The sequence below is a fragment of the Thalassoroseus sp. genome (assembly GCF_984380535.1).
The window spans coordinates 168,057-225,727 of record NZ_CFHRBF010000015.1 but is presented as its reverse complement, the minus strand read 5'-3'; the positions used below and the strand labels follow the sequence as shown (position 1 = coordinate 225,727).

The 57,671-nt window shown below is 54.2% G+C and carries 34 protein-coding genes (1 of these 34 only partly in view); 21 read left to right on the top strand and 13 right to left on the bottom strand.

Translation table 11 applies throughout. The annotated features are described in order from the left end of the window. The 3 genes from AC5DDB_RS20925 to AC5DDB_RS20915 form a co-directional block, all read left to right on the top strand. On the top strand, nt 1-936 hold the final stretch of the coding sequence (locus AC5DDB_RS20925) for a PKD domain-containing protein (RefSeq protein WP_491741710.1). It extends 16,632 nt beyond the left edge of the window; 936 of the gene's 17,568 nt are visible here — the last part of the coding sequence; its start codon lies beyond the left edge, outside the window; the stop codon is at nt 934-936. A 271-nt stretch (nt 937-1,207) separates the two neighbouring features. Next, a complete protein-coding gene (locus AC5DDB_RS20920) occupies nt 1,208-1,972 on the top strand; it encodes an RNA polymerase sigma factor (RefSeq protein WP_491741709.1) in 765 nt (254 codons plus the stop codon). Beyond that, a complete protein-coding gene (locus tag AC5DDB_RS20915) occupies nt 1,965-5,591 on the top strand; it encodes a protein kinase domain-containing protein (RefSeq protein WP_491741708.1) in 3,627 nt (1,208 codons plus the stop codon). The genes AC5DDB_RS20920 and AC5DDB_RS20915 overlap by 8 nt, the downstream gene beginning before the upstream one ends. A 904-nt stretch (nt 5,592-6,495) precedes the next feature. On the opposite strand, the gene AC5DDB_RS20910 is transcribed toward AC5DDB_RS20915, so the two are convergent. From AC5DDB_RS20910 to AC5DDB_RS20900, 3 genes are read right to left on the bottom strand one after another with little or no spacing between them, the layout of a single operon-like run. Beyond that, nucleotides 6,496-9,732 (bottom strand): efflux RND transporter permease subunit, encoded by a 3,237-nt coding sequence (locus tag AC5DDB_RS20910; RefSeq protein ID WP_491741707.1) that lies wholly within the window; start codon nt 9,730-9,732, stop codon nt 6,496-6,498. Next, a complete protein-coding gene (locus tag AC5DDB_RS20905; protein ID WP_491741706.1) occupies nt 9,729-11,159 on the bottom strand; it encodes an efflux RND transporter periplasmic adaptor subunit in 1,431 nt (476 codons plus the stop codon). Before AC5DDB_RS20905 ends, AC5DDB_RS20910 begins: the two co-directional genes overlap by 4 nt. Next, complete coding sequence (locus AC5DDB_RS20900; RefSeq protein WP_491741705.1) at nt 11,159-13,921, bottom strand: sulfatase-like hydrolase/transferase; 2,763 nt, start codon at nt 13,919-13,921, stop codon at nt 11,159-11,161. The genes AC5DDB_RS20905 and AC5DDB_RS20900 overlap by 1 nt, the downstream gene beginning before the upstream one ends. Nucleotides 13,922-14,164: 243 nt before the next feature. Here AC5DDB_RS20900 and AC5DDB_RS20895 point away from each other — a divergent pair, with 243 nt between their 5' ends. From AC5DDB_RS20895 to AC5DDB_RS20875, 5 genes are all read left to right on the top strand, one after another. Continuing rightward, on the top strand, nt 14,165-14,782 hold the full coding sequence (locus tag AC5DDB_RS20895; protein ID WP_491741704.1) for a sigma-70 family RNA polymerase sigma factor: 618 nt from the start codon (nt 14,165-14,167) through the stop codon (nt 14,780-14,782). Between the two features lie 87 nt (nt 14,783-14,869). After that, on the top strand, nt 14,870-16,846 hold the full coding sequence (locus AC5DDB_RS20890; RefSeq protein WP_491741703.1) for a hypothetical protein: 1,977 nt from the start codon (nt 14,870-14,872) through the stop codon (nt 16,844-16,846). A gap of 82 nt (nt 16,847-16,928) precedes the next feature. Further along, the gene (locus AC5DDB_RS20885; RefSeq protein ID WP_491741702.1) at nt 16,929-17,903 is read left to right on the top strand and encodes a serine/threonine-protein kinase; all 975 of its coding nucleotides are present in this window, start codon (nt 16,929-16,931) and stop codon (nt 17,901-17,903) included. Continuing rightward, nucleotides 17,900-19,459 carry a hypothetical protein gene (locus AC5DDB_RS20880; protein ID WP_491741701.1) on the top strand — a complete coding sequence of 520 codons (1,560 nt, stop codon included), beginning with the start codon at nt 17,900-17,902 and terminating at the stop codon, nt 19,457-19,459. Before AC5DDB_RS20885 ends, AC5DDB_RS20880 begins: the two co-directional genes overlap by 4 nt. A 300-nt stretch (nt 19,460-19,759) precedes the next feature. Continuing rightward, nucleotides 19,760-21,421: a LamG-like jellyroll fold domain-containing protein gene (locus AC5DDB_RS20875; RefSeq protein WP_491741700.1), complete on the top strand. Its 1,662-nt coding sequence runs from the start codon at nt 19,760-19,762 to the stop codon at nt 21,419-21,421. A 463-nt stretch (nt 21,422-21,884) separates the two neighbouring features. Here the strand turns inward: AC5DDB_RS20875 and AC5DDB_RS20870 are convergent, their stop codons facing one another. After that, nucleotides 21,885-23,720, bottom strand: a complete 1,836-nt coding sequence (locus tag AC5DDB_RS20870) for an exo-alpha-sialidase (protein ID WP_491741699.1) — start codon at nt 23,718-23,720, stop codon at nt 21,885-21,887. A gap of 305 nt (nt 23,721-24,025) precedes the next feature. Here AC5DDB_RS20870 and AC5DDB_RS20865 point away from each other — a divergent pair, with 305 nt between their 5' ends. Together AC5DDB_RS20865 and AC5DDB_RS20860 are read left to right on the top strand one after the other, a co-directional pair. Next, nucleotides 24,026-25,324 carry a sialidase family protein gene (locus tag AC5DDB_RS20865; protein WP_491741698.1) on the top strand — a complete coding sequence of 433 codons (1,299 nt, stop codon included), beginning with the start codon at nt 24,026-24,028 and terminating at the stop codon, nt 25,322-25,324. Nucleotides 25,325-25,399: 75 nt separating this feature from the next. Then, nucleotides 25,400-27,043 carry a hypothetical protein gene (locus AC5DDB_RS20860; protein ID WP_491741697.1) on the top strand — a complete coding sequence of 548 codons (1,644 nt, stop codon included), beginning with the start codon at nt 25,400-25,402 and terminating at the stop codon, nt 27,041-27,043. 6 nt (nt 27,044-27,049) lie between these two features. Here the strand turns inward: AC5DDB_RS20860 and AC5DDB_RS20855 are convergent, their stop codons facing one another. The 3 genes from AC5DDB_RS20855 to proA all read right to left on the bottom strand — a co-directional run bounded on the left by AC5DDB_RS20855 (nt 27,050) and on the right by proA (nt 33,291). Beyond that, on the bottom strand, nt 27,050-27,187 hold the full coding sequence (locus tag AC5DDB_RS20855; RefSeq protein ID WP_491741696.1) for a hypothetical protein: 138 nt from the start codon (nt 27,185-27,187) through the stop codon (nt 27,050-27,052). Between the two features lie 49 nt (nt 27,188-27,236). Beyond that, nucleotides 27,237-27,380: a hypothetical protein gene (locus tag AC5DDB_RS20850; protein WP_491741695.1), complete on the bottom strand. Its 144-nt coding sequence runs from the start codon at nt 27,378-27,380 to the stop codon at nt 27,237-27,239. A gap of 97 nt (nt 27,381-27,477) precedes the next feature. After that, nucleotides 27,478-33,291 carry an anti-phage protein ProA gene (proA, locus tag AC5DDB_RS20845; protein WP_491741694.1) on the bottom strand — a complete coding sequence of 1,938 codons (5,814 nt, stop codon included), beginning with the start codon at nt 33,289-33,291 and terminating at the stop codon, nt 27,478-27,480. A gap of 290 nt (nt 33,292-33,581) precedes the next feature. Here proA and AC5DDB_RS20840 point away from each other — a divergent pair, with 290 nt between their 5' ends. The 7 genes from AC5DDB_RS20840 to AC5DDB_RS20810 all read left to right on the top strand — a co-directional run bounded on the left by AC5DDB_RS20840 (nt 33,582) and on the right by AC5DDB_RS20810 (nt 38,585). After that, entirely contained in the window at nt 33,582-34,034 is a 453-nt protein-coding gene (locus AC5DDB_RS20840) for an AAA family ATPase (RefSeq protein ID WP_491741693.1), read from the top strand. Then, nucleotides 34,024-34,782: a tRNA(His) guanylyltransferase Thg1 family protein gene (locus AC5DDB_RS20835; RefSeq protein WP_491741719.1), complete on the top strand. Its 759-nt coding sequence runs from the start codon at nt 34,024-34,026 to the stop codon at nt 34,780-34,782. Before AC5DDB_RS20840 ends, AC5DDB_RS20835 begins: the two co-directional genes overlap by 11 nt. Before the next feature lie 382 nt (nt 34,783-35,164). Further along, the gene (locus AC5DDB_RS20830) at nt 35,165-35,665 is read left to right on the top strand and encodes a hypothetical protein (RefSeq protein WP_491741692.1); all 501 of its coding nucleotides are present in this window, start codon (nt 35,165-35,167) and stop codon (nt 35,663-35,665) included. A gap of 124 nt (nt 35,666-35,789) precedes the next feature. Next, entirely contained in the window at nt 35,790-36,488 is a 699-nt protein-coding gene (locus AC5DDB_RS20825; RefSeq protein ID WP_491741691.1) for a hypothetical protein, read from the top strand. After that, a complete protein-coding gene (locus AC5DDB_RS20820) occupies nt 36,478-37,236 on the top strand; it encodes a nucleotidyltransferase domain-containing protein (RefSeq protein ID WP_491741690.1) in 759 nt (252 codons plus the stop codon). Before AC5DDB_RS20825 ends, AC5DDB_RS20820 begins: the two co-directional genes overlap by 11 nt. Before the next feature lie 186 nt (nt 37,237-37,422). Further along, a complete protein-coding gene (locus AC5DDB_RS20815) occupies nt 37,423-38,070 on the top strand; it encodes a DUF4291 domain-containing protein (RefSeq protein WP_491741718.1) in 648 nt (215 codons plus the stop codon). Between the two features lie 65 nt (nt 38,071-38,135). Beyond that, nucleotides 38,136-38,585 carry a YaiI/YqxD family protein gene (locus AC5DDB_RS20810; RefSeq protein ID WP_491741689.1) on the top strand — a complete coding sequence of 150 codons (450 nt, stop codon included), beginning with the start codon at nt 38,136-38,138 and terminating at the stop codon, nt 38,583-38,585. 88 nt (nt 38,586-38,673) lie between these two features. Here the strand turns inward: AC5DDB_RS20810 and AC5DDB_RS20805 are convergent, their stop codons facing one another. Beyond that, on the bottom strand, nt 38,674-39,423 hold the full coding sequence (locus tag AC5DDB_RS20805; RefSeq protein ID WP_491741688.1) for a glycerophosphodiester phosphodiesterase: 750 nt from the start codon (nt 39,421-39,423) through the stop codon (nt 38,674-38,676). 459 nt (nt 39,424-39,882) lie between these two features. Here AC5DDB_RS20805 and AC5DDB_RS20800 point away from each other — a divergent pair, with 459 nt between their 5' ends. Further along, nucleotides 39,883-46,491, top strand: coding sequence for a PAS domain S-box protein (locus tag AC5DDB_RS20800; RefSeq protein ID WP_491741687.1), 6,609 nt, complete (start codon nt 39,883-39,885; stop codon nt 46,489-46,491). 131 nt (nt 46,492-46,622) lie between these two features. Beyond that, nucleotides 46,623-46,874, top strand: coding sequence for a hypothetical protein (locus AC5DDB_RS20795; RefSeq protein ID WP_491741686.1), 252 nt, complete (start codon nt 46,623-46,625; stop codon nt 46,872-46,874). An 80-nt stretch (nt 46,875-46,954) separates the two neighbouring features. Here the strand turns inward: AC5DDB_RS20795 and AC5DDB_RS20790 are convergent, their stop codons facing one another. Then, the gene (locus AC5DDB_RS20790) at nt 46,955-47,383 is read right to left on the bottom strand and encodes a response regulator (RefSeq protein ID WP_491741685.1); all 429 of its coding nucleotides are present in this window, start codon (nt 47,381-47,383) and stop codon (nt 46,955-46,957) included. Nucleotides 47,384-47,823: 440 nt separating this feature from the next. Further along, complete coding sequence (locus AC5DDB_RS20785; RefSeq protein WP_491741684.1) at nt 47,824-49,569, bottom strand: sulfatase-like hydrolase/transferase; 1,746 nt, start codon at nt 49,567-49,569, stop codon at nt 47,824-47,826. A gap of 195 nt (nt 49,570-49,764) precedes the next feature. On the opposite strand from AC5DDB_RS20785, the gene AC5DDB_RS20780 reads away from it, so the two are divergent. Continuing rightward, nucleotides 49,765-50,511, top strand: coding sequence for an AraC family transcriptional regulator (locus tag AC5DDB_RS20780; protein WP_491741683.1), 747 nt, complete (start codon nt 49,765-49,767; stop codon nt 50,509-50,511). An 85-nt stretch (nt 50,512-50,596) separates the two neighbouring features. Here the strand turns inward: AC5DDB_RS20780 and AC5DDB_RS20775 are convergent, their stop codons facing one another. The 3 genes from AC5DDB_RS20775 to AC5DDB_RS20765 all read right to left on the bottom strand — a co-directional run bounded on the left by AC5DDB_RS20775 (nt 50,597) and on the right by AC5DDB_RS20765 (nt 57,476). Then, on the bottom strand, nt 50,597-53,185 hold the full coding sequence (locus AC5DDB_RS20775; protein WP_491741682.1) for a DUF1588 domain-containing protein: 2,589 nt from the start codon (nt 53,183-53,185) through the stop codon (nt 50,597-50,599). After that, a complete protein-coding gene (locus AC5DDB_RS20770) occupies nt 53,182-54,501 on the bottom strand; it encodes a DUF1552 domain-containing protein (protein WP_491741681.1) in 1,320 nt (439 codons plus the stop codon). The genes AC5DDB_RS20775 and AC5DDB_RS20770 overlap by 4 nt, the downstream gene beginning before the upstream one ends. 377 nt (nt 54,502-54,878) lie before the next feature. Beyond that, a complete protein-coding gene (locus AC5DDB_RS20765) occupies nt 54,879-57,476 on the bottom strand; it encodes a CehA/McbA family metallohydrolase (protein WP_491741680.1) in 2,598 nt (865 codons plus the stop codon). Here AC5DDB_RS20765 and AC5DDB_RS20760 point away from each other — a divergent pair. Next, nucleotides 57,475-57,671 (top strand): hypothetical protein (locus AC5DDB_RS20760; RefSeq protein ID WP_491741679.1); only part of this gene is annotated, 197 nt, incomplete at its 3' end. The two genes, AC5DDB_RS20765 and AC5DDB_RS20760, sit on opposite strands and share 2 nt — an antisense overlap.

Here is a 57,671-nt window from a genome sequence, read left to right as displayed (position 1 = left end):
GATTGGGGGGATGGTTCCCCTGTGCAAACCATTGCGGTCGATCCGCTGACTCGCACTTTCGCTTCATACCACGATTACAACCAAGGCGGCGTTTATGCCATCACAGTGACCGCCATCGACAAGGATGGGGCAGCATCGGAACCGCGTACTGTCAACGGTTTCGTCCAGGGCATCGGCCTAAATAATGGGACGTTGTTTATCGTCGGCACGAAAGAGCGGGACAAGATCGATGTGAAAGAAAAGACCGTCCGCGATCACGGAGTGAAGTTCCAAGAGTTGCGAATCAAAGGAAAACTCGATCGCGACAAATTCGATATCCGCGTCCCCGCGAATCAAGTGGAGCGGATTGTCATCCTCACGCTTGATGGCAACGACGATGTCAAAGTCGATGTCGATTCCTTGATTCCTGTGTTCATTCATGGAGGGCAGGGGGATGACGATATCAGAACCAAGGACGGAATTGCGTTGATCGCGGGTGGTGAAGGCGACGACAAAATCGACACTGGTGACGGAGTGTCGTTCGTTCTTGGAGGCAACGGGGATGACAAGATTCGGACCGGAGATGGAATCTCGATCGTCGTTGGAGGCCGGGGTGACGATGACATCGACACCGGCGATGGATGGAGCCTGATCTTCGGAAATGCCGGTGATGACAAAATCGACACTGGTGACGGTCGGGCCATTGTGTTCGCGGGCGACGGGGATGACAAAGTCCGCACGCGGAACGGGAATGACCGCGTTTACGGTGGCAACGGGGACGACGACATCTCCACCGGCAAAGGCAACGATGTCGTCTTCCCGGGATCGGGACGAGACAAGGTCAAAACCGGTTCCGGGAACGATGTGGTCCTGCCAGACCATTGTGGCGATGGCGAGCAGTACCTCGCATTGCTAGATCAAAACTTTGCGGAATTGTTTCCTAGGTGGTGGGACTAATGGTCGTGATGGAGAAAGGATCAAAGTAGCGAACTGGAGAAACGGAGACTGAGGGGAAAGTCGAGGCCGATCGAAGATGGTGCGAAGCGAGTTCCTTTCATCGGTTGGGTCTCGGCCTTTCATGAATCGGGTTTGTGGGTGTTTCAGAATGGGATGGGCTGCCCGGTTTCGTAACCGAGATGCATCTTGTGTCATCGTCGACGGGGTTTACAATGGGAGCCGTCCCTTCGCTGAATGGCACAATCACTCCACCCCCTTACCCCGTTCAAAAATGAGTCAGGACCGCTTTCAAAGCACGGAATGGAGCGTCGTGCTACGGGCCGGAATGTCGCCCACGGAGCAATCTCGGGCGGCGTTGGAAGATCTATGCCGGGCCTACTGGTATCCCCTGTACGCATATTGCCGACGACGAGGGCACGCGGAGGCGGATGCAGAGAATCTCGTGCAGGGCTTCTTTTGTTACCTCATCGAACATTCTGTAGTTGGGACTGCCGATCCAGAACGGGGCCGGTTCCGCTCGTTTTTGTTGAAGTCGTTGTCTAACTTCATCAATCAACATTGGCGATCGGAACACACGCTCAAAAGAGGTGGGCAAGTCCGGATTCTTTCGCTCGATCAGGAAGATTTCGAGCAGCAGTACCAGGAGGCCCTCGGAGAACAGGGGACGCCCGAACTTTTCTTTGAACGTCGTTGGGTTGAAACCCTGATGAATCGCGTGATCGGTCAGTTGCGACAACACTATGTTTCCGCCGACCGAGCCGAATTGTTCGAGTTGCTCAAGCCCTTCCTCGCAGGAGGCGTACCTAAAGGGGAGTTTGCGTCTCGATTGAATATGACAGAAGCCGCGATCGCGATGGCGTTGTCCCGCATGCGGAAGCGATACGGACAGGTGTTTCGCCAAATGGTGGCCGAGACCCTGGCCGACCCCAACGATGTCGAGGACGAATTGCGACGCCTGATGTCGGTGCTGGCAGACACGCGATGTGCGCCGAAGTCGTCTGGGGACTCGACAGGAAGTGTGATGTCACATGAGTGAGAACGGACAAAAACACTGCCCTCGTTGCGGCCAAATTCTCAGGCCGTCGGTTGCCGAGGGTCAATGTGTCGGCTGTCTGATCCAATTGGCTCTCAACCAATCGGAAGACTCACTTCGAGAAGTCGAGGACGCCGATGTATTTCTTCGAAATGGCGAGGATTTCGGCGATTACCGATTGCACGAGGAAATCGCTCGGGGCGGCATGGGTGTTGTCTATCGCGCGACTCAGTTCAGCTTGAACCGCGAAGTGGCGGTCAAGATGATTCTGGGCGGCCAGTTAGCCACGCGAGAGTCGGTGCAACGATTTCGCATCGAGGCCGAAGCCGCCGCGAAACTCAATCATCCCGGCATCGTCCCCATTTACGAGATTGGGGAGCACGAATCGCAGCATTACTTCGCCATGCGGTTCATTGAAGGCATTGACCTGGGGCGTTCGCTTAAGGATCACCTTCTGTCGAACGATCCCGCGTCATCGCCGAGGATCGCACAGGTGCGAATCGCTCGGTTGATCGGTCGCGTCACACGAGCGTTGGCCTTCGCCCATGAGCACGGCGTCCTGCATCGGGACATTAAGCCGACGAACATCTTGATCGACCGGGAGGGCAATCCGTACGTGACCGACTTTGGCTTGGCCAAACTGATTGGGTACGAAGAGAACGACCTCACGCTCACTTCGACCCTGGTGGGCAGTCCGAGTTACATGGCTCCCGAACAGGCGACGGCGGGCCGACGCAAAATCACCACTGCCGCCGACGTCTACGGTATCGGTGCCGTCCTTTATGAATTGCTCACGGGCCACCCGCCTTTCGAGGGAAAAACGGCACTCGATACGGTGCGGCTCGTCATGGACCGACCACCGGTTCGCCCTTCGCAACACAATCCGCAGGTGCATCCGGACCTGGAAACAATTACGTTGAAGTGTCTGGAGAAAGAGCCCGCTCGACGATACGCGACCGCGAATGACCTGGCCGACGATCTCCAAAGATTCGCTGACGGACAAGCCATCAAGGCAAGACCGGTCGGTCGAGCAGAGCAACTCCTGTTGTGGGCTCGTCGCAACCCTGTTCCGGCGACACTCAGTATCGGTTTACTTCTCGCGTTGATACTTGGTCTGGTGGGAGTCGGTTGGCAAGCGAACAAAACGCGAATTGCCAATGAAACCCTGTCCAACACCGTTCGACGATTGAAGATCGAACGGGTCGATCGGCTTCTCGATCAAGATCAGGAAGCACGAGCACTCGCCCAGGTTGCGCAGCTCATTCGAGAAGGGACAAACGACTGGCGATCCGCCATGCTCGCAATGTCCATCATGGAGCAACGGCAATTCGTCGTTCCCGGCGCCAGCCCGATTCGGTTTCCCAAAGAAGACGCGGTCATTGATGCCCAAACACAACCCGGCGGACGACTTCTCGCGGTTATGTCTTCGCACGGGTGGATTCGCTTCTATGACTCTTTGGACGGTTCCCAACACGGTCGCCCGTTGGAAAGTGACGAGGGGTTTCGATCGTTCGCCTTCGACAAGCGTGGGAAGCGGCTGATTGCATTGTCAGCAGAAAACCGCGTTGCGGTCTGGGAATTGGAAACGCGGGATCGACTGTGGAAGCCGTTCTCGACCGAGCAGAAAATTGACGCGGTGCAGTTTCTTGGTGACGGCGAATTTTTCATGACTGTCTCCTCTTCGACGGTCCAGATCCACACAACGGCAGACGGAAAACTTCTGCACAAGCTCGACCACGGCCACCGTATCCGCGACGCGATGCCATCAGCGGTTGGAACACGATTGATGACTGCCAGTCGCAATAATGCAAACGCCCCAATTCGGATTTGGAATTGGCAGAGCGGAGAACTGGAAACCTCGCTCAAACCGGGACGCATTTTTTCTGCGTGTCTCAATCGAGAGGGAACTTGTGTGGCTTGGGTGTCGCGGAAGACGCTTGAAATTTGGAGTCTCGAAAGCGATTCGTCAGTTGCTACGTTCGACGGACTGACAAGGACCGGGGAACGTCCGTTGGCGTTTAGTCCGGACGGAAACATCCTTGCCGTCGGTTCGTTCCGAGCAATTCAGTTGTATGATCTTGTCACTCAGAAACCCATCGGGCAAATCGAGCACGATTACAATATCGAAGATTATGTGTTTTCCCCGGATAGTCGTTGGATTGTCACCGCATCCGGCGACTCGACCGCACGATTGTGGGACGCCCACACCGGGAAGCCCGCCTCCGCTTCGATGGGTCACGCCAGCCGGGTTGCCCGTGTGCAGTGGAGCAATCATCACGAGCCTCCAAAGCTGATGACGTTTGCCGCTCCTTTTCGATACGCTCGACATCGCCCAGCAGTCCTGCGGGTGTGGACCATCCAGCCAAGAAAATTGCCAGCGGACCGGAGCTATGAACATAATGCGCATGATGGCGTCGGTTGGACCTCCGACGAACGATTGTTGGTATCTAACAACATCCGCAACCAATTATTCTTCAAAGATCGCCACACGGGGGAAATCGTCGGTCAACCGTTCCAGGCTGCTGGACCGGTCTGGGGAGCCTTCATTGTTGAGAATGACAAAAAGCTGATTACAGTTTCGTCGAACGCTTCTGTGTCCATGTGGTCCATTCCTGACGGGAAGCCCTTGATAGACCCGATCAAAGTCCCGGCATCTGTCCATCCTTCCGACATCTCACCGGATCAACAGTTATTCGCAATCGGAATGACAAATCATGTCGTCCAGGTTCGTTCGACGGCGGATGGTCGACTCCTTTTGGAATACGAGCATGACGACGAGTTGAACTCCGTCATGTTCTCGCCGGACAGTCGCCGGATCGTCAGTGGATCGTCCGACAACACCGTGATGATTCGAAACATTGAAACCGGAGAACTGCTGACGCATTTTACGGCCCATCGCGATCAGGTCACTTGGGCCGAGTTCGATCGGACCGGAGAATATGTGCTGTCCTCGTCGCATGACGGCACTGCTCGCGTTTGGAACAGCCATACCGGGCACGAGTTGCTCCCTCCGTTAAAGCACCGCAGCGAAGTACTTCACGCCGAACTTTCGCCAGATGGTCGTCTGATCGCGACGGCGTCCCGCGATCGGACGGTGGGTGTCTGGGACGTGAAAACCGGCAAACTCCGCTACGCCTTCTTGCAACATCCCGGCGCAGTCCGCAACGTCCGATTCAGCCCCGATGGCCGACTCTTACTGACGATCGCATTTGATGGACCGCGAATTTGGGATGTCGACAATGGCGTTCCACTTACGGTCCGATTCGATCAAACGGTCCGGGTAGGAACCGGATTTCAAGATAAAAGCGGGATGGGCCGATTTATGAAGGATGGTCGATCCTTCATGCTCGCGACCGATTCCAGCCAGCTTCTGATCTGGGAAGTCCCTATCCCCCCGCACGAGGTTCCCGACTGGTTCGCGGGTTTTGTCGAATCCGTGGCCGGTGTCAGAATTGCGGCTGAGATCGATGTCCCGGAACTAGTGGCCGCCGAGGAGTACCTAAGTCTCAGGCAAACAATTTTGGAATTGCCAACATCAGATGACTATGTTCGTTGGGCTCAGAGTTGGATCAAGGGAGAATCAGGACCAAACGGACCGACTCAGGAAGCACTTCAACGCTGAGAAAAAAAGTAGCACGGACGAAAGACAGGAGACATCCCAATGCCATCGACTCCAAACCCCAAAGAAAAAGAATGTCCGACGAGACGTCCCAGAACAGTGACGATCCCAAGAAATCGCTGACACTCTCATGTCTGATCTCAGGTTTCGTCAATTCCACAGTCTCAAGAACGTCCTCAACCTCGTGATCGTCGTAGGCTACGTGAATAAGCGACTCGATAACGCCCGAGTCCTTCGTTATCTCTCGATGAGTTCACGGCGACTTATCACCGGCTCGTAACACTCCTTTAGTGTTTCATTCCCAACCTCAACTCGGCTTCTCAGCTACACCAGGATTTCCATGAGCTGAAACCCGACCGCTATGGGAGTTTCTTCCGGCCCGTCATGCGTTGCTATTCTTCCAAGGCTGACAAACGCACGTACGGCGAGTTCCAATGGACTTGGCGGTCCTCGCAGTGCAGTGTCTAACGCCGTACGTGAATAGCTGGCTTGCTGAAACTCCGGGAATCACCTAGACGAAATGGCGAATGATATCAGCGAGAATGCGGCGGGTGTCGATCGGGCCATCCGGCTTTGGCGATAGCAAACCGTTGCTTTGCTCCCCGCTGCTGGTCCATCGATTCGATCCCCGCGAGTTGGGTCTCCTTGAGCAACACAGTTAATACGAAAGGCAGGTCGATCGATATTTCATCAATCGAACTCTCTTAAATAGGTTGTCCTACTGCTATTGATGTTCGGTAGAAAACTGTGCAGCGTAGGCAAAAGTTCTACTAGACCGTATCACGGTCTTCTGTGTTCGCGATGAATACGAAATCCCCTATGGTTAGCTGAATTCCGCGAGACAGAACCCCCTTCGATAAAAAGTCAACTGCTCTCATGAATGATCGATATTCTCACCGACACTCTCTTATTGAATTGATCGACGGGAGTCGAACTTAGTTTCTTCTTGAGGGTGGGAATTGGCCGTATCGAAATCAAACAAGTTCTGAAATCGAGCCAAGGTATAATAGGAAGTCGGTGCTAGAATCAGCACTAAGACCGTACCAAAAACTAGACCGAAACTCAGACTAGTCGCCATGGGAATTAAGACTTGAGCTTGTCGGGAAGTTTCCAACAGAATGGGCAACATTCCTCCGACTGTGGTGAGTGAGGTCAGAAGAACTGGACGGCAGCGACGACGACCTGCATCCTGAATCGCTTCCTCCAACGACAGGCCATCGTTAATGCGGCGGTTGATGAAATCGATCAACACAATCGAATCGTTGACAACAATCCCCGAAAGTGCCACGAGTCCATAAATACTAAAGAGAGTGAACGGCAATCCCTGGATCACATGCCCAAAAATCGCGCCGCAGACGCCGAAGGGGATAATGGACAAAATTAGTAGTGGTTGGAGGTACGATCGGAATTCAATGGTCAACAGCAAATACATTCCGAGCATGACTGCCGCAAAACCGTAAAGCATGCTCGTCATGGATTCGTTGGTTTGCTCTTCCTGTCCCTCCCAAAGAACGCGGAGTTCCGGATATTCCTCAGCGAGTTCCGGCATGAGTGTCTGCCGCATATCCGCGGTGATCTGAAACGCGTTGCCTTCAGTCTCGTCAACATCGGCCGTAATGGTAATCGAACGCATTTGATCGAGGCGGTGGATGGCTGAGTAACTGCGTTGAACATCGATCTCGGCCAATTCCGTCAGCGGACGTTCATTGCCTTCTGAATCGCGAACTTGCAGCTCGTCGAAGTTGGCGAGCGATCGACGCTGATGGCGAGGGTAACGGACACGCAATTCGACCTCATGTCGCCCACGTTGAAGTCGCATGGCTTCGTCGCCGTAGTAGGCCGCTCGTACGGTGCGTGAGAGTTCGCTCAACGAAACGCCCATCGACCGCGCGTCTTCACGAGTCCGTATACGGTACTCCCATTTTCCGGGGCGACCTCCGGCGGAGACATCGTGCACGCCGGGATATTTCTCCAGACGGTCAACGCACTTTTGCACGGCGGCTTCGAGTTTGGGAATGTCCTGGCTGCGGGCCATCAAGGAAAATTCGATCGGTTGCCCGGCAATGCCGCGTGGCCCGGAACTGAACGAAACGAGATCCGCCCCCGCGAACTGCCCGGCTGCCTGTCGCCAACGTTGGACAAACTCTTGGCTGGTCAGATCGCGAGTTCCCACTTCGGAAAGTTGGACGGACAAACTGCCGACATGGCTTCCCGTCGAGACGTCTCCATCCGTGTTGGCTCCATATCCGACGGCCTCATGAACGACGGTGACGACTCCCTCGGTATCCCCCGCGAGACCTTCATCGATCGCGTCCTGATTAATTTTCCAGACAGCCGCTTGCAATCGTTCGGTGGCTTTGATGGTCGTCTCTTCGGGGGTGCCATCGGGAAAGGCGATGATGACCTCGCAGAAATTCGAGTCGATTCGGGGAAGAACAATATAAGGCACCAGTCCACTACGAACTGTGGCGACCGTCACAACGAGTAAAGCGACCGCCGTGCTACCAATGAACAGCGGAAAGCGGATTGCGAAACGCAATGTCGGTAGGTAGATGTTCTCGATAAATCGGTCCAGCAACACCGCGACTCGGGCATTGACCCAGGCAATCAATAAGGCCAGGAATCGAAACGGTCCGAGGAGCCATTGGAAAAACAGCATCAACATTCCGTCTTTGTGGGCCAAGTGGCACGGCAGGACGGTCAACGCTTCCATCAGTGAAAACAGCAAGATCGCGATCACCGCGAACGGCAGAACCTGAGTAAATCGAGCCAGCCGTCCGGTCATGAACAACATTGGCAAAAACGCGAGTATGGTGGTCAACACGCTAGTAATCACCGAGGGCATCACTTCAAGCGTGCCGTCGATCGCGGACTGCACAAGACTTTTCCCTTGCGCACGATGAACGTGGATGTTCTCGCCAATCACAATCGCATCGTCCACCATGATTCCCAGGGCGATCAGAAATGCGAACATCGAGGTCATGTTGAACGTCTGGCCGGTGAAATACATCGCCGCACACGCGCCGGCAATCGAGACCGGAATTCCCATCGAAACCCAAATGGCTAATCGCAGTTCCAAAAACAACGTCAGCAGAATGAAGACGAGGATCAACCCCTGCCAACCGTTTTTCACCAGCAACATCAGCCGGGCTTCCACATCGTCCGTCCGATCGCGAAAGCTGATGAGCCGATAACCCTCCGGGGCCTGATACTCGCGGACAAATTCCTTCACCGCGTTGCCGACTTTGATGACGTCTTCCGTTTCGCTCGTGTCGATCTGAATGGCCAGTCCCGGCTGACCGTTGATCCGGCTGATGGCGGCGTCATCGGTAAACTCATCGCGAACCGTTCCCAAATCGCCGACGGTCAGAACGAGTCCCGTGGCGTCGGTCACCAGCGGGATTTTCGCGATGGACGCGCCGGTCGACTGACGGTTGCTGCCGCGAAGCAAAATTTCCTGGGAGTTCGTTTTGATGGTTCCTCCCGGAACCTCGACGTTTTCTTCACGAACGATTTCCGCGACTTGCGACAGTGTAAGATTATGTTGTCGGAGCGTTTCTTCCGCGATTTCGATGTCGATCTGATAACGAGGCACACCGATAACTTCCGCTTGCGAAACTTCCGGCAGCAGCAAGATTTCGTCACGGATGTTTTCCGCCAATTCTCGCAAAGCCAGACGGCCATCGACCGTGTTGTCTTCCGGTCCGACGACACCGATATTCAGGGCTGTCGTACGGGGTTGTTGACGCTGCACAGTCGGCTGTTCCGCCAACGCGGGGAGACTGGGAATTCCATCGACACGCGAACGCACTTCGCCGAGAATTTCTTGGACGTCCGCTTCGCTCAGGTCGGCGTCTAGTTCAACGGAAACGACTCCCTGGCCTTCGCGGGCGATCGATGTGATTCGCCGCACGCCTTGAACGGATTGCACACTTTCTTCGATCCGTTGGCAGATGCCTTCTTCGATTTCCTCCGGGCTGGCTCCACGGTATTCGACACTGATCTGCACAACATCGAGGTTGGAATACGGCCAGAATTCCCGCTGCATCGAGACGGCACACCAGACGCCCAACAGCAGAGTTGCCAAAACAACCGTGTTGGTAGCGGGGGCATTTGCGACAGCCCAACTCACAACGGATTTCATGGCAATCTTTCTCGACCGCCGCCCGAAGGCCTTTTAGCAACCTGTTGGCGGTCTTGAGGTTTCTTCGGGCGGGAACTTCCCAGTTCGGACACAAGCTGACCGTCTTTCGCATTGGGAACCGGCGAACTGATGATCTGGCTCTTGGTATCGAGCGACGTGAATCGAGTGTCAATGTATGCCTCACCCGACTCGATCCGCGCGATGGGAATGGATTCGATCCGGAGCTTGCCGGCGATCATTAGCCAAACCTTTTTTCCCGGCCTGACAACCGATTCCGGAATGGTCAACAAGTGCTGTCGAGGTTGACAGTGCAGCGCGACCGTTACGAACATTCCCCGTTGCAAAGCCAAATCCCGTTGCCCGTAGCCGCTTGTTGGAGAGATGCTTTTCGCGGGTTGGGGGACATGAATCCGAACCGGCACCGTTCGGGTTTTTTCGTCATGCCCCAATCCGTCCTGGCGACTGAGTGTTCCCTCCCATTCCCATGTTTGACTTCCTTGCCGGTACGAAACGGTAACGGGGATCGACGGAAGTCGATACAGTCGCGATTCCGAATTTTCGATCGCGGCCGTCTCGGTCTCGGAAGCGTGGTATTGAATGAAATCTAGATCGTCCGCGCGGAGGTTGCACCGCACCTCGACATGAGACGTGTCCTCGATCAGCGCGATGGGGGTTCCTGGCGAGACGGTCGAATTTTCTTCGACATTGTGGCGGATAACCATCCCGGAGAATGGAGCCGTGACAGTCGCGCGGGAAAGATCCAACCGCGCTTTCTCCAACTGGAGAGCCACCAGATCGCGAGTCATTCCCAAGGTTTTGGTCCGCAAGTCCAACTCGCGAATCAAGTTTTCCTGAGTTGTCAGTTGCTCCTGTGCCAACAATAGCGTCTCGCGAACGGTTCCCATCTCCGAAGCGGTAGCCGCTTGACGGGTTCTCAGGTTGCCGAACCGTTTCACCTCATCTTCGCGGAGCTTCACAACCTCTTGATGAAACTTGACCAGACGAGCCGTGTTTTCGCGGGTGACGTCCAGGCTGGTCAAATCCGCAGTGGCTTTCTCGAACTCTTTCTTCAGGCGGGAAACTTCCAGCTCGTAATCCTGGGGATCAATTTTGAGCAGCGTTTCTCCTTCGGTGACAAACCGTCCGGGACTGAGGGCATCCGCCTTGTAGATGACTTCCCCGCCAACTCGAGCCGCGAGTTCCACTTCCCGGTAAGGAATGACGACGCCGGTGGTCTGGATATCCACTGTTCCGGAATGCCGACGCGGATGCACCGACTCGACGGGTGTAGACTTCCGCGGTGCCGGTTTCCGGCGGTTCGGTTTGGACTCTTTCCCAATCGCCAGGAAAAAGAACCCCGCCAGTCCGAGAACCAACACCGGTGCGACCCACTGGAAGAGGTGAGAGGCAATTTTCGATCGGGTCATCACTGGGCTCGTCTCCGGTTGCCGCGATTTTTCATTTCCAATTGCCCCCAATACCCGCCGATGATGTGCGGAAATTTTCCGGGAGTGACATGGTAATGCGGTCCGCGGAGTGGGTCTTCATGCAGGTTGAAATCGTTGATGGGATTCTCCGTGTCATTCTTCGCCAAGAGACCCTGGGATTCGTAAGGACCGTAAACCGGGAACCCGTCGAACGCGAACCCGATGATGCTGGAATGTCCCGTGCCTTCGTCATTCCAAGGAGTTTTCACGCACACGGGGTATTTGTGGTAATGATACGAACTCTGTGGGCTGGGGTGCCCGCAACAACGATCCAACCGCCACACCGCGTCCGCCTCGAAGATGTGGTCGAAGGGGTTGAAGAAAATCACTCCGTTGGTCGCCACGCCAATCGGCCCCATCGGGAGTGCTCCGTTTTCGTTCTGAGCATTCATCGAAATATGCTGTGGGTCGACTTCCGGGTGAATGGGGATGTACCACGTCATTCGCTGCTCTTGAATGTACGACGGGTTGCCATCCAACATCCGCCAGCGGTCCGGGAAGGAAGCCGTGGGGTGATTGGGCACGTTCTTGCTGTGCATGACGATATGGTCCTCGGTGACCGTGATCACGAGGTTGTCGGGGAGGTATTGGTCCTTTTCGACAAGTTGCCCATCAAGATTTTTGTACCCTTTTCGCAGCCACGCGGTCATGTTTCCGGCGAAAGGAGCTTCGAGCTTGTCGGACTTGTAGAGCAATTGATCCGCGTTGGTATGATCGAACTGTTCCGGGAGCTGACGAGATTTCCCTTGAGGATCGAAATACCATCGTCCTCCCAGGTGAACCAAAGAACTGAGTTCCGGCTGCGGAAGACTCCGGTTTCCATTCGCGGGTGGCTGGTATTTTGCGGGGGCATGAATTGGTGTGACGTGCATGGACCGCACCCAGAATTCCGATTTCCGTCCCGTTCCCACGCCGTTGTCGAACCCGACGCTGATACTCAGCGTGTCGACCTCGGGAAAAGGCGTGCGGATATCCATCGAGTAAGTTCGCCAAGTCGCTCGCCCCAGACTTTCGTTGGTGCCTTCATCTGCGAAGTCTGCTCGTTCCCGTTCCACCTGGGCATAAATTCGCGTTTTGATGGAGTCGAGCGTGTCTTTCCCGTCGTTCTGGAAGAACTCGACCTGAAGATAAAGATCATCATTCTTGACGGCGAAGTCGTCTTGAGCCATACCGGAGATGCTCAGCCGATACCAGCGGTTTTCAGACGTGACTTGATCGTAAGACAGCGTGGCTTGTCCGTTGTGTTGGCCGTCCCGATTGTGGTCTTCCCCGGAAAGCAACCGCAAGCCAAACCCGTTCAACTCGACCCGTTGGCTTCCCAGTGGGCCGTAAATCACGTCGCCTGCGAGTTTTGCCTGGGCCATTTTTTCGCCCTCGGCGAGTGATTTGGACTCGACTGGCGAGTCCTGAGCCATCGCAAGTTGCGTGGGTCGATCGGCATTCACCTGTTCGAGGAATTGCGAGAGTTGATGCGTCATTTTTGTGGCAACGTCTGTGTTCACATTAATCAGGTTCCGCTTCTCCCCGGCATCCTCGGCAAGATGGTATAACTCACGTGCCCCGGCGGATGTTTGGATCAATTTCCAGTCCTGTTGAATCAACGCCAAGTCCTGTTCCCCAACGACCAGACTGCGAGGCTGCTTCGACCCGGTTGTCAGAGACGGCCAGAGATTGATGCCGTCCAGCGGTCGTTGGGTGTCCAACGAAACGTGACAGGCGGCAGCGAGGGTGGGGAAGAGATCGTCAATCACCATCAGTTGATCGCTGGTGCCGGGCCGGAGTCCGTCCGGAAATCGGATCAAGCAAGGCATTCGAACTCCGCCCTCGTACACTTCTCGTTTCTGCCCCCGAAAAGGACCGTTGGAACCAATCCGAACCGCACCATTGTCCGAGGCAAACACGACGATTGTGTTTTCGGACATTTCGTTTTGATCGAGTGCTTTCAGAATGTTCCCGATGGCGTCATCCAAGCTGGTGATCATAGCGGCGTAATTTCCCGCTCGGTTATCCAACCGGTCTCGGTACTTGGCTACGAGTGTTTCAGGAGCTTGGAACGGGCTGTGCGGAGCGTTAAACGCCACGACCATACACAACGGCGTTCCGTCGGCATTGTGAATTTGTCGAACGGCTTCGGCTGAAAACAGGTCGGTGGCGTACCCCGTTTCCTCAATCGGTTTCCCGTTCCGTTGCCAGTCCAACCGTCCTCGCGAAGTGTGGTCGAAGTAATCCACCGAAGCCGAGAGAAACCCGTAGAACTGATCGAAACCGCGATTCACCGGATGCGTTTTCCCGTCCTCGCTCACCCCCAGATGCCATTTTCCGATCAAGCTCGTCCGATATCCCGCCTTCTGAAATGCAGTCGGCAGGAGAAATTCGGCGGCCGGCAAACCGACATCCCGGGGACGAACCGGTCCAAAGATGCCATAGCGATGGGGAAATCGGCCGGTCAACATGGCCGCTCGGGTGGGACTGCATGCCGGGTACGCGTAGAACCGAGTGAGTTCCAGACTCTCTTGGGCAAGTCGATCAAGATGCGGAGTCTCCGCCGATCCGCCGTGAAAGCCAACATCACCCCACCCGAGATCGTCCGCGAGCAAAACAACCACATTCTTGGGGTCGTCGGCCTGAGCGGCACATTCGAGACTGAGAAAAAAAATGAAAAATAGAGAACAGGCTCGGGCTATCGAGCGGAGTGATGACATGGTCTTGGTCCGTAGAAAAATCCGATGTGGGAAACTCTGGGAACTGTTGAACCCGACACGTTTCAACCTTGATCGAAGGCTGATCGCCGGACGAGCGTACGATCGATCTCGAAATGTTTCTGGTTGATAAAACCCGGCCGATCCCAAAAATCTACAGGAGATTTTCGAATTCTGAAAAAAGTGGACTCGACGACTCGGCCCGATCACTCGCCATCCCCCTGACAGGTCGGCTAACATTTTGCGATGAGCAGCGAGTTAGAACATGAGTTGAGAGCCGGAAACACGCAGCGGTTTGGGGAACTGTTTTTGATTCACCAACCCCGGTTGTGGCAGACGATTCATTTTCGGCTCAATGATCGAATCCGAGGCCGGGTGGACACCGACGATGTCGTGCAAGAGGTCTATTTGGCTGCCGAGAAACGGCTGTCGCATTATCTCGACGGGGACTTTCCGTCGCTGTTTCTTTGGCTGCGTTTGATCACGGCACAGGTCCTCAGCGACATTCACCGGCAGCATCTGGGAACCGAGTCACGTTCGGTCAGCCGAGAATCCGGCCCCACATCCACGGCGGGTCACACTTCGATTTGTTTGTCTCAGCGATTCGTGGCTCACCTGACTTCACCCAGCCAAGCCGTTGCCCGGGATGAACTCATTGTGCAGGTGCGAGAATCACTAGACGCTATGACCGACCTGGATCGCGAAATTGTTGCCCTGCGGCATTTCGAAGAACTGACCAATCAGGAAGTCGCTCAGGAGTTGGGCATCACACCGAAGGCGGCGAGTATTCGATACATGCGGGCTCTCGAACGACTCCGAACGATCCTTGAGCGTATCGAATCCTTGGAAAATCCCTCGAATTGATGAATTTGGTTGTAGACCATGGAAAACCAGCGGGTTTAGTGAGTCATCAAGTCGGAACTTTTCCAAACCCCTACTCAGGGAGAAATGATGAAACGGCTCGTTTATCAACTGGTCATCGTGGTGGCGGGAACTTGTATGTTGCAGACCACCGCCGACGCCCAACCTCCGGGTCGTCCCAACAATCAACCCGGTCAAGGTGCCGGACCGGGTCGGCGTGGTCCGGGCGCCGGTCCGCAGGGGCAAACTCCACCGATGATGAGAATTTTCGATCTCAACGAAGATGGGGAACTCTCAGCGGAGGAAATTGATCGGGCCGCAAAATCCCTACGCAAACTGGATCGAAATTCCGACGGAAAACTGACTGTCGAGGAATTCCGGGCCATGTCACCAGGAAACATGCGACCGGGATCTTCCGGGCAAGGTCAACGGGGACAACGCCCACCGGGACAAGGTCGACCCGAACCAGATCGGCCAGAAGAAGATCGCGTCGGTCAGGGCGGGCAACGCGGTGGTCAGGGAGCCCGACCTCGTGACCGAGTTCGTCAACGTGACACGGCCTTCCTCGAGAAATTCCCGATTGGCTCCACGTTGCCGGAGTCGTTGCAGCTTTACAATACCGAGCGCAAACTCGTACCAGCGAACAGCATTTTCAAAGCCAAGTATACCGTGGTCGTGGGCGGTTGCCTGACTTGCCCCGAATACCGCAATTCGTATCCGGAAATCGAAGCGGTGGCCGCAGACTATCGCGACAAGGGCGTGCAGTTCTACTTCCTGTTTCAATCGTTGACTCACCCGGAAAACTGGGGCTACGTGCAGCCCACATCGATTCAGGAACGGTTCTCCCAGGTGGATCATGCCAAAGACTTGTTGAAGACGACCATCCCCTGGCTGACGGACACGATGGACAACGAAATGAAGGCGTTTTTCGAGATGACGCCGAATTCCCAGTTCGTGTTCGACAGTGAAGGCAGAATCGTTCATCGAGATTCCTGGGGTCGGGGTTCCAGCTTGCGGGAATCTCTGGAAAAACTCGTCGGTCCGTCCCGAAAAGTCACGACCGTTGCCGAGCTGAACCTACCCACGTTTCGATCGCAACGAACGTCCCCCGCCGACATGCTCGTGGAGCGGAAGACTCTCGAGGGAGTCGCCGTGCCGCTGAAGGTCGCCGCCGGTGGGGAAGAACTCGTGGTCGACGCTCTCAAGTCAACGGACTTCGAAGCATCCAATCGCTACGCCAAACTGCGTCCGGAGGCCGATCAGGAACTGCTGCGAACCGGCAGCGGAACGTTGTACCTCGGCTTCCGACAGGATCCGATTCTGGGGGCCGCCTGGAACAATCTGGCTTCCCCTCCCAAATACCGAGTCACCGCGGAGGGCGTCACCGTAACACCGGCAATGGCCGCAGCCGAAAAGCTGGACGTGGATTCGGACACCGAACCGCGTGAGTTCCTGCTCGACGTGCGGAACTGGCAAGCTGGCGAACCGATTCAAGTCGAGATTCAATATTTCGCGTGCAACAAGGAAAAGGGTTGGTGCAAGGCCGTCACGCAGGAATTCACTGTCTGGCTCGAACAGGATCGAACCGCAGGCTTGGTGAATGGGCGAAGTCATTTCCCTGGCGGAAATCGAAATGCCCGGCCCGGTCAACCCAGACGGGGCCAAGGTCGCTTTGGGCAGTCGGGACAGGGTCGGCCAGGACAGGGGCAACCGGGACAGGGGCGACCGGGACAAGGCCCAGGTCGCATGGGACAAGGACGACCGGGACCGCCAGGAGGCGGAAGTCCTGGCGGCAGAAACCCCGCTCAGGAAGACGCTTCCTTTGCGGCTCAGTTGATAGAATTGGATGAGAACAAGGATAGCTTCCTCAGCCGGGAGGAGTTGCCGGATCACATGCAGGCGGCTTTCCAGAAGGCGGACCAAGACAAAAACGGGAAACTGGACGAGTCCGAACGTCTGCTGCTGGCAGCCGAATTTCGCCGCAACAAACTCCGACCGGACGGTTCCGAACCGGAAGTGAAAAACGCCCCCGTCCGCCCCGGTTCCAGCCGTCCTCCAAGGAATTAACTAGAAACATTGGTAGATCGATCAAACACCCACCTCGGGGTCGGTTTTCGATCAAGGTTGAAACGTGTCGGATGAATAAACCATGGATCAAACGCTCCTCACGAATGCTTCCGACAGTTTTGAAGACCACGAAAAGGTGGACCTTCTCGGTAGCGACTTTCTGGCTCGATACCGAGAGGGTGATCATCCCACGATCGAGGAATATACCCGCCGTCACCCCGATCTCAGCCAGCGGATTCGGCAGATGTTTCCGCTGATTCTCTCTCTCGAAAAAGTCAAACACGATCGGCAGACGGGCATCGGACAGGCAACTCTGGCCGGTCATGAGTTTCAGCGGTTGGGCGATTTTACGATTCAACGGGAGATCGGTCGGGGCGGAATGGGGGTGGTTTACGAAGCGCGTCAGGAATCTCTAGGACGCTCCGTAGCCATCAAGGTGATCCCACGGCACACATTGCTGGACGATCAATCGCTGGCTCGTTTCGGTCGCGAAGCTCGGATGGCGGCGTCGATGCATCACTCCCACATCGTGCCCGTTTTCGGCACGGGTGAGGTCGACGGCACTCATTACTTGGTCATGCAACTTGTGGAGGGTGTTTCACTTGACCGAAAAATCCCGACTCAGGGGCCGTTGTCATTTCACGAGACGGCGCGATTGGGCGTCGAAATCGCCGATGCGTTAGCGTATGCCCATCAAAAAGGAGTTCTCCATCGAGATGTGAAACCCGGAAACATTCTCATGGATTCGAGTGGAACCGCTCGGATTTCCGATTTTGGTTTGGCCAAAATCGCAAGCGAAGACGCCAGCAGAACCCATGTGTTGAGTGGAAGTTTGCGGTATCTGGCTCCTGAACGATTCCTTGGACAGTCAGACGTTCGGTCCGATATTTACAGTCTGGGACTGACGTTGTTCGAGGCCGTCGCGGGAACGCCAGCTTTCGAGGCGGCCGATTCAGAGCAGTTGATCGGGATCATGATGAATCCCCCCCACAGTCGCTACGTTCGCACCGTGCGGATGTCCCGCTCGATCTGGAGACGATCATTCTCAAGGCGATGAACCCTGATGCTTCCCTGCGTTATCAGACGGCGGCGGAACTTCGAGACGATCTCGCCAGATTTCTGGCCCATGAACCCATCTTGGCCCGACGTGCCACGCTTTCACAACGAATCGTGTGTGCCGCGAAACGGAACCCACGGTTGGCATGGGCCGTTGGGACAACAGCGTGTGCCTTACTGATCACAACTGTTGTGTCACTCGCTGCGTACCTGACGACATCAGACGCCAACAAACGAGCAGTCGCGGCTTTGGAGCAATCCGAAGGAACCGTGGATCTCGCGTTGGACACGCTGGCTGAAGTGGTCGAGGCGGTGTCGCTGTCTCCCGAGCGTTCGCTCGATGTGGAAATTCCTGGCAACGAGGCCCCGTTGCCGGAGCTGAGTCATCCACCGTCTCCGTTCGCCGCCCGAGTTCTCGAGCAAATTCAACCGTTGTATGAACGCCTCGCGCAACAGGTTCCCACTCGTCCCGACATTGTCTTTCAGCGAGTCGATGCCTCCATTCAGCTCGCTCGGATCCAAAATCAGTTGGGACGGACCAACCACGCGATCGCCACCCTCCAGGAGAGTCTGAAATTACTTCTCGACCAACAAGACTCAGCCGCGTTGCCGGAATTCGAGGAGAACATTCGGTTGGCGAGACTCTTCAACGAACTCGGGATTCTGCTCTCGGTGGAGTACCGTTTCGGGGAGGCGGATGAAGCTCATCTCCAAGCCCTCAAGGTTAGCGAACCGTTTATCCCGGATCATCATGCGGCCCAACTGGAGTTCGCGCGGGCATGCGTCTTGCTGAGTGACCTCCCACCTCAAAGACGAAGAAACCACACTCCCACAGAAGAAATTAGACAGCAGCAAAGGAACTACATCGAAAAAGCCATCGTGATTCTCACCGAACTCTCCCAGTTTCCTGAATACAAGACAGGCGGAACAATTCTTCTGGCCCGAAGTCTGCTGGCAAAGTCTCGCTTCGAAGATACCGAGACGTCGAACAGACCGTATTTTGAGGAAGCGATCGATTTGCTGAGAAACTATCTCAAGGCGGCCCCGGACGAGATTGCCGTGCGGTTTGAACTCGTGAAAGCTTTGGAGCGATTTGATCTCCGTCGGCAGAAGTTGTCTCCCGCACAACTCATTCACGCAGAGACGCAGTTCCATGAAGCCTTGACGGTCTTGCGTCCCCTTCGCTCTCGGCTTCCCGAGACTCCCGCGTTTGCGATGGCGGAAATTCATCTTTGCCACAAACTCTCCGCGATTTCCCGTCGCCAGAGAAAGCCCCAGGAGGCGCTCGATTATTTGCTGCAGGCGATTGCCGTTCAATCCTCGTTGCTTGAGAGCCAACCCAACAGTGTCTCGTTTCTTGGCTGGCGGGCGTTACTCTACCGGACAGAAGCGGAACTCTTACAAGATCAGGGGCAGCACAAAGCCGCACAGTTGGCGATTGAAACCGCCCACCAAGACCTCGCGAGAATTCCGCAAGATGCCGCGCAACACCCTTTCATTCAAGAGGTGAAGGACATCCTCCGTCGTTTCTCGGATCGTCCTGCTGCCAATCGTTGAGCCGATGCCAACTGCGTTGCCTGACTGCAGATGTGGGCGAGTTCCAGCTCTTTTGTTTTGCAATGTAAGACTTCTCGGCTTTATGTCTTCTGAATCAGAATTTTCATCAGAAGACTACTGATACGCCCCGTATCTGCAAAACGACTTTGCTCTCAACGAACTGCTCCAGTTGATTCACTACTGGCGAGCGTCTACACTCGCATCAAACACCACTTATCCGTACACGACGAAATTTCGGCTGTTGGTTGCGAATTGCGTTTGCTTGTCACGTTTGCCCGCATCTCAAAAAAGTCTTTTGTCATGAACTCTCAGCAAGTTGCGTGTCTACTTCTGTTGATTCTTACGCCTGCTTCACTTGTCGTTGGTGCGGAGGGTCCGGTTGCTCATTGGAAGTTGACTAAGGATGTGAAGGACACATCGGACGGAGGACGTCATGCTGTCAATCATGGGGTCTCGTTTGATGAGACTGAGGGCGGTCTTTTCAATGGTGTCGATGCTTGGCTGGAGGTTCCTGCCGATCGTGTACCGCAGTTAGGCGACAAGCCATTCACGATTTCGACCTGGATTCATACCGACCAGGAACTGGATGATGCGATTGGCGATGTGATGAGCTGGTACGATCCGCAGACGAGGACCGGATTCAATTTCAGTGTGATGAACTACGCCGGCGTTACATGTGCGCAGTCGAATTGGCGGAACGTGTTCTTTGGCATCGACGCTGCCCAAGGCGGTACCAATTGGGTCGACTGCGGTCGTCCAGGGAACAATCTTTTGGTCAATTCGTTAGTTGTTTTTGACGGCGACCTGTATTGCTCGACCTGGGAGCCAGGTGAAGGTGAGCAGGGTCATGTTTATCGTTATGCGGGAAAACAAAAATGGATCGACTGCGGTGCTCCTGATCCTGCGAATTGCATCAAAGCCATGGCGGTTTTTAACGGGAAACTGTATGTCGGCTCGGAACTCTATAGTGGGGGCGGTTCATCGCTGCCGCTTTCGCCGAATACCAATCACGGAGGCACTGTCTACCGCTATGAAGGCGGAACGAAGTGGACGAACTGTGGCAAAGTGGCCGACGTTCGCAGTATCAGCGGACTCGCGGTCTTCAAGGGGAAACTCTACGCAGGCACTGGCACCACCGGGGCGTGGCGTGATACGCCCCGAACTCGTGGCATGTATCGGTTTGATGGGATTGGGAATTGGCACGACTGTGGATGCCCTGATTTTCGAATCACTCATCTCGGCGTGCATAACGGTGGACTTTACGGATTGAGCTACGACGCGGGAGGCTTCTTTCGATATCAGGGTGGCACGGATTGGGAAGCGTTGGGACCGGTCCCTGATACGAGTCAGGTCTACTCGATGATGGTCTACGAAGGAAAACTGCATGTTGGCACTTGGCCGACGGGCTCTGTGTATCGACATGAAGGTGCAAAAAATTGGGTGCATACCGGACGCCTCGGCGAAGAGAAAGAAGTCATGGCCGTTTCGGTCTACAATGGCAAGTTCTATGCGGGGACACTGCCGTTCGCTAATGTCTATCGTTACGACGGACAAGGAAACTGGACCGACACCGGCCGACTCGACCAAACACCAGACGTCCGCTACCGCCGTGCATGGTCGATGGCGGTGTACGACGGCCGACTCTATTGCGGCGTCCTTCCCTCGGGGCATGTGTATTCGCTAGAGGCCGGGAAAGCCGTTAGCTACGACAAACATCTCAAAGCGGGCTGGCGACACCTAGCCGCCGTCCGAACAGGCAGCCAACTCCAACTGTTTGTTGACGGGGTCAAAGTCGCCGAAAGCAAAAACTTCGAACCGGCAGCTTACAACCTCACACCAGGCATGCCGCTCAAGATTGGCTTCGGTCAGCACGACTACTTCAACGGACGGATGAAGGACGTACGGATTTACGACCGAGCATTACCGTCTCAAGAGATTCAGCGTCTATCGTTTAGCAATTAGTGAATTTTAGTCTTTTAGGATCTCAGAAGCATGCAGATGTTGAAGGCGGTCAGAATCGATTTCGTTCAGGATTCATTGCATCTGTCTTCAGGGAAACTGTAGACGCCAAAACCGCAAAAGCGCATTGTGCCGTTTGATGTCTTTTTCCTGTTCTGGCCGTTATCTGCTCAGCGGCTCAATTCAGTGGAACGGAAATCGTTGTTCGCTTTGACCGAGAATGGTGAATCCCCTTTGCTTTCGCAGTGTGCTTTGAATCACTATTTACCTTAGTGAGGCAAAGCACCATGAACGCAGCAGTCGCAATGATATCAAATAACCGATGGACAACCGGTTTCGCGATCTAACACGACCTTCGACTGCAGTATGTCGATGCCAGGGCGAACAAATGAAATTTGACGGCCAAAATTCGTGTCTGAGCAGGTTGTTTTCACTACCGTCGCAAGTAGCAAATTTGACGCTGTGATCACCGGGATTCATGACGAGCGACGGTTGGTAACTTGGCGCGGACGTAGACTGCACGATACCGGTTATCATCGAACGCGAAGTTCAAATCGCCACGTTTCCGATCCACAAAACCGTCCGGGTAGTTCAAACGTCCGGGCCACGTAACGAGATCGCGACGGTAAGGCCACGAACGCATTCCGTCGAAACTGATCCATAGGGAGAGTGGATTGCGCTGCTTCGGATTCGGGTTGTGCAGGATCGCGACTGTGTCACCGCCCAGCCCGTACAATGTGGCCTTTGAACCGGGATTGGGAATGTCTGTCTTGGCTGCCCGCGACCATGTTTTCCCGCCGTCTTTCGAATCGGCCCGATACAACACTCCTCCCAGATGATCTGCCCGGATCAACATCGACAACGTTCCGTCCGCCAGTTCGACGACATTCGATTCTGCCCAACCGCGATAGTTGTCGTCAGGGCTAAGACGAATCCAACCGTGAATGCTCCAGGACTTGCCATCGTCCTCGCTGATCATCACACCGTTGCGCGGGTTCCGTGGTCCTGGGCCGTCGACATAGTGCTGAAATGGCAAGACCAACCGCCCATCGCTGGTGACGACTGTGTTGCGGATGAAAGTCCGGTTAGCGAGTCGACCGGGGGCTGGTTCCAGCGGTCCCCATGTCCGGCAGGAGTCACTGCTGTGACTCATCCACGTTTTCCAATCGCCGAAGCGTCCGTCGTGTGTGGAGAAGAAAATGGTACAGCGATCTTTGTGGACCATGAGCTCCGTAGGAACCAATGCACGATCGGCGTCTTTCGACTTCACACCGAAATCAATTGGCTGCATAGTGGTCCATGTTCGTCCTTGATCCATACTCCGAGTGAGAAAAATCCGATTGGCCGGCAATGGCTCACGGTCTCCGCCGCCCAGCATGATCATCACCCATGAGCCATCGGGCATCGCTCGGAGAGTCGTATCACAAACAAGCTTGTTTGGACTTTCGCCACTCCATATCACCTGCACATGATCGTCTGTTGCATCGCGATTTGATTGGAGTGCTGCAAGAGTTGAGAGAAGCTGACTCGGATTGTCACTCGAAAGCGATTCTGGAGAATGTTCCAGCAAAGGAAGTACTTCCTCGCGAGTGCCCGTTGTGCCATTCAAGTGCAAGTCGGCACCGGTTTTCAGTACCCGTTCGACGAGCGTACGATCACTTGCCAGCCAATGTGACCACAGGCGGATCGTCTCGACTCCAGCTTCCGCAAATGCCTCGATCGCCACTGGCTTCGGTATCAAACCGAGTTGCCGTGAATCGGGGAGCAACTCCCGAAACAGCCGAGCCTGTTCGACGTTACGAACGCCGACTATTGTCCGATCTGGCCTGCCGTGCTGTTTGACCTCAGAAGCGACGGCCTTTGCAAAATCGGTTCCCTGCTCCTTGAGGTCCAACAAGATGTCGATCTTGTCGCGACAGACAATCAGTGTTTCCTGCAACGTCGGCACACGCTCATCGGCAAACTCGGGGTCGAACCAACTCCCGGCGTCTAACCGTCGCACCTCAGCGAATGTGTGTGCATTCAATGCTCCCTTACCGTTTGTCGTGCGGTCGAGTGTGGCATCATGCAGGATCATCAAATGCCCATCTCGCGTGCTGCGAACATCGACTTCGACCGCTGTCGCGTTTGCTTCAATCGCTCTGCGAATCGCTGACAGCGTGCACTCCGGACGATCGATACTCGAACCGCGATGGGCCACGATTTGCCGAACGCCCATCAATGGCAACCCGGCATGGACGTTCGAACCCACCCCAAACACCACAAGGAGCACCAAACCAACACGACAGGAGATCGAGATCATAGAACGCCTCGTTTGCAATCGTTTTCAATAAGCAATGATTTGGCCCTCACCATATCGAAATGGCAGTGTTGTTTCACCCGTTCGTAAATGTAGTAGTACATTGCGTTCAAAAACGAGGGATTGCTGTTCGTTCACTGTGACGTCGATCACACGATTCGTCGGATGACGATAGACTCGTCGTGAGTCAGAAACGGGTTTCGGATTCTGCTAATTGCAGAGGCAACGCGCGAGAAAAGACTTTGCCGGCTATTATACGAGTATTTGAGTCCCTCGACTTCCATCAAACGAATGACGACAGGATCCCAATGAACTTACTACTTCGATCTCTCACCATTCTGTCCTGCTGGACGTTCGGGATGTTGTGCTGCTCGGTCACGGCTGTTGCCGACGATGGCAAATCCGGCAAACCCAGCAGTAACGAAACGACGACACGTGATAATCCACTGATCCAGGAGATCGAGAAAATCACTCTTCGTCGAAACCGTGACGGCCAAGGAACCACATGGTTTCACCCGCGAGCTTGTATGGTGCCGGATGCCGAGGGAAAAACCACCGTGCTGATGACGCTTCAGGAAATCGGTGGTTCGGATTACTTCGGGCCTGTGCATTGGAGCGAATCCCCGGATGGCGGGAAGACCTGGAGCGAACCAGAGGTCATTCCCGCATTGGCTCGGGAACCGGTCGATGGACATCCGGGATTGATGGCCGGTGTGTGCGATGTCGTTCCACAATTTCATACGCAGACCGGCACCGTATTGGCTTTAGGACATGTCGTCTTCTACCGCGGACCAAGGTTTGCCCGTGGCGATCAACTGGCCCGCTACCCGGTGTACGCCGTGCGGCGGAAAGACGGCTCTTGGTCGGAGCGGAAAATCCTCAAATGGGATGATCCGCGTGGAGCGAACATCTACACGAATAACTGTGGCCAACGGGTCGTTCTACCCAATGGGGACATCATGATGTCGTTCACATTCGGCCCAACCGCCAACAATCGGGAGGTCGCTGGGGTCCGCTGTGCCTTCGACGGCGAAGAACTCAAAATCCTCGAAGTCGGTCCGCCGCTGAAAAACCCTGTCGGCCGAGGCCTGTTAGAGCCATCAGTCACCTACCACCGCGACAAGTTTTTGATCACCATACGAGCGGAAGACGGTCATGGATATGTGGCGGTCAGTGACGATGGCCTTCGCTACGAGCGTAAAACAGCCTGGGCCTGGGACGATGGCACGCCGATCGCGATGTCGACCACGCAACAACATTGGCTCACACATTCCGATGGTCTATACCTGGTCTATACGCGAAGAGACTCGTCGAACACGAATGTGATTCGCTGGCGAAGTCCCCTGTGGGTCGCACGCGTCGATCCCGAAAGGCTGTGTTTGATGCGTGACACCGAAAAGGTGGTTTTGCCACTCATAGGCGATGGCAATCAGAAACCCGATGAAGTGGCATTGATGGGCAACTTTCACGTTACCAATGTCAGCCCTCAGGAATCGTGGGTCACGGTAGGAGAGTGGCTGCCGCGACAGGGTGCCCGAGGCGATTTATTGCTGGGGCGAATCCGCTGGAGCCGACCGAACCGGATGGTTCCGGTAAGCCGTCAATGATCTTGTGATAGACCAATCGTTTGACTCATGAGAACCGAGTCTTGGCAACCTGCTGTCTTTAGAGAGGACAGTGTCTTGTTGGAATCACTGCATGAGATTGACTGGGGGAAGCTTGGTCATGCGTACGGAGAAGCCAACGATGTGCCGGATTTGATTCGTGCGCTCGCGTCCGCGGACCAAGCCGTTCGAGAACGGGCCATGTATGGACTATTCGGCAACATCTGGCATCAGGGAACGGTCTACGAGGCCAGTGTTTATGCAGTGCCATTTCTGATCGAATTGCTCGCAGAGCCACATGTGCAGCAGAAGGAGGGAATCCTCCAACTGTTGCAGGCGCTCGGGACCGGCAACTCCTACCTCGACGTTCATGGGTCGTTCGACTGGTACCGAACTGAAAGGAACACCCCCGAGTTTGCTACCCAGCTGAGCGAGGAACTGTTGTGGGTCCAAACCGCTCACGATGCCGTGGTCCAAGGAACACCGACCTATATCCGGCTACTTTCTGATTCGAACACAACTGTTCGCATCAATGCACCGGTCACCCTGGCGATCTGCGTCGAACGCCGCGACGAAGTGACCAAGGCTCTACAAGATCGACTGAAGATCGAGCCAGATGCTGCGGTTCGGGCGAGTTTGCTGCAAGGTCTGAACGCAATTGCAACACGTTGCGCTCCGTTCGCAGCCGAAGGAATCGAGGCCTCACCGACGTCCGAACAGTCAGCGTTGTATGCTGAGCGAATGCGTGATACCACAGAACCGTCACTGGTCAGGTTCACGGCGACTTTGCTATGGATGCAGGCGGGCGGCTCGCCCACATACGAGGAGGGCCTGGCTGTCGTGCGGCAAACAATGGACGAATCCCGCAAGGCTTTTCAGACGTTGCCATGGGACAACCAACCGCTCTCGATAGCTGCTGTGGCTATGGCCCTGACCGCCGATCCATTACGTCAATGCGACTGGCTAATCGAAGGCCTTGAACAACCGGTGTATCAAGACGACGCACTCGGAGTGATCGAAGATTTATGCCGACATCGCCGCTCCCATGCTACCGCTCTGGCTCCCCATTTGGTTGAGAAAATCGTCTCGTCCAACGCTAAGTTTCGGAGGAAACTAGCTCGCCTCATTGGCTGCGTCGGCGAGGCAGTCATCGAGCCGCTCCAGACGCTTCAAAGAACGACTTCAGGTGCGATCCAGAAAACGGTGCAGGACCTTCTCGATACGATCCAGCAGCGACGGGCACGTTATGAATCGGATCGTTGGCTCGATTTGCCGAAAAGCCCTCTTTCGTTGAAGAAGGCGGTGCAAGTTTTGCGTCAGGAAAAGCCTCACCGGCGCGAGCTACGAACCGCCATCTTATCCCTCGGGCTGCAAGCGAACGCGGCTCAGGAAGCGACAACTCTTCTTCGCCCGTTACTCGATCGCAATGACCAATGGCTCCGGACCGCTGCCGCCTGGGCGTTATGGCGGATCGCAGCCGATCCAGAACTTGTGTTGCCGACGCTACTGGAAGAACTACGCTGCCGCCCAGCAGGTTTCATCGTGCTCGACTGTCTCACTGAGATAGGCCCGCAGGCGTTCGCGGCTGTGCCGAAGCTACGGCAGATGATCGACTCGGACCTGCGGCTCGTCGAGGCTGGGAGAGTCGACGAATGGGCTCACGAGGACGACATGTTTCGCTCCGCCTGTCAACGTGCATTAAAGAGCATCGAAGGCGATTGACCACGATTAGAGACGAATCAAAAAGTCATCCGCCTCAACGCGTGAAATTGTCCTCGTGAACAACGATGAAATCGACGAGTCTTCGGCCAGATACTGCATGTTTGCCAAACCGCCGTCGTAATTCGCAATGACAAAGACTTTCATAGTCGTATCTGTGTGGATGGAGTGGCAGTCTCAACGTTGGAATTAGGCGTTAACGAACGCCTAGCAATTCGACTTTCGTATTAGTTTGCACGCGTGCGGCACTACTGACACTCGCTTCCTCATCAGCGATGTTCATGGTGAAAGTTACATCAGGCGTATTAACGATGTTCTGTGTATTGAGCTTGAGCAGCATGTTGCAACTAAAGTCCTACGCGCGGAAATTTGGTCCGAGAAAAGATTCTAGTGAAAAGCGAATAAGATCGCATGATTATAGTCTGCCGCAAATAGAGTTAGTCCCTCGTTTTTAAGAATGCTGTGATTGCCTCATCAAGTCGTTGACGCGAGGATTGCGAGAGACGGGCGAATCCGATTGTTCTGGCCATTGCAATCGCTGGATCATTCTCGGTTGCGAGTTCGGGGGCCGACTCTAAAAGACCAATCAACTCCGAAATCGAAATTTCGTCAATGCTGCGTTTTTCGTCGTCAGGATGTGCATGACGATATTCGACGACCGGTGGTGGTGTCTTGCAAGACCAAAGGAATCTTCCGGTCGATTCCTCTGTCGCCACTACGTCAGCTAGTAGGTCTAGTATTCGATCACGAATCCGCGCTCCCGTCCGGGCAAAACCGTGCGCTCGTGAAATATGTTTGGCCAAAACGTCGTCGCGAATCGGCGCTTCCTGATCAATCATTGATCGGGCCATCTGTCTCAGCGTTTCATCATAACTCGCATCAAAGAATTGATCCTGGGCATGACTCAGATCGGGTAAGGATAGTCGTTGAAAGTATAATTTCGATTCATCACTTTGCGGAATCGACTCTGTGAATTCATCGACATCAACGCCGCTAGTTTGTAGTCGATCATTGACTGTGGCGGCTTCTTCTTCGATTCTACGTTGGTTGGTCAATAGTTCATTCAGAGAGTTGTGAAGTCGTTCAATGGCGTTGGTGGGATCGTACCACCAGTCCGTTGACCAAACTCGCAAGATGTTCCAACCGAGATTCTCAAGCACTTGCTGACGGGTCTTGTCACGATCGCGGGCCACAGCCGATCGATGATAGGTTGCTCCATCGCACTCGACACCGGCGAGATACGCACCGGGTTTGTCAGGATGACGAATTCCTAAATCAACGCGAAACCCCGACACACCTACCTGCGGCACGACTTGCCATCCATATGATGTTAATGACTCGGCAACAGCCTCCTCAAACGGCGATTCCATACCGCCGGCACTTTCTTCCGCACGTGACAGAATGGCACTCGGACCTTTTTCGGCGTAGTTCAAGAACGCCTTGAGATCGCGCACACCACGCGCTTGCGACCGCTCGGTGTTAAGCTGGTCCGCTGTGAACGATGAATACACTAGCAGCTCTTGACGAGCCCGAGTCACAGCCACATTCAAACGCCGTTCGCCGCCGATTCGGTTGAGTGCTCCGAATGTCAACGGAATGGGGCGACCGGTTCCGTCTCGACCGAAGGTAATCGAGAAGAACATGACATCACGTTCGTCGCCTTGCACGTTCTCCAAATTCTTGACCACCATCGGTTCAATTCGCTCATCGGCGAAATACCAATCAAGTTCGGGCTGCTCGCGTTGAGCTTGATCGAACAAGTCTTGAAGTAGCGTCTGTTGCTGAGAATTAAAGGTGATGACTCCAAAAGTTAATCGGTCTTCCTCGGGAAGTTCCAGGTTGCGTTTCATTCGTGCGACGGCATCACGCACAATTGCTTCGGCTTCCTGGCGATTCGTACGGCTCTTTCCCCGGTCGTAGATGGCATCGGGTTGATGACAAAACGACACGCCTCGGTCGACTGATTCGGCGGCGGGAAAGGTGACGAGTTTGTTTCCGTAGTAGTTATAATTCGAGAATGCGATCAGTGACTCATGTCGGCTGCGATAATGCCAATTCAACAAGAGCGTTGGCAGGCCAGATGCCGTCGCTTCATCGAGAATACTCTCTAAGTCTTTCTCGTGGTCTTCTAATTCGTCGTTCGTTTCGTCGTCGTCCACCCGACCAAAGAAGTTCGTCGGCGGTAGTTGTTTTGGGTCTCCAACAATGATGGTTTGCTGACCACGCGCGATGGCGCCGATGGCATCCCAAGTGGTAATTTGTGACGCTTCATCGAAAACAACGACATCAAAAATCGCTTGGTCAGCCGGAAGATATTGAGCAATGGACAGCGGAGACATCAGCAAGCACGGTGCCAGCTTTCCGAAGGTGGTCGGCATACTCGAAATGACTTCCCGAATCGATTTGCTCGGCCGTTTCAAATTCATTTGGTGACGCAACAGGCCTAATTCTGATTTGCGTGAAACTCCATCTGGCAAGGGGAGTATATGAGCAACCGTTCGCAAAGCTTGCGATGCCGCGGTTGCACGGGCCAGATCATCGAGCTTTCGGAAATCTTGAATGGCATCTTCATGCTTGAATCGTTGAAAGGATTGCAGCACTGGAGAGCGATCGATGGCTTTCGTGACCCACCAACGGGCGTAGGCGACACGAAACGCAGCTGCCAGATCACCTGGTGCAATCTCTTGACGTTCCAGTCCTCTGCGGAATGAATTCAGCCCGACGGCCTTTGCTCGGCTTTTGACGTCACACCATGCGGTCCACAGTTTTAATTGCGTACGATGATTTTTGATCGATTGGGCGGCTTCGATCGTGGCAGTCGCGATTTCCGAAGACTCGCGCGAAATAGGTGTGCTACCGGAAACCGTGCGGAAGGACTTCACCGATTGGGAGAACGACGCCGTCGCCGCCAGGAATTCCCGAGTTGCCTGGACAATCGGCGAGTCAACCGCCTGGCCCGCGATGATCGGATAAATCGTTTTAGAGACCGTATTCGTATTTTCCGTTGACTGGCCGACAGATCGAATGGCTTGCCGAAGTTTGCTCGCTTTGTCGAGGTGTTGCCGAAGCGCTTTTACATCGGTTGCATGGGCATTCCATTGTCTACCAATTTCGGCCAACGGGCTTTTCTCGATGGACTCGGAATGCTGACGAATCTGGCGGATGGCGGAAATGTCGCCGGCGGGGTTGGCCTGCCCGCTTGTTGCATAACTTTGCAGTAATCGTGTGACTTTTCGGCGGGCGAACCATGACATCGGCCAGAACGACGCGACCGCGTTCCGCCATTGTGCATCAATCTCGTCAATCGGTATGGATTCCAGCGATTCATCGTAGTTCGCTGAAGCTCGTTCATGGGCTTCCCGATACGCTTTGATCGACGCCGCCAGTTCGTTCACGGCAGTTGGGAGTTTCGGAAATTGCTTATGGAAGATGATTCGCATATCTTCGCCGATATCCTCGATGAGAGCATTCGCGAATTGCTCGAGATTGTCCAACTCAGCAGACGAGCAATCCTTCATCTCCGGTAAGCCGACGGCCTTCGAGAACGAATTCAACGCCTGCTGAAACCTGACTGCCGCCGACTCTAGTTGATCGCATTCGGTCAGCAGTTTTGCTTCCCAACTCGCTGACCATCGTGTTGTGTTCACAGAAGGGAGCGACACATCCGTATCGAGCGCTGAGTACGTCAGAGCGAGTTCATCAATAGTTGTCGTCAGATTCCGATAAGCGTCGGCATCATGTTCGAGGGTCTCCGCCCAATCGAACTTTGGCGTCTGGATGTTGCGACCTTTGACACATTCGCCCATCGCCTCATAGACCGTCCAGCCGTTCGCGTGTTGAGTGTGGACTGCCGAAACATAGGCATTCAATTCGTCACGTCGAATCTTAAGTCGTTCATTGATCGACAACCATTCGTTTGGTTTGGCCTGCCGATTATTGATCCACGATGCCTTCATTTGATCGAGAAACTTACGGCGTTCTGCCTTGCTGCTATGGAGTTCTAAACAGCAATCGCCCAGGCCATGCTCTTTGAGTCGGCGATGCACCACATCTAACGCCGCCGTCTTCTCCGCTACAAATAACACAGACTTGCCGACAGCGAGACACTGCGAAATGATATTCGCGATAGTTTGGCTTTTTCCGGTTCCCGGCGGACCGATTAAGACGAAGTCTTGACCTTCCGAAGCAGCCATTACCGCCGCCAGTTGGGACGAATCAGCCGGAAGCGGGTGGTAAATTTCTTGCGGCTCGTACCGTTGGTCGACCTCTTGCGGACGCGGAATCGTTCCCGCTCCCGTGTCGAATGGTTCCTCAGGATCGCGAATCAAATGTCGGACCACTCGGTTCTGTTCTAGTTGATCAATCCGGTCGACCAAGTCTTTCCACATGAGGTATTTAGCGAAGGAAAAAGTTCCCAAGACGGATTCATCGACGACTTCAAACCCAGGAATGTCTCGAACTTCGGCCCGCACGCGGCTCAGAATCAAAGGGACATCGACACCACTCTCGTCGCTTGGAAGATCGCCTTCGAACCAAGACAAATCCCGATCAAAATCTTTCTTGAGGAGTTGGATTAGGGTCGCGTTGAACCGGGTTTCATCTTCGTGCTGGACTAGATGAAACGGCGATAACGCACTTTTGCGAATGAGCTTCACCGGCACGAGCAATAATGGTGCTCGATATGATTTCGTGTCGTCGGGTTTCTGTTTCCATTTCAGAAAGCCAACCGCCAAGTACAAAGTGTTTGATCCACCTTCCGCCAAATCGTTGCGGACATTGCGATACAAGGTCGTCAGCCGTTTTGCGAGTTCGTCGCCCGCAAGGTCGCAAGCGATTTCATCGCGTGCGAGTGCTTGTTTGGCAAACTCGATATCGAGTTCTTGATTGGTCCTTTGCCGATGGAGTTCCGTGTCTCGGTCGCCGATCGGATTGTGATCGCTCATGGAAATCATCCGCAATTTCGCTCCATCGACGAGCCGATCTTCCAACCGCGAAATGTCGGGGCACACGAGCGGGACCGATTGCTTGTTCAACTTGAAATTCAGCAATCGATTTCGCAACGACAGATCGAGCAGCTTCCGTTGCCAACGCTCGATTCGACCGTCCGGCGTACTCGGTGCCACCTCCGAGATGTCCATCGACAGACTTCCCAGGTCGGGAGCGGCAGGTAAGGGGAGTGGCCCCGACGTTTCGATTGGTTCGACGTCGGATCGCACTTGTTTCTCGTGAGATGCCAACGGACGAATTTGAGCCATTCGCGCCCGTTTAATGTCGATCGTTGCTAAAAACTGCGATTCATTTGCCTCGCGGGTTGCGTGTTTGGCGGTCTGAATAGCGTCCTCGAAACGCGCTGGAGGATCGTGCGTCACGAATGTCGTTTCAAACGTGATCAACTCCTCGGCGGCGATCGCCTTGCGAACCTCGCTGCAGTCCTGTTCGATCAAGCGATTGAAAGTCCGCTCGACAAGCCAAACACCGACAAAGCAGTGTCCTTCGGTCATGACAACTACGCTGTTGAGGCCGATCGCCTCTATTGCGGCGGCGAACAGAAGCGTGCTGTCAAGACATGTGGCGAGGCCATCGGCTAGTACCGTGGACGGACGACGGACCTTCTGACCGTTCTGTTCGAAACTGCTCGGCGGGTTTGCATAGGTCAATGATCGCTCGGCGACAGCCGACCACATGGCAGCCGCGAGAAGATAAACCCGTCGCGGATCATTGCTTTGGTATCCATCCAAAGCCGACGAATGTCCGTGTCTTCCCAAAATCGAACTCGCCGATTTGAGAAGGGGAGCTAGTGCCGGATCATTCGGCATCACAAATGCGGCCAAGAGTTCACTCATCGACCCGAGACCGCCCCATTCGTCTCGTGCTAGAATGCGAATGTCATGCACGACTTCGGCAAGAATTGCATCGCCCCGTCGCAATAGCAATTTGACATTGCCGCGTTCCGCTTCATTCAAGCCATTCAAATAATCCGCATCAAGCTGCACATTGCGATCACGAAGAGTGAGCTGACCATTCGCAGCCAGACGCTGAATCATCCATTGTTTAGGACGAGTGAACGCTGGACTAGTTGTCAATTGAAGACTCAACTCGCCGAAAGAATCTGAAGACTGAATGTCTTGAGACGACTCATTTCTCAGTTCAATCGAACGCAGTAGCGGAACCGAATTCTGCCAGGACGCGTAGTTGATGCAATCTGTCAAATCGGCATCGATCGAAAATCCGGTCGTTCGATCCAAGGTCATCGTTAGTTGGCCTCATAACGTAATTCGTCATCATCAATGGAATGTTGGCATGCGCCCGGCAAATTTACCATAAAACGATCGGTTGCTCTTTTGAACACATTGCCGCAGAGAAAAATGGACAGAATGACAGAGGATTGTTTCGGCAGCAACGAATACGCGTGTCCGTTGTGAACCTTCGGAGGGCGAACGTGTCTGCGTGGAAGCATATCCCTCGAAACAGTCTAGCCTCATTTGGTTCTTAGTGACCGACTGGGCTGTTCGCATTGGACTCGACGGATTTGGAGTGTGAAATGGAATCAATTATATTCGTTGGTCTCCCGGCTTCGGGAAAGTCGTCCTTTTACAAGGAACGATACTTCAACACACACGTTCGAATTAGTCGCGATCTTCTGAGAACTCGGCACCGCGAAGATCGTCTTCTCAATCTTTGTCTCGAAACCGACCAACGATTCGTCATCGATAACACCAACACCACAATCGCTGAGCGGGCGCGACTGATTGATGTTGTGAAAATGGCTCGTCGGCCCTACGCGATTTATGGGTACTATTTCGAATCGCGAGTCGCCGACTGTCTACAACGAAACGCAGAGCGATCCCAAGACACGCAAGTTCCGGAAGTTGCTATTCGTTCGAAGGCTACTGAACTTCAGAAACCTGCGTTAAGTGAGGGTTTTAGCCAACTGTTTTATGTCCGACTGACTGCAGCCGGTTTCGTCGTTGCGGAGTGGAATGATGAAGTTTGACGAACTCGACCAGAAAATGCGTGTCTTCGAAACAGCCGCCGATTTTTGTGTACTTCCCGGTTTGAATATGGTCGCACGTTTGGATGGTCGCAGTTTTACGCGGCTCACGAAAGACGTTTGCCAATTCGAATCGCCTTTTGATGAGCGTTTTCGCGACCTAATGGTGTCGACCGCTGAAGCGTTGATGACGTGTGGCTACCGTGTCGTCTACGCCTATACGGAAAGTGATGAGATTTCCCTGTTGTTCGATCTTGAGGAGCAACTCTTTGCACGGAAACTTCGCAAGTACAACTCGACACTCGCTGGCGAGGCAAGTGCGCAGTTTTCGCTGAAACTCGGGCAACCGGTGTGTTTCGACTGTCGCATCTCGCAACTGCCGACGGTTGAACACGTTGTTGACTACTTTCGCTGGCGAAACGAAGATGCCGCCCGGAATGCGTTGAATTCGTGGTGTTACTGGACCCTCCGCAAGCAAGGTCGGAGCGAGCAGCAAGCCACAATGGAACTACTCGGCCGGTCGGTCAGCCAAAAGAATGAGTTTCTGTTTCAGTACGGCATCAACTTTAACGATCTCCCCAGTTGGCAAAAACGCGGTGTCGGATTGTATTGGGAAGAGTACGATAAACCTTCGGTCAATCCGATCACGCAAGAAAACGTCACAGCTTCTCGAAGGCGAATTCGCCGAGACTTCGAGTTGCCCATGAAAGACGAATATGGCGAATTCGTAAGGTCCTTGATTGACCGGTGACCTGCCGTACGACACATTACGATGAATCGACATTCTCTCTCGCAGTTGAACAGTATCGATGCTTCTAGGGAACTTTCTGCTCGGCCAATATGTCAACGATTGACCCACCACGATTGCCTGTCTGCGAACGAGTCCGATTCGAACTCGCCTGTCCTCAGACAGTCGTGCTGCCAAGGCCCAACCGGATTCCATCGTCATGTGAGAGACACGTTCCGCCAGTAAATCCCGTCACGCCAACATCGCTTCAAGAAAAAGCCGTGAGGAACCTCAGGACTAGGCCAATCGCGTCGATGAACACTATGGATACGAGGTTCTTTTTCTACGGGTGGGATCGTCAACGTCAATGGGAGTCTTCAAGCGGCGTGGAAGCGAGACACAAGACATGAACGACTTTATCGATCAATATCGGCAGCGGGTTCGAAGAAAGCTTTCTCGGAAAGAGAGCGAACCGGTCGTGCGCAAGGTGGAACTACTTTGTCTTCCATCGTTTCATGCAGAGACGGTTCTCCGCATCGTAGAACGACCGGATGGAACTGTTTTCCGATTGTTCACGCTGACAGAGAATCTCTGGTGTGCGGAAGACGAAATGGCTGTTGAGCGGTTTCACGAATCCGCTTCGGTTTCTAAGCGACGGGCTGATAAGTTTTGGAAGTCGGTTACTGAAATGGCGCCTTTGGCAACAAAGGTTGACGAGATCCTTGACGGTATGACAGTATTGTTAGCCCTACAAATCGATCGCATCTTCATCGAAGTCGAGACGAATAAACTTAATTTAAATAAACCGATCGGTATGCTCGTCGCGCGTATTCTTAACGAGGGAGCATCCGCACTGAGAGATGCGAACAGTCGAGAGCGGTTGAAGGAAATTCGAGAATACCTATGACTCATCGAGATCATCAGCTCGCAGGCGTACAATCTAGCCGATGGCCGGTCGGACGGTGACCGGCGTGGATTCGACATGTCACCCGCCGATATGCACTAAGAGCGTTCATAGCGAAGAGATTGTCATGATGAATTCAAACCAATGGCCGACGTTTGACGCTAGTTCACTGCAACCGTTGGATAGCAGTGAAATCAAGACAATTGAATCAGCGTGCGATAAGTTTAACGAGAACTTCAACAACCGGTTTTCCGACCGTTATCAATACCTTCGGTATCAGTGGACTGCTGCACCAGGAAACTTCGGCGATCTCGATTTCGACTTTTATGAGTTCGGAGGCGAGCACTGGTATCAAGATAATGGCTACGGCTTTACATGTGCCTGGGGCGAAATCCTAGTCAAGAGTTTTGGCTTCCAATGGATGAAAATGGAAGGTGCGACAAACCTCCGGGATTGGGTTCTTATGCACGACGATGCATTCCAAAAGTTCTTTCCATGGCATTTGCTCTGGAGCATTGTTGAAAGCGGCGGTCATCAATTTGATAAAGCCGAGGGCGCATGGATGCGGATTCTCGACCAGGTTGACGCGGTCTATCCGCTTCCTACTGGCTGGCATGTGATTTCCGATGTTCTGAGTGGCGAGGCTGATTGGGTTCCCGAGCGAGTTGCATCGGAGATGAAAGTCATTTCTGAGCGTCCAGACTGGCACTTCGGCGTTCTAGGACTTTGGCCTTATGAGTTGACGCCAGAATCGAATTGGGACGAAGTACTCGACAATCTGAAATCAAAACAGATCGAAATGGACGGATGGTGGAATGATGATTGAGGCTGTATTGAATCAACATGTTGTTGCACATCCCTATCCACTAATGTTCGCTACGATCAGCGGTGCGCATCTTTACGGCTTTCCATCGCCCGATTCTGACTATGATCTCCGAGGGACGCATCTGTTGCCGCTCGAAGACGTGATCGGGTTGAAGACCGGTAAAGAGACAATCGAGATGTCAGGCATTTATGGCGGCATGGAGATCGATTTCGTCACACACGATGCCAAGAAATTCTTCGGGCTGATGCTCAAGAAGAACGGCTATGTCATGGAGCAAATTCTGTCTCCCCTCGTTGTCCACACGACACCGGAACACGAAGAGCTAAGGGCAATTGCTAGCAACTGTCTGACAAAATATCACGCCTATCACTATCTTGGGTTTGCAGCATCCCAGTGGAAGTTGTTCGGCAAAGATAATCCGCCAAGAGTCAAGCCGTTGTTGTATGTTTATCGAGTACTGCTGACGGGTATTCACCTCATGCGAACTGGCGAGGTCGAGGCGAACTTAGTACGTCTGAATGAGACGTTCAAGTTGCCCTATCTGTTAGAACTCATCGATCGAAAGATTACCGGCCCCGAAAAAGGCACGCTCGATGAGGTCGACCTTTCGTTTCATGAAACGGAGTATGAGCGATTGCGAGCCGAACTTGAAACAGCCTTCGAGCAAAGCGATCTCCCAGAACAGCCGATTGGTGCAGCGGCATTGAACGATCTGCTCGTACGTGTTCGCATGGCGTCAGCGACATAAGTATTCCAAGATCAAGGAATGCCTTAGTGAAACGACGATTCGTCGGGCAGTCAATTGCTTGGCCCGCCACCACGACATCGCTACCTGCTTGGACGAGTTATGTTAGCGGATGAGACGTGACGGACTTGCAAGTTGAATTTGCATGACCTTGGAAACGCAACGATAGTCTTGGAAAAAGAAGGACCAATAGTGATCTCATATGCGAGTTACGCCGAGCAGGTTCGTCGTTGGCCCACATCTGGGCGTCATATTCTCGCTCAGTTCGATGAAGAAACGATCCTCGTATATCAGGCCTATCGCCCCGAGATCGGAAACTTCGCTGTCGAGCATGGCAACTTCGGCGGCGAGTTTAGTTACAATCGGATGAGTTGGATTAAGCCGAACTTTTTGTGGATGATGTATCGGAGCGATTGGGGACGCTCACAGGGGCAAGAAGTCGTTCTAGCGATTCGTTTGCGACGTTCGTTTTTTGATTTACTTTTGGAACAAGCCGTACCCTCGACTTTCGTTCCCGAATTATTCGAGAGCCATGACGAGTGGAAGGCAGCGGTGGCCCGTTCGGACGTGAGACTTCAGTGGGACCCCGACCATGGTCCAATGGGCAACAAATGCGAGCGTCGTGCAATTCAACTCGGTCTTCGGGGCGCGACGCTAGAAGCGTATGGAAAAAGTGAGATCATCGAAATTGTCGACATGAGCGAACATGTGGCCCAGCAGCGGAACATCAAGAGTAACTGGAAATCCGGAAATCTGTCGACTCCCATCGAGAATGTCTACGTCCCAAATATCCCTGCAGCGACTAACGTCGGTCTGGATACTTGGACGGACAAATGAACCGACAAATTCCTTTGACAAAACTTTGATAACACGCCGAATCGAATTCTAAAGAAATCAATCCTATGAAAATCTGGATCGACGCCGACGCTTGTCCAAGCGATATCAAGGAGTTGCTGTATCGAGCCGCAAAACGCACACAGACCCAGATGACCTTGGTGGCCAATCAGCCGCTTCGAATTCCTCGGTCCGAGTTCATCGAGAGCATACTCGTTCCGGCCGGAGCAAACATCGCGGATCAATACATCGTTGAACGAGTCGAAGACGGCGACCTAGTGATCACCGCTGACATTCCGTTAGCTGCCGAAGTGGTCGCAGCCGGTGGGCAGGCTTTGAGTCCTCGGGGAACACTTTACACAGAGGACAACGTAGGCGGGCGACTGGCCGCTCGAAATCTGATGGATGAACTTCGCGGCGGCGGCCAAATCACGGGAGGGCCGGCTGCGTTGACGGACAAAGATCGGCAAACGTTCGCGAACCAACTCGATCGCTGGCTGACTGCCTCAAAAACGTGAACGCACTGCTGAAGCAGACGGGGATCGATTCGGCAGTACCCGAGCCTGTTCACGTGATCCAAACCGACTGTAGCTCACACTAGATTGGTCAGTTTGTTCGCAAGATTTGCCGCATTTCCAGCGGATAGTCCGTCAAGACCGCATCGAGCTCGACGTCCTCGCAATGCTTCCAGTTGTCAGCCTCATGACCACTCACTGTGAGTCCGGCAATGAAGGCTCGCTTCTTTGCTGCATGAACCGCTTCCATCTGCTGCTTCGTTGGCAAGAAGCGAAAGTAAACCCATGTTGCCTGTTCATCTCTCAGTGCTGCCCCAAACTCTTGGGTATTGTTTGCCACCGCAGCACACTGAACTTCTTTTGATCCGTTCTTGAGACGCTTCCGGACCGTCGGTTCGGAAATTGTGCGTCCGATGAATAGCAGCTTAGAAAGAATCTGATGCTGTTCCGCCAGTCGAACCATGTCCTCTTCGACCGCTTCCGCTTTGAGATCGACGGCAATCAGAACATCGTGCTGCCGATATTCTGCGACGAGACTTAGGACTTCATCCACGGTTGGCACCTTCAACCCCGCAAATTTTGGATTGAACCAACTCCCTGCATCCAGTTCACGGATCTGTGAGAGCGCCAGATCGGAGATCTTGCCGGTGCCGTTGGTGGTTCGATCTACGCTACTGTCGTGGATGCAAACCAAGTGCCCGTCTTTCGTCTTTTCGACATCAAATTCGAAGCCCAGTCGAAGTTCGAGGCAAGCCCGAAAGTTGGCAAGCGTGTTTTCCGGTGCGTGAGACAGCAGCCCCCGATGCGCGACAATAGCCGGTTCGGCAGCCTCAATATTCATTGGAAATACACTTTCAAGAGCCAGCAGTGCGATCATCAGAAATGGTCTGTACATAAATAACGTCCTTCGTCCCGGGATCAACTAAAATGCAATAGAATGGCGGATTCTTTGACAATGTGACGTTTCGGGTGCGGTATCGCAATTGAACGCAAATCAAAGCAGAAGAACGTAACCCTATTTATGATAAGCCTTTAAACCTCAATGCAGTAGTGTTTCACCTGTCATACGTATAGAACGATAACCGCTGCCGCATGTCGCTGGGAGAGAATTTGGGGATCGAACGCTGACCCGCCCTGATCAATCTCGGGAACTGCCTATTCATATTATCTGGTTGTTTGCCCTATTTCTTGTCGAGGCGAAGCTGTGTATGTTGCGTCGTGACTGTGCATATCCGGTCATGACTCTGTAACATGTTTGCTCGACTCGGGAGTACGGACGCAAAAGGACCGCCAAAATCAAATGGACAACAACGACCAAAATTTTCTTGTCGGCGGTGGCGAGATGGGGGAACGGACCCGCGCATTTGATTGGTCGCAGACGCACGTTGGCCCAATGTCGGAGTGGCCTTATGGTCTGAAGACCGCCGTGCGGATCATGCTTGGCTCGCGGTACGCGATGTGGTTGGGGTGGGGGCCCGAGTTTGTCTTCTTCTACAACGATGCGTATGCGAAAATGACACTCGGCCCAAAACATCCGTGGGCCTTAGGACGACCGGCCAAAGAAGTGTGGTCGGAAATTTGGGACGACGTCGGTCCACGGGCCGAATCGGTTATCGAGACCGGCGAAGCCACTTGGGATGAGGGACTACTGCTTTTTTTGGAACGGCAAGGCTTTCCCGAAGAGACGTATCACACGTTCTCTTATAGCCCTTTGCCCGATGACAGTGGCGCAATCGGCGGGATGTTGTGCGTCGTCACCGAAGATACCGAACGGACGATTGGCGAACGTCGGCTACGCACACTCCGAGAGTTGGCGGCCCGGACGACGGACGAAGCCAGATCGGTTGATGATTCATGCCAGAGAGCGGCTGAAATTCTCGCGAACAATCCGCATGATTTGCCGTTCGTACTACTTTATCTTTTGGATGGGGACGGGATCCAGGCGAGACTTGCCGGCAGTACCGGCTTGAGTGCGGAAACGGCTGCAAGTCCCGCGACCATCGAGTTGGACGACGAGAATTGTCCGTGGCCGTTCCGCCGAGCCATTGAGACCGGGAAAAGTGTCGAGGTCCACGATCTATCGAGTCAACTGGCTGCGATGTCCGTTGGAATTTGGCCGGAGCCACCGCAACAGGCGATGGTCCTGCCATTGGCCAAACCTGGGCAGACGCAAGTCGCCGGATTCATGGTCGCGGGGGTGAGTCCTCGCCTTCCGTTTGACGACGATTATCGAGGATTCTTCGATCTAACTGGCGGACAGATTTCCACCGCGATCGCCAATGCACGGGCTTACGAGGAGGAAAGAAAGCGTGCCGAAGCGCTGGCGGAGTTGGACCGTGCTAAGACGACGTTCTTCTCGAACGTCAGTCATGAATTCCGAACGCCGCTGACGCTCATGCTTGGTCCCGTCGAGGACATGCTCTCTCGAAGCTATACCGAACTTTCGCCTTCCGCGAAGGGACAGTTGGAAGTAGTCAATCGGAACGGTTTAAGGCTGTTGCGGTTGGTCAACTCGTTACTGGATTTCTCTCGGATCGAGGCCGGTCGAGTTCGGGCGGCTTTTCAACCAACCGACCTCACTGCGTTCACGACGGAATTGGCCAGCGTTTTTCGCGCGGCCTGTGAACGGGCCGGATTGCGGTTGGTCGTCGATTGTCGCCCATTGTCAGAGCTGGTCTTCGTGGACCGAGACATGTGGGAAAAGATCGTTCTCAATTTGCTGTCGAATGCCTTCAAATTTACCTACGAAGGCGAGATTACGGTGACACTTCAGCAGGTGGAAGACGCCGTCGAACTGCATGTCCAAGACACGGGCACCGGTATCCCGGCAGAAGAAATCCCGCGACTGTTCGAACGGTTTCACCGCATCGCAAACGCTCAAGGTCGAACGCACGAAGGAAGCGGGATCGGACTAGCGTTGGTTCAAGAGTTGATCAAACTTCACGGCGGCCGTATTGCCGCTGAGAGTGTCGTCGGACAGGGGACAACCTTTACTGTCACCTTGCCTTTAGGATCGTCTCACCTGCCTCCCGATCAGGTCGGAGAAACCCGTAGCCTCGCTTCGACGAGCACTGGTGCCACACCGTATGTCGAGGAGGCTCTTCGCTGGCTTCCGGACGAAACGCCAGAGGAACACCACACCGACCTGCCAGCCTACGATGAACCGATTTCAGTTCCCGCTGTTGGTACAGAATCGGAGGAACAGTCTCAACGCCCGAGAGTGTTAGTGGCGGACGACAACGCCGATATGCGGCAGTACGTCACGCGTTTGCTCGCTGAGCAGTATTCCGTCGTATCCGTGACGGATGGTGAGGCGGCATTACAGGAAGCTACGCGAGAACCACCAGACTTAATCTTGTCGGACGTCATGATGCCCCGACTCGATGGCTTCGGACTCCTACGAGCACTTCGGAAAAAGTCTCGGACACGTGCGATTCCGGTCATCATGCTCTCGGCCCGTGCCGGCGAGGAAAGCCGGGTTGAAGGCATGGAAGCGGGTGCCGACGACTACTTGGTGAAACCATTCAGTGCACGTGAATTGATGGCCCGGGTAGCGGCTCACTTGCAAATTGCTCAGTTGCGACAAAGGTCCGAACAGGCCGTTCGCGAAAGCGAGGAGCGGCTGAGAATGGCTCTCGCTGCTGCTCGGATGGTGACTTGGCAGATCGATCCGATCAACGGACATGTCGTTGTCTCGAACAATGCTGCTGAACTTCTCGGACTGCCACCCGGAACGCAGATTGATGACCTCGAATTTGGCTTTAACCTGCTGCACCCCGATGACGTCAAACGACATCGCGCGACCATCGAGCGAGCGATCGAAGAGGGGGGAACCTACCTGAGTGAGTTCCGCATCGTCCGGCCTGACAACGGGCAGACGATTTGGCTGGAAGACCGTGGCCAATCAGTCGGTGATGAGAAAGGGAATACGTTGCGACTGGTCGGCGTCGTCATGGACATTACCGAGCGAAAACGGGCCGAAGAAGAACTTCAAAACGAACGGGACTTGTTAAGCGTAACGCTGTCCAGTATTGGCGATGCTGTCATCACCACAGACATCGACGGCCGGGTTACGAACCTCAATGGTGTGGCCGAATCGCTCACCGGTTGGAAGCATTCCGAGGCAGTCGGACAAGCGCTCAATACGGTCTTCCAGATCATCAACGAAGGCACACGAAAGACTGTCGAAAACCCGGCCGAGCGGGCGCTCCGCGAGGGAGTGGTCGTCGGTCTGGCAAACCATACGGTTCTGATCGCCAAGGATGGTTCCGAACGTCCCATCGATGATAGTGCTGCCCCCATTCGCGGCGGAGATGGAAAAATTGTTGGCTGCGTGCTGGTGTTCCGAGACGTAACGGAGCGGCGGCGAGAAGAAGCACTTCTCTCGAACCAGAACAAGGTCTTAGAGCAAGTCATTCACGATGGCCCGTTGCCTGACATTCTCGATGCGGTATGCCTTGCCCTCGAGCAACACATCGCCGGAGAAGGCATCGCTACCGTCCTACTGACGGACGAGAGTGGAACATCCCTTCGCCCCGCGGCAGGGAATCGCTGCCCGGCAGAGTATGCAAAGGCTTTGAAAACGGTACCGATTGGTCCAGACTGTGGATCATGTGGGACAGCAGCTTACCGGGGCGAACTCGTGGTAGTTGACGATATCGCGACCGATCCCCTGTGGAACGACTACCGTGATCTTGCCCTCCCTCATAACTTGCGAGCATGTTGGTCTGTTCCGATTTTCTCTTCGACAGAGGCCATTCTCGGCACGTTTGCAGTTTACTCACACGTTCCACGACGTCCCAGCGACCAAGAACTTCGAGTCATGGAGTTTCTAGCTCGCACAGCGGGAATTGCCATCGAACGCCACCGGACTGTTCAAGCCTTGCAAGAGAGCGAACTTCGCTATCGGTTGGTCGGTCAGGCCGCGAATGACGCCATCTGGGACTGGAATCTTCTGAATAACCAAGTCCGATGGAACGAGGGGCTCCAAACGAATTTCGGTTTTTCGGTCGATCAGATCGACACGGATGCTTCCTGGTGGGTCGAACACATTCACCCTGAGGACCGAGAACGCGTGGCCGAGCGGATTCATCATGCCATCGACGGCAACGAGGAGTTGTGGAACGACGAATACCGTTTTCAACGAGCAGACGGGTCGTATGCCGACGTTTTTGACCGAGGCCGAATTGTCCGCGACGAAGGCAAACCCGTTCGGATGGTTGGCTCAATGCTCGACCTGACCGAGCGGAACAAGTCCGAAGCGGCGCTCCGGGAGAGTGAAGAACGATTCCGAGGCATCTTTTCGCAGACCCTCGCCGGCATCGCTGAGACAGACCTTTCCGGTCGCTTCGTCGAGACCAACCAGCGTTACTGCGAAATCGTGGGACGTTCCGCAGAAGAGCTGAGCGGGATGCGGATGCAGGACATCACCCACCCCGATGATCTGTCCCACAATATGCCGCTATTCGAACGGGCTGTTTCCGATGGAACGCCCTTCGTGATCGAAAAGCGTTACCTGCGGCCCGATGGCTCGCTGGTGTGGGTCAACAACAGTGTGTCACTGGTTCGTGATGAAACGGGCCGACCAAAACATATCGTTGCCGCCTCCCTCGATATCACAAGCAACAAACAAGCTGAGGCCGCCCTGCGAGAGAGCGAAGCCCACTTCCGCAGCATGGCGGATAACGCTCCGACGATGATCTGGGTAACCAACCCTTCGGCTGAGTGTACCTACATCAGCCAGCAATGGTGTGAATTCACTGGCACCGTCCAATCGCAGAATCTAGGCGTCGGTTGGGTGGAGTGCGTTCATCCCGACGACCGCCAGCATGCAAAAGAAATCTTCTTAAGTGCCAACGAACGTCATGCTCCATTCAGCGTCGATTACCGACTCCGAAGACATGATGGCGAATACCGATGGGCGGTGGACCTGGGATTGCCCCGCTTCGACGAGAATAGGCAGTTTCAGGGGTACGTCGGGACCGTTACCGACATCCATGACCGCAAACAAGCAGAGGTCAAGTTACGAGAGCAAGAAGCGCAGTACCGGAGCATCTTTGAATCGACAAGCGACGCGGTGCTAATCTTCGACTACGACGGTCAGCTGATCGAAGTCAATCCCGCTGCCTGTGCAATGCACGGTTATGCCTACGATGAAATGGTGGGCATGCAGGGCACACAGATCGTTCATCCCATGGATCACCACAAGTTCGCCGATTTCGTGAAACAGGTGACGGCGGGCGAAAAGTACCACGCCGATGGCACACACGTGCGAAAAAATGGCGAGTTGATCTCAATTCAAGTCGCAGGTACTTCGTTCGTATTTGCGGGCCGACCAGCTTTGCTTGCGGTGATTCGGGATGTCAGCGAAGAGCGGAAAGCGGTCGACGCACTGCGGAAAAACGAGCAACGATTGCGGTTCATTATGGACTCGATGCCGCAAAAAATCTTTACGGCTACTCCCCAAGGTGAGGTCGATTATTGCAATCCAACTTGGATGACGTTTACCGGCGAATCGTTCGAATCGATTCGAAATTGGGGTTGGCAATCCATCGTTCATCCCGATGACATAGAGGAGAACATCCGGGTCTGGAAGCGATCGATCGATACGGGCGAGCCGTTCCAGTTCGAGCACCGCTTTCGCCAAGCGAATGGCGAATACCGCTGGCATATCAGTCGGGCATTGCCCATGCGAGACGAAGAAGGGCAAGTTGTGATGTGGATCGGCTCGAACACCGAAATCCATGAAACGAAGAGTCTCCAAGACGAACTCCGGGAAGTCGCTGCCGAATTGTCCGAAGCCAATCGCCGCAAAACAGAGTTCTTGGCAACACTGGGGCACGAGCTTCGGAATCCTCTGGCTCCGATCCGCACGGGACTGGAAGCGATGAAGATGATCGAAGACAACCCAGGAGCTCTGTCGGAAATCCGCAGCACGATGGAGCGTCAGGTTCAACAGATGGTCCGCTTGATCGATGACCTGCTGGACATTTCTCGTATCACTCAGGACAAGTTGGAGTTGAGAACCTGTCGGGTCGCCCTGCAGGATGTCGTTCAAAGTGCCATCGAAGCAACCAAGCCGTTTATTGACGAGGCGAGTCACAAGTTGACTGTGACGATGCCGGACCAAACAGTTTACCTCAATGGCGACCCCAACCGACTGGCCCAGGTCTTTTCGAACTTGCTCAACAATTCGGCGAAATACACCGCAGAAGGCGGTCAGATCTGGCTGAACGTCGAGGAGCGAGACAACGAGGTCGTGGTCGCTGTGAAAGATAACGGGCTCGGCATTCCCGCCGACATGCTCGGCCATATCTTCGAGATGTTCACCCAGATCGATCGCCCTTTGGAGAAGGGATACACTGGGCTTGGCATCGGACTGACCTTAGTCAAGCGATTGGTCGATATGCATCAAGGCAGCATCGAAGTTCGTAGCGACGGCCCGGACAAAGGCAGTGAATTCAGCGTGCGATTGCCGATCATGCTGGAGTCGCTTGGGAACGAAGAGACTGCCGACGAGCAGGAATTCGTGGCGACACCGCTTCGGATTCTTGTGGTCGACGACAACAAGGCTGCAGCGACAATGCTGAAAATGGTCGTTAAGATGCTGGGCAACAAGGTTCGCACGGCTCACGATGGTCAGCAGGCCGTCGAGGTCGCGGCCGAATTCTTGCCGGATGTCGTTCTCATGGACCTCGGGATGCCAAAGATGAACGGTTATGAAGCAGCACGTCATATTCGTAAGCAGTCGTGGGGCCACGACATGTTACTGGTCGCTTTGACCGGTTGGGGGCAGGACGAAGACCGAGAGAAAACGCGACAAGCAGGCTTTGATCACCACCTGGTCAAACCTGCGGAGCCAGCGGTCTTACAACAGCTATTGGCGAACCATAAACCGAGATCTCGTTAATTGTGAGACGGAGATGGTTATCCGGTCTTCCGTGTTCCCGGTAGACGCAGCAATGCCCGTGCATTCCTCTTCCATGCGACCGAAGCCATTACAATCTTAGATTCAACCGCTCTGAAATTAGGAAAACCATAATGTCTGCAGAACAAGGTCAGTCCACCGATCGCACGGAGCGACAGCAACAACTCCGGAAATTGGGCCATGACGTGCGGACCCCGCTCGGAATCGTATGTACCGGACTCGAAGCCCTAAAAGGCATGCGTGAGGATGCAGACAGTTTCGCCGAAATCTACGAAACGATTCAGCAGGATGGTATCGAACCATTGAAGAAGATAATTGCCGAGCTCGTTGACGTCGCCTGCCAGCAAGAAACAAACGACCAGTAATCAGACTGATTTCTCCGAGATTTCGCTAGACCGGCGGGCAGCCGACCGCGGTGAACCCATTGCTGACCAATCGAAATGGATTAATGGATCCCGTTGATTTCCGACAGCTTAGGATGCGACCCTAACTTCTTCAGATCAGCAACATCGACGGGCTTCACCAGGTACTCGTCGAACCCGGCATCGAACGCTTTTTGGCGGTTTTCTTGATCGGCATGCCCTGTCTGCGCGACGATCAGCGTTCGACGAACCGAATCCGCCTCGCGAATTGCTCGCGCCACATCGAATCCCGACATGTCAGGAAGAACGAGATCGAGCAAGACAATCTCTGACGCAAATTCTCGATGCGTTTCCAACGCCGACTTCCCGTTTAACGCAACCATCGTCTCATGACCGATCAATGCGAAGAGTCGCGCTGTAATTGTGGCGATACCTGCGGCATCATCGACGATCAACACACGGCGAGACGGAACTTCATGCGTGGTGCCGGTGGATTCTATGCTGTCTGGCATGGAACGAATTTCTGCCTCAATAGCAGGATATTAGACGGCGCAAATGGCATTGGTGCCTGCTCCCTCACAAAGGGCTAGTCTGCCGTGGAAAATTGGGATGATACACGTAGACGTTCTCGAAATGCAGCCCCAAGTTCTATACCTCTCCGCCTGCCATTCGCCAAACGTGTTTTTCAGGTTCCAATCGGCCAGCAATCTACACTTTGCCCCTAATTTACCAACAGAAGTCACGAACGCCCGACAGCGTACAAATTCCTTCGGCTTACGACCAATCGAAACTCATGCCGTGTCTGTGGTCGGTCGCACGTTTCACGATTCAACTTTTCGAATATATGCAGTTCAAGTGTAACGGTTGTATCGACGAATGCGTAGCAAAAGTCAGCTTCGATCGTCGTTACGCGACAGCGAGGTTCCCGACGGTTCTCCGAACGAATCGCCCATCACGGATTCTTTTCCGCGTCATCGAGAATCACGGCTTTAGCCGAACGATCTCCGACAGTGAAGCAACCAAGTGGGCTGGCGTCCGGTGTTGTAATCATCCAGACAGCGCCGGGACGAGTCCGTTGACGAAACTGTTTTCCCATCGCGATGTCTCCGTACGGTTTTGGACGACCTTCCCGATCGATCCACCATAACTTGACCGTGGCTTTGCGTTTATTGACGAAGACAACCTCAAACGTGCCACCATCGGGTTTTGACGGCGGAGAATCGACTTGGTCATCGAGAGACTGCCAATTCAAATCCGGCAACGAAGCCACGCTGGGTTTTGGTTTCGCCGCAAATGACTTTGGTGCGAGTTGTTGAAGGGCAGTACGTTCCGTCGCAAACTGCGTGTCGTCAGCAAGGTTCTTCCATTCATAGGGATCAGCTTGAATGTCATACAACTCCTCTTCGCCGTTCGCATAGTGAATCAACCGAAACCGCTCCCCGCTAACAGAATAGTTTCCCGGCGAATCGAGATGAGTCACGGAGACGTGAGGCCAATCGGCGTTCGGATTTTTCAGCAACGGCACTAGTGACGGGCCATCATGTTGTGGTTCCGACGGGAGGCCACACAACTCTAGCAGCGTCGGGAAAAGACTGAGCAGATTAACCGGCTGACTGCATTGGGCCGGTGTCGTTCCGGATGGTAATGCTGGGGTTCCTGCCGGAACTCGAATCATTAGCGGAATCCGAGTACACACACGCCAACCGGTATACTTCTGCCAATGTTGTTTTTCGCCCAAATGCCAACCATGATCAGACCACAGCATCACAATGGTATTTTTGGAATAGGGACTCGCATCGAGTGCATCCAATACCTTGCCCAGCATGGCATCGGCGAAATGAATGGACGCAAGATATCCTTGCACTCCCTGCTTCCATTGTCCTTGCTTCCGAATGTGCTCGAAGTACCGATTGGGGCCACGTCGTTGACCTTCGGATGGAAGGTCGTCAAGGTCATCTTCTTTGTATCCCGGCGGCAACACGATCGAGTCTAGAGGAAATGGCTCGAAGTACTTTTTCGGGACAAACCAGGGCTCGTGGGGTCGATAAATCCCGCAGGCCAGAAAGAACGGCTTGGAGTGTTCCTGGGAAAGCTGTTGGGAGATCCAATTGGCGACGAGGTAGTCACCGCCGAATTCTTCGTTAGTCGCATCGAGCGGCCCCCAATCCGTTTCCACATACTGCCAAGGTCCTCCCACAGGTAGACTCAGCGGACGTTGATCTGGATAGAGTGTCCGAGGAAACGGATTTTCAGTCGCTTTGTCAGGGAAGTAGAGATCCCACGACGGAGCATCAATGAAATAATGCAACAACTTCCCCGACCCCGCGGACTGATATCCGTGCCGACTGAGCGTTTTGGGAATGATTTCCTCCGTCGGCATGACCTCCCTCATCTTTTGCCGATTGGAATAGAGACCGGATCGGTGGGGCGAACGTCCCGTGAAAATCGCAGCACGCGATGGATTACACGCCGGAGCCGGGCAATGAGCATTTGTGAACAGGATGCTCGTGTTTGCAAGCCGATCCAAGTTCGGCGTCAGGGTTTGCGGATGGCCCCCCATGACGCCCACCCAATCGTTTAAGTCATCCATCGCAATGAAGAGAATGTTCGGTCGTGGCTCGACTCCATCAGCGTCGGCCCCGCTCGCGGCTGTGGCAATCAAACTCAGTACACTCAGCCCAAATACCGTTTGACGCATCTTCGAACCTAATTTCATCTTCGTTGACCCGCTCCTGAACCATTCAATGCCTGCCGTCGTCTTGCAGAGCTGAATTTCACGGGGGCCAACTAGAAGTCTTTGCCATCATTGCTATGACAGTCGATTCTATCGAAATTGCTCCCGAAATCCTGCCTACATGAAGACAGCGAACTGCTAAATGCGCATACTTCAGAAATGCCCAGTGAGACGTCACTCCGAAAACTGTTAGATGAACTCGATCCGCCGTTTACCGGTGAGACGCTTTTCGATCGTCTGTCGGATGTGGTGTTCTTTATCAAGAACGCAAGCGGCCAGTATGTTGTCGTCAACAACACAGCGGTAGACCGTTGCGGACTTCGGACCAAATCGAAGTTAATCGGGCAAACGGCTAGCCAAGTCTTTCGTGCACCGCTCGGCGAGAGTTTCGAACTGCAAGATCGGAAGGTCCTCGAATCGGGTCGTCCTCTTTCGATGCAGTTGGAACTACATATTTATCCAACCGGTGAAGCCGGCTGGTGCCTGACCAACAAGCTGCCACTCACGCGAAAGGACGGCAGTATTGCGGGGTTGGTCGGCATCTCTCAGGACTTGCGTTTGCCGGACTCTTCGATGGAAGAATACCAACATATCGCCACCGCGATTCGGTTCGCAGAAACCAATCTCTCGACACCACCCAGTGTGCAAGACTTGGCAACAATCGCGGGCATGTCCCGCTATCAGTTGGACCGTCGGATTCGCCGCGTGTTTGGTCTCACTGCAGGGCAATGGCTGTTGAAACTCCGCATCGATCACGCACAACAAACCCTGCAGCAAACCGATGTCAGCATATCAGAAATTGCCCTCGACACCGGCTACGCAGATCAAAGTGCGTTCACTCGCCAGTTTCGTCTAGCAACCGGGCTATCGCCCCGAGAGTTTCGTCTGGCCTGTCGAAAACTATAAGACGAAACCGGGAACCGTGCAGACGATCTATGCGACGCGTTATCGAATTCTTGGACGTAGAAAATACCTTGGGAGATCGGTTGCGTTATTTCGCGTCGGTCAAGGACGTCTCGCTTCGGGTGCGATAGAGAAACGCATCTGAAGTCAGAAGCGAGACGAGCATCGCGTTCATACTCCCACCGTTTTCTTTGTACGCTCGGTAGGCATCTTGGAGAACCGGACGGTCATTGAGCGTCTCGTTACGCCCCATCCAGAACCGAAATGCGTGACGAACAAAAACTTGCTCAGCACGTTCACTCTCCGCAATCCGTTCGATCATTTCGATTGCGTTCGTGACTTTGCCATCGAGTTGCGGATCTCCGGATGCAATAATCTCTCCGGAGGTATCGACCGGTTGATTCAGTTCTTGCTCGCGAAACAACCCCGCATGATTGTACATCTCGAATGGAAGCCCTAACGGGTCCATCTTCTGATGACAAGTCCAGCAATACGTTTCCCGAGTCACCCGCATACGTTCCCGTAGTGTTTTGTTCGGTTCGTCCGGGAGCATCGCATCGACCGTGATGGGCACGTCGGGAATGCCGCCGCCGAGAAGTCGTTCGCGAATCCATCGCCCGCGTCGGATGGCGTGGTTATCCATCGCATCGGAATGAGACACCAACCAACTCGGATGCGTAAGAATTCCCAGTCGTTGTCCTTCCGGTGCCTTCGCCAACACCCGTTCCGGCTTCATCGAACCACTGCCGAAACTCCGTCGACTGACACGCGCGAAAATCTTCGGCCCCGTCAGATTCGCTTCGGTAACATTGTGGTTGACGTTGCTACGATTTCTCTGATTGGCTGCCAAGCTTTTCTTCAGAGTCGCGAGTTCACGTTCTTTGCGTGTCAATTCTCGCTTCTGAACTCGATCGTCTTCAGAGCCAGATTCTAACTTTTCTTTGAGGTCCGCAATTTCCTTCTCGAGAGCCGCCAGTTCCGCAGCTTCCATGGCTTTGGCTTCCGCATCGGCCTTTCGAGCCGCCGCCACCGACGCTTGCCGCTCTTGCAGGGTATTCTTCTTGCCGAAGTAAATGTTGTCGGCTTTCGTCGCCACGACCTTGTCCGTGGTCAGCAACTGCTTGAACACATCGCGATCTTCCTGCAAGATCAATTCGATCAGCCGATCCGTACTGGCGGTGGCACCGAACATGGCCGAATAGTGAGCAGTTCCTCGATTGTTCACACCGGTCTGTGCTAACGCGTTTGCATCCTTACAGATATATCCGCCGAGATCATAATCGAAGTAGTCTCGGAAGAACTGCAAGATCCGAGGTTTACGAATGCTGTCATCGCTGAGCATCCGCTCGACCTCCCGCTTGACGTCTTCCCGCGTCCGCATTCGGCCGGATTCAATCGCTTCCCGAAGTTCCGCATCGGGCTGGATGTACCGCAACGCGTGATTCACCGCGAGACCGAGTTCCCAATCTTGCAGCATCACACGTCCGTGACGATCTGGTTGGCCGGTTTCAGCGAGTTCTGGTCGGAAGAGCGCGTCGCGATCGAGGAAGATAGCCGACAGCCCCAAGACGGCACCGTCTTCTTTCCCAAGTTTCGCGATGGATTGTTTTACGATCGTTAAGTACGCATCTGTTTCGTTCTCGCTCGGCGGACGGAAGGTGAGGGCTTCGAAGAGATAATCCACAGCGGCCCGTAATCGCTCATCAGTAACGCCGTCTTCCCGCATGAGATCGTAGACTGGCGTTAGCGGACGCATCACTTTGGTGCTATAGACCAGACTCGTCGGCAAACCGCGGATGTCGCCTTCCATTTTGTAGGAGTTCGGGTCGTCGGTGATTTGCTCTGGATTCGCGATGCTCAGCGGACCATACGCCATGTAGCGAATGATGTCCTGAGCGACGCTCATAATTTGCGTCGCTTCGGCACTATTGACGGTATAGAAATCCGGATAGTTTTCGAGACCGTGATCGCGAGCCGTCGACAACACCGCCGGCACACTTTTCACCGCGGTCGCATACGCGACGGTTCCGCCTTGCCATTTGATGATGCGATCGGTGCCGAAATAGAGTTTTAGTTCTCCGCCGTGATTGGTGGGCACCGCATCGCCACGAGTCCGTAAGCCGGGCTTTTCAGGATCGTACGGCGATTCGTAATTGATGAGTTCATTGAGCCGTGTGATATGTTCCTGGGGCGTTACCCGCCAAATGCGGGCAGGTGTCGAAGTGGGAACAAGTTTGATCCCATCGGGCAGGGGACCGAACAGCAGGTTGTGATCCAGAAAGTTCGCCTTGTTCGGATCGCGATGATCGTGGAATCCGCCCTTGTCACGCATGACGTCGGTGAGTTCGCCGACGACCCAATCGGAAAACCGAAGTCGTTCAACGATCTTCGGCTGTGGCATTTCCTCGGGGGGCATTTCGCCGAGCGTAACTTGTGCCCAGACCGCTTTCCAAGTGGCGGCGTTGACTTCGTCGATCGGTCCCAGATCGTGCAGAGAAAGTCCGGCTTCAGGATCGGTTTCACCGTGACAATCGAGACAGTGCTGCTCGATGAACGGCCCCGGTAGGGACTCGAAATCAGCGTCGATTCTTTGTCCGGGCGTGTAAGTCTCTGCACTAACAACCGATCGTAAACCACACGCCAGCACAACCCCTAAGACAATTCGGCCCCATGTCATACCAGCAGTTCCTTGAGCGGCCCGGTGCTGTTATCGAATTTGCCCGCCATCTTCTCGTCCATATTGAAGCGGTCGCAATGGACACCGGCGGCTCGCAAGAGTGATGTGTAGAGTGCGTTGATCGGTCGTTTTCCATCCAACTGCGTGAAGCAACCGGTTTTAAACGCCCCGTCAAAATTGCCTAGCAACATCACCGGCCAGTTGGCTCCGTTGGTGTGCTGTTTATCAGCGTTGTTGCTTGTGTAGACGATGAGTGTATGGTCCATCATCGTGCCACTGCCTTCCGGCACACTTTCCAAGGCTTCCATAATGCGGACCAACATTTGGCTATTGTACTGACGAATTTTGATCCAGATGGGATTGTCGGGTTGTTCCATGTGGCCGAGGTTGTGCCCCTGCTGTTGGATACCTAACCCTTTCCAAGCTCCGAAGATCTCACCGCGTCCGGAACCGATGGTGAGTGTATTCGTGATCCCGGATGTCAGAGCAGAGATCCCGAGATCAAGCAGGCAATCGTGCCAATCGGTTTCGAACTCTGGCTTGGTATAGCGTTCGTCGACTTTAGGAGCAAACTTTTGCAGATGATCGGAGACCTTCGCCAAACGATCTCGCAAACCGTTGACATCTTGGAAACCTTCCACGTATTGGTTGTAGCGACGACGATCGAGACTTGGCAACGATTGCCCCTTGGCCGCTGCAAGTTGTTCGACCTGATTCAACACGTTCGATTGAGCTTCGTGCTGCAAACGGATGTCACCAGTGGAGATGCCGCCGTAGAGCATCTGATACAAGTGGTTCGGGTTCGAGTGCATAAAGATCGGCTGACCGGCACCGCTCGCCGAGAGTGTGGCAATGGTGGGTTTCGTCGTCATGTTCTCGATCGAGTCCATGCCGATGCACAAATGCGGCAGCAGCGTTTGCGGCAGGACCTTGCTGAGTTCGTAGTCAATCGTCGATCCGCTTGGCGGCACACCATCGCTACCCCGATAGCCGCCCAATGCGCCAAAGAATGCACTGTGTGACGGGCTTGTGTGTTTGCCGTGCAAACCGTTGATAATGTGCAGTCGTTCTTTGTAGGGTTCCAAAGCACTGATCGGCTCGGGCAATTTGGCTTTCGCCAGCGAACCGCTGCTTCTCATGCCGGTGGGAACACACGTCTTCGGGTCGAACCCTTGGTTCTGCATGAAGAAGACGATTCGCTTGGGCGTGGTTCCGCTAGAATCCGCAGCCCACAGACGATTAGGCAGCAAGGGCAATGTCATCGCGGCGCCGGTGCCAGCTGCCATTCCTTGCAACATTTCTCTGCGGTTGAGCATGATCGATTCTTCCCGTTGGTAGATATGCAACGAACTCGATGAAACCGTCAACACACGACCGAAATCTCCTACTTAGGATTCCGATGCTGTCCGGTAGGATTCACGACCGTCTTTGGGTGGCGGGTGAGGAGCGCGGCTTATTGGTAGGGCAAGCATGCATTATAAATATGATGCGCAATGCATGCGAATTATTTTAACTATTCTCGGTAAAAAGTGCACCCGGAAATCAGCAGGTCGCGCCGAAGAACGCAACTTATTCGCTGAAAGGAACTTACCATCGATACCGAATTCGGTCACTTTCGTGATGCGGCATAATTCAAGAAGCCCTTCGGACGGAATTGTCCGAAGGGCTTCTGAAAATTCCGACGAATGTGTCACTATCGTTGGATTTTGACAGGTAGCGGTACGCCAAGGGTGTCTTTATTGGGCTGGAAACCGTTGCCATCCGTATCGACGAATACCGGATTGGTCATTGCCGCCGGTTTCGCGGATCCCCATGCGGGCCCCATCACCGGACCGACGGTGCGATTCTCCGCCCCGGTCACGGCAATAATATGTGCGTCACCAGCGATTTCGAGTTCCAATTCCTGATCGAACTTCACAACACCGTCTTTGAACTTGTCCGCGTGCGTCTTGCGACGATAGTCGTGCATGGAGTGCACTCGTCCGTTGACCATCAGAAACACACGGTCCACGTCCAACCAGTTGGGACATTGGACCCGAACATGCGCGGTGAGTGTACGGGATTTGGTTTCGAACTCGTCCCCAGGAACGTAAGTTTCGTCCGAATCGGGTTCGGAAATGGTCAGCTCTAGGAACGGACCGTTGGACATCACCAAATGCCCCGCTTTCGAGGCTCGCACGAGATCCATGGAATCGACCTCGGCAGGGTTATCGGTTTTGGTACGAATCCAATTCCGCAACCCGCCCGAGCCGTGGTAGTTGTAGTGGGCATCGGTGTTGACCACGCCGGGAATGCGGTATCCCTGATTGAGCAGTTGCAGCCAATTGAAGATCCGTGTGTTGCCCCACGAATCGCCGTCCTTGAGTTGTTTCTGATTTCGTAGCACCACGTCGATCGGGTGAATTTCCATGACGTGGATGTGTTCGTGAGAGCGAGCGTATCCACCGTCGGGTTTGCCATCGCCGTTTTTGTCATAGAACAGCCAACCGATGTCGGGGTGGTTTTGCTGAATCAGTTTTTCACTGCGGTTGTCCCACAGCATGAGACGTTCGATTTGCGTTTCCGGACTGACATCGGTTACCGGTCCGCCGCCATCTTGTCGATGGGGATGATGGATCATCGGGAACACATTCTGATGATTCAACGGCAACGGCGAGCCGGTCAATTCCATTCCGGAAACCGTCGCGACTTGGTCTTCGATGCCGAGCTTCTTCAGAATCGGGACGTAGGTATCGATGCGGTTGTGTTCGGTACACGGAGCATACTCGATGTGCTCACAGAGAAGGTTGATCACCCGCCCGGTTTGGCTGGCCGTGTTGTCACCTGATGGCGAACTATGACTGTGAAAGTCGCTGCTAATCCAGCCGGTTGTATCGACAGTTCGCTTCAGTTTGCCGGTGAGTTTCGTTGTCTCGCCTTCAGCGACGGTCAACTTCCGCGTGATCGCATCGTATTCCGGACCATGACTGATGATGACTTCGTACTCGCCAGCGGGGACCGTTTGTTCGAACGTTCCGTGGGGGGCATACTGCAAATTGATCACGCCATATTCCGCGGTTTCGGGGCCGAAATACGGTTTCGGCGTCTCACCTTGCGGACGGAACTCGACTTTGCAGGCCAACGGTCTGCCGTTGTCGTCAGTGATTTTCGCCACCACACGACCGGGATTCCAATCACCGAACTGAATCGTCTGATGCACACCATCGTCTTTGACGGAGTCAATCTCGACTTCTGTCGAACTCCGTTCAGAAAGCGACACACCGAGCACGGTGGTGTCGATCTCGTACTTCCCTGCGGGCAGGAGTGTCTCTAACTCGCCACGCTCGTTCGTCCGGCCAGTGCCACGTGTTTTGCCGTTTTGCTTAATCGCAACAAGTGCCGACGGAATTGGCTCATCACGCCCGTCGTGTATAGAGACCATAAACGGTTGCAATTTTTTGCCACGCAGCGAATCCGCGATCGCCTGGACTTTCAACAGATTTTCGCCGGGAATCAATCGACGAGCAACTTCGAGCCGTTGTCCCGGTTGTAGTGTGACTTCGCTTTTGTCATCGGCAAGGTATTCGAGAACCGAATAGCGGGAGTCGCTGCGAGAACGAATTCCGTCCTGCGGACTCACCCGTTGCACACCGATCGCGTGTCCCCAGTACTGATCTTGGATGAAGAATAGATCGTTCAAGCCATTCGGGGATTTGACGGCCTGTTCCTTACCCGTGTCGAAGCGAATGTCGTCTTCGACTTTCACGGTCAGTGGTTTTTCGCTTTGGTTGGTGTAAACGGTGGTGACCGTTAGAAACGGTTGACCGTTTTCCAAGCGGTAGTGCACTTTCACATGCGGGCGACCATCGATTGCTTCGGCCTCAACAATGACCTCCGCATGAGCACTCTCGGTCCGTTTGCCATCCACGACTCGCGCGGAACTACCAGTGGTCACGGTTTGATTCCGAAACGCGAACGTGCGTCGTCCCGGATAGAACGCGCTGAGCTGATCGCCTTTGCTGCCGTTGCCGCTGAGGTCGATCAAACAGCCGCCGACATTCCGCACGGTCATGTTCGCATTGCGGGTCGCGATCGGTTGCGCGATGACAGCGGTGATATGCTCGTTCTTGAGAACCGCGTCACCATAGATTGCATCGACTTCTTTGCCCTGCGGCGCAAAGTGACTCCAGTTCTCTTCGTTGAGAATCGTGACCGAAGAGCCATGATGGTGATGGTCGTTATCACTGGGATGATGGGCGAACGCAGGCGACAACATCGCCAGCAGAACGGGTAGAGCGGTTAAGCGTTTCATGTCGAATTCTCGTGGTGGGAAAACATCGGCAAGCGTCCATGTGACGCCCATCACCCTACCGCGACACCGCCCCGATTTCCACGCCCCCCGCCATCTTCATCCCGAATTCGCAAACTGTTTATTCTTTGTCCATGGTCCGGAGTGGGTCGTCATCAGCCAACTCCCGCCGTACCGACATTTCCAATCCCCAACTCC

Excerpts from the sequence above, each read along its gene's own strand:
- AC5DDB_RS20775 (WP_491741682.1), bottom strand. The coding sequence starts at position 53,185 with ATGACATGGGGCCGAATTGTCTTAGGGGTTGTGCTGGCGTGTGGTTTA.
- AC5DDB_RS20865 (WP_491741698.1), top strand. The coding sequence starts at position 24,026 with ATGAACTTACTACTTCGATCTCTCACCATTCTGTCCTGCTGGACGTTC.
- AC5DDB_RS20765 (WP_491741680.1), bottom strand. The coding sequence starts at position 57,476 with ATGAAACGCTTAACCGCTCTACCCGTTCTGCTGGCGATGTTGTCGCCT.
- AC5DDB_RS20870 (WP_491741699.1), bottom strand. The coding sequence starts at position 23,720 with ATGATCTCGATCTCCTGTCGTGTTGGTTTGGTGCTCCTTGTGGTGTTT.
- AC5DDB_RS20830 (WP_491741692.1), top strand. The coding sequence starts at position 35,165 with ATGAACGACTTTATCGATCAATATCGGCAGCGGGTTCGAAGAAAGCTT.
- proA (WP_491741694.1), bottom strand. The coding sequence starts at position 33,291 with ATGACCTTGGATCGAACGACCGGATTTTCGATCGATGCCGATTTGACA.
- AC5DDB_RS20875 (WP_491741700.1), top strand. The coding sequence starts at position 19,760 with ATGAACTCTCAGCAAGTTGCGTGTCTACTTCTGTTGATTCTTACGCCT.
- AC5DDB_RS20835 (WP_491741719.1), top strand. The coding sequence starts at position 34,024 with ATGAAGTTTGACGAACTCGACCAGAAAATGCGTGTCTTCGAAACAGCC.
- AC5DDB_RS20910 (WP_491741707.1), bottom strand. The coding sequence starts at position 9,732 with ATGAAATCCGTTGTGAGTTGGGCTGTCGCAAATGCCCCCGCTACCAAC.
- AC5DDB_RS20905 (WP_491741706.1), bottom strand. The coding sequence starts at position 11,159 with ATGACCCGATCGAAAATTGCCTCTCACCTCTTCCAGTGGGTCGCACCG.
- AC5DDB_RS20915 (WP_491741708.1), top strand. The coding sequence starts at position 1,965 with ATGAGTGAGAACGGACAAAAACACTGCCCTCGTTGCGGCCAAATTCTC.
- AC5DDB_RS20890 (WP_491741703.1), top strand. The coding sequence starts at position 14,870 with ATGAAACGGCTCGTTTATCAACTGGTCATCGTGGTGGCGGGAACTTGT.
- AC5DDB_RS20800 (WP_491741687.1), top strand. The coding sequence starts at position 39,883 with ATGGACAACAACGACCAAAATTTTCTTGTCGGCGGTGGCGAGATGGGG.
- AC5DDB_RS20855 (WP_491741696.1), bottom strand. The coding sequence starts at position 27,187 with ATGAAAGTCTTTGTCATTGCGAATTACGACGGCGGTTTGGCAAACATG.
- AC5DDB_RS20820 (WP_491741690.1), top strand. The coding sequence starts at position 36,478 with ATGATGATTGAGGCTGTATTGAATCAACATGTTGTTGCACATCCCTAT.
- AC5DDB_RS20880 (WP_491741701.1), top strand. The coding sequence starts at position 17,900 with ATGAACCCTGATGCTTCCCTGCGTTATCAGACGGCGGCGGAACTTCGA.
- AC5DDB_RS20770 (WP_491741681.1), bottom strand. The coding sequence starts at position 54,501 with ATGCTCAACCGCAGAGAAATGTTGCAAGGAATGGCAGCTGGCACCGGC.
- AC5DDB_RS20920 (WP_491741709.1), top strand. The coding sequence starts at position 1,208 with ATGAGTCAGGACCGCTTTCAAAGCACGGAATGGAGCGTCGTGCTACGG.
- AC5DDB_RS20790 (WP_491741685.1), bottom strand. The coding sequence starts at position 47,383 with ATGCCAGACAGCATAGAATCCACCGGCACCACGCATGAAGTTCCGTCT.
- AC5DDB_RS20885 (WP_491741702.1), top strand. The coding sequence starts at position 16,929 with ATGGATCAAACGCTCCTCACGAATGCTTCCGACAGTTTTGAAGACCAC.
- AC5DDB_RS20850 (WP_491741695.1), bottom strand. The coding sequence starts at position 27,380 with ATGCTGCTCAAGCTCAATACACAGAACATCGTTAATACGCCTGATGTA.
- AC5DDB_RS20825 (WP_491741691.1), top strand. The coding sequence starts at position 35,790 with ATGATGAATTCAAACCAATGGCCGACGTTTGACGCTAGTTCACTGCAA.
- AC5DDB_RS20895 (WP_491741704.1), top strand. The coding sequence starts at position 14,165 with ATGAGCAGCGAGTTAGAACATGAGTTGAGAGCCGGAAACACGCAGCGG.
- AC5DDB_RS20840 (WP_491741693.1), top strand. The coding sequence starts at position 33,582 with ATGGAATCAATTATATTCGTTGGTCTCCCGGCTTCGGGAAAGTCGTCC.
- AC5DDB_RS20805 (WP_491741688.1), bottom strand. The coding sequence starts at position 39,423 with ATGAATATTGAGGCTGCCGAACCGGCTATTGTCGCGCATCGGGGGCTG.
- AC5DDB_RS20795 (WP_491741686.1), top strand. The coding sequence starts at position 46,623 with ATGTCTGCAGAACAAGGTCAGTCCACCGATCGCACGGAGCGACAGCAA.
- AC5DDB_RS20810 (WP_491741689.1), top strand. The coding sequence starts at position 38,136 with ATGAAAATCTGGATCGACGCCGACGCTTGTCCAAGCGATATCAAGGAG.
- AC5DDB_RS20780 (WP_491741683.1), top strand. The coding sequence starts at position 49,765 with ATGCCCAGTGAGACGTCACTCCGAAAACTGTTAGATGAACTCGATCCG.
- AC5DDB_RS20900 (WP_491741705.1), bottom strand. The coding sequence starts at position 13,921 with ATGTCATCACTCCGCTCGATAGCCCGAGCCTGTTCTCTATTTTTCATT.
- AC5DDB_RS20785 (WP_491741684.1), bottom strand. The coding sequence starts at position 49,569 with ATGCGTCAAACGGTATTTGGGCTGAGTGTACTGAGTTTGATTGCCACA.